We start from the raw sequence: 56,397 nt of genomic DNA on the forward strand, positions 1-56,397 counted from the left end.
ACATCCTGGTCGCTGCCTTCCTGCACGCTGCAGGAAGCCGCCGACATTTCCCGCGCGCTTGGCATTGGCGCGCTCGATGTCAGCCTGTTCTACCGCTCTGGTCTCGACAAGGCGCGTATCCTGAACGCGCCCGAAGAGGCGGCTCGGGATCTGGCCGGGCTCGGGGTCGATCTGCCCAACTATTACCACCTGTTCGGTGACGGGCTGGATGGCCGCAACCTCGCGTTGCCAGGCACGCTGGACGACAATCTGCGGGATCTGGAGGCCGTTCTGACATTTGCGGATGCGGCCGGGATCGCGACGGTTTTCATCCTGCCCGGCATGGTCAACCCCGGCCAGTCGCGCGCGCAGGCTGCGGACCAGTCGAAGCGCAGCCTCTCGGCCTTCATGCGACTTTCCGAGCGGTTCGAGGCAAAGCTCTGCATCGAGCCGCATGTGCACAGTTTCGCCGAAAGCCCTGCCATCGTGCAGGATCTGGTGGACGCAACCGGCATCGGGCTGGCGCTTGACTACTCGCATTTCGCCTGCCTCGGCTACCGGCAGGAGGAGGTCGACCCGCTCGCGCCCCATGCCGTCCATGTGCACCTTCGGCAAGCCAAGATGGGCGCGCTGCAGACGAAATTCGCGCATGGCACGCTCAATTTTCCGGCCATGTTCGCGACGTTGCGCGATGCCGGCTATGGCGGGGCGCTGTCCATCGAGCCGGTCCATCAGGACTATATGAACACGCTCTTTGAGGATGTTCTGACCGAGATCATCGCGCTACGCGACTGTTTTAACGACTGGAAAGGGGGAGCGGCATGACATCCTATGCTTGGGTGCTGGAGGTCCGGCCCGGATATGAAGAGGAGTATCTGCGCCGGCATGACGAGATCTGGCCGGAAATGCTCGACACGCTGCGCGCGGCGGGCATCCGCAACTACAATATCTTCCGCCATGGGCTGACGCTGTTCGGCTATTTCGAGACCGATGATCTGGAAGCCACGAAAGCGCATCTGGCAGATTGCCCGGTCAATGCGAAATGGGCCGAATGGATGGCGCCGATCATGAAGATCGAAACCGATCCGACGACGGATTTCCCCTATCTGCTGCCGCGCCAGTTCCACATGGACTGACGCGACAGGCGCCTATTCCAGTGCCTTGGCAAATGTGGCGGTCAGCCGGTCGTTGAGCGCGGCATGGGGCGGGGCGGAGCGGCCGTAGTGAAGTTCCGCCAACCCGGCAATGTCATTGTAGATGACCTGCGTGGCGCCGTTCCCGTCCGAATAGACGAGCAGTTTCTGGCAAAAGGCGTCGAGGCCGATCGCCGTGAATTCCGCCATGGCGACGCCGCCCGGAGCCGGCCCGCCAAAGAGCAGGAGCGCGGCGGGCGGCAGGGTCACGCCGAGCGCGGCGGCCTCTGCCTGAAAGTCAATCCGGCCAAACCAGACCGTATCTGCCTGCGCGCGGACGATCGCTTCGAGACGCCGCACGCTCTCGGCCACATCATAGGGGCTCGGCAAACGCAGGATAGCGGCGCCTTCCGTCAGACCGGCCACAGGCGCGCGGGCGACATCCCGCCCGCCCAGTGCCTCAGTCAACCGCCGGTCGAATGCTTCGAGCGCATTCCTGTCCGTCAGCCCGTGGCGGATTTCCAGAAAATCGCTGCCCGTCGTCAAAAGGGCGGCCCCATCCCCCGGCGCATGGGCCAGCACGCGGTAGGGCAGGTCGAGCCCCGCCGTGATCCGGTCGGCCATCAGGGCCGTGTTCACCACCGGATCGGAAAAGATCTGCACCCGGGAGGGCGGCATGTCCACGCCTTCGGCGGCCGCTAGCCGGGCATGGTCGATCTCCACAACCGGATCAAGACCAGCGGCGGCGACGGTGTCCAAGACGGCTTCGGTCGCTTGGTCGACCTCTGCCTGCGGGTCGGCCAGAACGGCCGCGGGCGGAAATGTCAGAAGTGCCAGCACGGCCAGAAGGCCGCGTCTTCGATTGCTGGAGAAAGCCATTCCACGTCCCATCCGATCCTCCAAGCTGATCCCGCCTCAAGAAAAAAAGTCGACCCGATAGGCCGAATCCCTATCATGGTGCCTGATTTGGAACGGTAAGTCTCGGGGAGGGTGTGATGACGGGTCAAAAATATCAGGGCGCCGGATGGTTTGCATCTGCCTGTCTGGTTGCGCTTGTGGGCGCGTCGCCGCTCGCTGCGCAGGTCTACGGCCATGCCTATGAGCAGGAGGCCGCGCCGATCCGGCCGGGTGAACAGGCCACGATCCCCCTCGACACAGAGGATCCGGGTTTCAACATTTGGCGCACGCCGCGGGACGATCTGCAGGCGGGCCGTGACCCGGGCGGTTTCAATCCCAACCGGTTCCCCTTCGGCTTCTCCTATGCCGCGATCCCGACATTTTTCAATTCCGATCTGGCTCTGACGCAGGATGATTTGCGCGCGGCAGACGTGGATGTCGCCGTGATCGGCGGGTTCACCGACATGGGCACGGGCATGCGCGGGGCAGCACATGGGCCCAACGCGTTTCGCAACAGTCAGGTCTATGGCGGCTATGGCGCGTCGCAGCCGCATATGATGACCATGGTCGATCCGCTGGAAGCGTTGAAGGTGGTCGATTACGGCAACGCGCCGGTCGATATCATGAGCACCGAACGCACCATGGCGCCGATGCGCGAGATCGTGCGCGAGATTGCCGAGGTCCAGCACGAGGACGGGCGCCATGTGTTCCCGATGATCATCGGGGGCGACCATTCGCTCATGTATCCGGACGTGGCCGCGCTGGTGGATGTCTATGGCAAGGGCAATGTCGGGGTGATCCATTTCGACGCTCACTACGATGCCGGCAAATACATGATGGGGCATCTGATCAGCCACGGCATGCCGATCTACCGGCTGATCGAGGAAGGGCTTGTGGAGGGCAAGAACTTCATCCAGGTCGGACTGCGCGGTTACTATCCCGACCGCAAGGCGTTCGAATGGATGAAGGAAAACGGGTTCCGCTATCACACGATGGCCGAGATCGAGGCGCGCGGCTTCGATGCGGTGATGGAGGATGTGATCCGCGAGGCGCAGGAAGGGCCGGAATATCTGTTTGTCTCCTTCGATATCGACACGCTCGATCCGGCCTTCGTGCCGGGCACCGGAACGCCGGAACCGGGCGGGCTGACCCCGCGCGAGGCTTTCCCGATCGTGCGCCGCCTCTGTGCGGAAACCAATGTCGTGGGGTTCGAACTGGTGGAACTCGCGCCGATGCTCGACCCGACTTACGTGTCCGCGCTCAATGCCAACCGGCTGGCGCGCGAATGCCTGACCGGTATGGCGCTGCGCAAGCTCGGCATCACGGAACCGGATTTCAAGGACCCGCTGACGGTCTCTCACGGGCAGGGTGCAAACTGAACCGGTCGCGCGCGTTTTCGCGGGCTTGTCATGCAACTGTCATGAGGATTGGATAGGCACGGACCGACCCTATCTTCGGAGACTGACGTGACCACCTATGCCCTCAACGGTCTTGGCCGGATCGGCAAGCTTGCACTGCGCCCGCTGCTCGAGCGCGGCGCCGACATCGCCTTCATCAACGATGCGGTCGGCGATCCGGCCATGCATGCCCATCTGCTCGAATTCGACACGGTGCACGGGCGCTGGGCTGCGGATTTCGCCCATGATGCGGACAGTCTGACCATAGACGGCACGCGGCTGCCCTTCATCGGCACACGCAGTCTGTCGGACCTGCCGCTCGGCGGGGTGGATGTGGTCATCGACTGCACAGGCGTTTTCAAATCCGAAGCGGCGCTGGCGCCCTATTTCGAGGCCGGCGTGAAAAAGGTGATTGTCTCGGCCCCGGTGAAGGACGGGCCGACGGCCAATATCGTCTTCGGGGTCAATGACGCGACCTATGATCCGGAGGCGCACCGGATCGTGACCGCCGCCAGCTGCACGACCAACTGCCTCGCCCCTGTGGTCAAGGTGGTGCACGAAAATCTCGGCATCCGGCACGGGTCGATCACCACGATCCACGATGTGACGAACACGCAGACCATCGTCGACCGTCCGGCCAAGGATTTGCGGCGCGCGCGCTCCGCGCTCAATTCGCTCATCCCGACGACGACCGGCAGCGCCACCGCGATCACGCTCATCTATCCCGAACTGACGGGCCGGCTGAACGGCCATGCGGTGCGGGTGCCGCTTCTCAACGCCTCGCTCACCGATTGCGTGTTCGAACTGGCGCGTGAAACCACCGCCGAGGAGGTGAACGCGCTCTTCAAGGCCGCCGCCGAAGGACCGCTTGCGGGCATTCTCGGCTACGAGACGCGGCCGCTCGTGTCCGCCGACTATGTGAACGACACGCGGTCTTCGATCGTCGACGGGCCGTCGACGATGGTCGTCGCGGGCACGCAGCTGAAAGTCTATGCCTGGTATGACAATGAAATGGGCTATGCGCACCGGCTCGTGGATGTGGCCCTGATGGTGGGCGGCGGCTTGTGACCGCAACCGGTCACAGGCCCGAGGGGCAGTCGGCCTATATCGCCGTGACGGCGGCCTACTGGGCCTTCATGCTGACGGACGGGGCGCTGCGGATGCTGGTGCTCCTGCATTTCCACACACTCGGCTTTTCGCCGGTGCAACTGGCCTACCTGTTCCTGCTTTACGAATTTGCCGGGATGGTCACCAACCTGTCCGCAGGCTGGATAGCCGCGCGGTTCGGCCTGACCTCGACGCTCTATGCGGGGCTCGCGATCCAGATCGTCGCGCTGATGGCGCTGACGCGGCTCGACCCGGCCTGGACCACGGGTGTCTCGGTCGCCTTCGTCATGCTGGTGCAGGGCGCGAGCGGAGTGGCGAAGGACCTGGCGAAAATGTCCTCCAAATCGGCGGTGAAGCTGCTGGCGCCATCGAGCGAAGGCGGGCTGTTCCGGTGGGTGGCGGTGCTGACGGGGTCAAAAAACGCGGTGAAGGGGGTCGGCTTCTTGACCGGCGCATTAATGCTGGCGACGATCGGATTCACGGCCGCGCTATGGATGATGGCCGCGATCCTTGCGACCATCCTTGCGGCGATCATCATTGCCATGCCGCCCGGGCTGCCGCGCGGGCGCAAAGGCGTGCCCTTCTCCGACCTTCTGTCGCGGTCCCCCAACGTCAACTGGCTGTCAGCGGCACGGGTTTTCCTCTTTGGCGCGCGCGACGTCTGGTTCGTGGTCGGCATCCCGATCTATTTCTACGCGGTCCTGTCCGACGGGTCGGAAGCCGGCAACCGGACGGCCTTCTTCCTGATCGGCAGTTTCATGGCGGTCTGGATCATCCTCTATGGTGCGGTACAGGCCGCTGCCCCGACCATCCTGAAGGCGCGGTCGCGGCCCGAGCGCGACCTGATCGCCGCCGCGCCGCACTGGACCTGGGGGCTGGCCGCGGTGCCGCTGGTCCTGACGGGCGCGGCGCTTGCTGCCGGAGGACCCGCCCCGTGGCTGACGGTGACACTCGTGCTGGGGCTGCTGGCTTTCGGCTGGCTGTTTGCGGTCAATTCCGCGCTCCATTCCTACCTGATCCTCGCCTTCACGCGGGCCGAGCGGGTCACGATGGATGTGGGCTTCTACTATATGGCCAATGCGGCCGGGCGGCTTCTGGGCACGCTTCTGTCCGGCCTGACCTACCAGTGGGGCGGGCTGCCGCTGATGCTCGGCACGGCGGCGCTCATGGTCGGTCTGAGCGCAATGGCAAGCGGGCGGCTGACGGCGGACGAATAGTCGGGCTGGCGTGCGACGGGCCAGATCGGCCCTCGCACCCGCGCCGCCGCCGCGCTAGGATCGGACCCGCGGAATCGAACAGACGACAGGCCCATACCCCATGTCAGACAGCGACACGAACATCACCATGATCGGCAAATCGGCAGAGCCGGAGGATGCGGTTCTGCGGCTCGATCCGCGCAGCCGGGCGGAACTGATCGAATGTCTGGAACTGCGGCTCGGCATCGAGGTGGAGGCCGCAGGCCATGCGGCGGGCCGCGCGACCCGGAGCCAGATCGACCGGATCGCGGAATGCCTTGACGATATGCAGGGCCGGATTGATGCGGGCGAACTGGGCGGATCGGTCGATTTCGCCTTCCACATGGCGGTCGCGGATGCGGCGTCGAACCGCTACATGGTCAAGTTCCTGATGGCGCTGGGCCTGCCCGCCGTGCCGCGCGCGCGGCAGGGATCGGGCGGCGGTGCAAGCGCCGCGGCGCTCGACCGGGAGCGCGAACTCCTGGCCGAGCACAAGGCCGTCCATGCGGCGATCGCGGCGGGCGACGCAATGGCCGCCCGCGCCGCGATGCGCACCCATCTGGAAAACGCGTTGCGCCGCTACCGCGCGCAAGCCTAGGCCGGACCGCCTCAGATTTCGGGATGCAGCCGGACCGGCGGGTCGGGCATGTTCGGATCGGGCTGGCGCTCGATCCAGCGGTGGACCTCGGGCGGCGCGTCGCCCCGGTGCAGCGCGCGGATCTCGTCCGCAACCGGCCCGTCGGACCGGGTCCGCCGCTGGTTGTGGCGCAAATATTCCGTCCATGTCGGCACCTGATAGCTCTCCGTCCAGCATTCGGGCGCCTGCAGGTCGCGCAGAAGCGCCCAGCGTTGCGCCCCGTCGCGCATCCGGATGCGCCGCCGCTGGGCCATCAGGGTCAGGAAGGTGATCCGGTCCGCTTCGGCGATCCGGTAGGTGACCTGCACCCGCACCGGCCCGCTGCGCCCCGAGATGCCGAGCGCCAGTTCGGGCTCGCGGAACCGGTCGAGCGGGGCCAGATCCTCCGTGTTGAAATCTGGCAGGGGCAACAGGAACCCGACCGCGATGGCGGAAAGCATCAGCACGCCCGCGCAGACGAGGGCTGTGTCGAGCGAGGCGCCCTCGGCCACCGTTCCCCAGAGCCAGCTGCCAAGCGCCATGCCGCCAAAGGCCCCCATCTGGTGCATGCCGAGCGTCCGGCCCACGACCCAGCGCGGCGAGGCCAGCTGCACCGACACGTTCAGGAGCGACATGGTCTGCACCCAGCAGGCGCCGGACACCATCAGGCACAGGCCGGTCATCCAGACCGTGTCCGCCAGCCCCATGGTGACCAGCGCCAGCCCGTTCAGGGCAAAGGTGCCCCGCACGATATATTCGTTGCGGAGCGCCTCGCGCAGCGACACGCTGGTCAGGGCGCCCGCCACGGCACCCACGCCGAAAGCGCCGAGCATTAGCCCGTAGACATCCGCCGTCTGGCCCAGCTTGAAACGCACGACGAGCGGCAGGAGCGCCAGCATGGCCACCGCCGTCACGCCGAACAGGAAGCCGCGCAGCCCGACCCGGTAGATATTGGGCGACATGAGCGCGTAGCGGATGCCGGCCGAGATCGCCCGTGTCAGTTGTTCGCGGTCGAGCGCACGCGGCTCCACCTCGCGCTTCCAGCGGAACAGGAACGTGATGATGAAGAGATAGGAGAAAGTGTTGACGGCAAAGGCCGCGACCGCGCCGAAGGCGGCGACGATCACGCCGCCGATGGCGGGCGCGACCGAACGGGTCATATTGAAGCCCATCGCGTTCATCGCCACCGCTGCAGGCAGTTCCTCGCGCGGGAAAATGTCCCCCATGGAGGCCTGCCAGGACGGGTTGTTGAGCGCATTGCCGCTGCCGATCAGGAAGGTGAAGAGCAGAAGCGTCCAGGGCGACAGGAGGCCCGCCGCGGCAAAGCCCAGCAGCAGCGCCGAGATGGTGAACATGAAGATCTGCGCGGTCAGCATGACTTTGCGCCGGTCGAACATGTCTGCCGCGGCGCCCGCGAACAGCATGAAAACCATCATCGGCAGCGTGTTCGACGCTTGCACCAGCGCCACCATGGAAGGGCTGTCCGTCAGGCTGGTCATCAGCCAGCCCGCGCCGACCATCTGGATCAGCCCGCCGAAATTCGAGACGAGAACGGCCGACCAGAAGGCGAAATAGGTGCGGTTGCGGAACGGGGCAAACGTGGTGTCGAGCAGGGCGGGTCTCCTCCATGTCACGTCAGGCGCAGGGGCGCGCGCCCCGCGGCTGTTCCGGGGCGCGGCCAGCATGGCCGCTCAGATGCGTCGCGCCGGTGGACGCCGCGCCGCTCGGGACTGCAATTCAATTCCAGCGTCAGCGGAACGTGGTTCCGCCGCGCAAGCGCCGTCAGATCCGCATCAGCGGCAGGTCGACGCCGGTAATACCGGGCAGGGACAGGGTGAACACCTTGCCCGAGTCCGCCTGATCGGGCGCATCCACCCGGATCGAGGTCACATATAGCTGGTCGCGCTTCGGTCCCCCGAAGGCGATGCGGGTCGGTTTCTCGATCGGCATCGGGATTTCCATATCGACCTTGCCCGCCGGCGTGATCCGCAGAAGCTGCCAGCCCGAGACACCGGCCATCCAGTAGCAACCGTCACTGTCCATCGCGCCGCCATCCGGGCGAGCGGGCCAGTCATGGCACTCGAAAAAGACGCGCTTGTTCGTCCAGGCCGCATCGTCCACGTCATAATCATAGGCCCAGACGGTCTGGATCGCGGGGTTGCTGTCGGACACATAGGCCGTTTTGCCATCGGGAGAGAAAGCCAGCCCGTTCACCGTCTTGAACCCGCCCATGACCTCCACGGCCTCTGTCCCGTCGAACCGGTAGAGCGTGCCTTCGCCGCGTTCCGCAGCTTCCGGCGTCAGCCCCATGGTCCCGGCAAGGAACCGGCCCGCCGGATCGACCGTGCCGTCATTGAACCGGTGCTCCACCGTGCCGGGCGCGGGGCCGCCCATGGCGCGCATGTCGCCCGTGTCGGGGTCGAGATGCCAGAACCCGTCGGTCAGGGCGGCGACGATGCCGCCGGCCTCCGTCTCCGCCACACAGCCGACCGGTCGACCTAAGTCCCAAACCTTGTGCGATCCGTCGGTGGGACGATTGAAATGGAGTTTGCCGCCCGGAATATCGACCCAGTAGAGCCCGTCGCGCCGTGCCGACCAGAAGCTGCCCTCTCCGACGGTGGCCACCTGATCGAAGGCGACGGAAACGGCGGGTGCTGGGTCGGGCTGGGGCATGGAATTTCCTCTGGCGGTCCGACCCGGAGGCGGGTCGTCTGGATTTGTATGTAGATTGGTAAAACAATTTTGACAATATGCGACACCATGAAACCCGCCTCTCATGTGACAAGTCGCCCGGAAAGGCGTAAACTCGGCGGTGAACCCTGCCGTCAAGGTCAACAGGACAGGGATGGACAATGGCGGGGCGCAGGCCTGGCTACGGGGCGGATACCGCAAGGTTGAGGATACGGGGAAGGGCAAGATCATGCCTGCACAAGCTCAGAGCGTCAGACCGGTCGGCCGCAGCAGCCGTGACTGGACGCTTGCCGATCAGGTCTATGACCGGCTGATCACGCTCATCGCGGACGGGACCTTTCCCGAACATTCCAAACTGCCCACCGAAACCAGTCTGAGCGAGCAGTTCGGCGTGTCGCGGCCGGTTCTGCGACAGGCACTCAAGCGCCTGCGGGAGGAGGGGCTGATCCTGTCGCGGCAAGGGTCGGGCTCCTATGTCCAGCGCCGCCCGGACAGCGAACAGCTCGATTTCGCGCCGGTCGGCTCCATCGCGGACATCCAGCGCACCTTCGAGTTCCGCCGCACCATTGAATGCGCCGCGGCGAGCCTGTCGGCGAGCCGCGCGACCGCGGAGCAGATCGACCGGATCGCCGCGGCCCTCGCGCAGCATGCAGGCCTGCCCGACGACGGCTCCGAGCAGGCCGCCGTCGACCTGTCGGACGAACAGTTCCACACGGCCATATTCGCGGGGTGCGAGAACCACTATTTTCTGGCCGCCCGCACCTCGCTGCAGCCACAGATCGCGGCCTCGATGACACTGTCGCGCGGGCTCGCCCAGGGCGATGTGCAGATTGTGCACCGGCAGGTTCTGGCCGAGCATGAGGCCATTCTCGCCGCCATCAGGGACAGGGACGCCGATGCCGCTGCGGTGGCCATGTGCCGTCACCTCGATGCCGAGCGCGGCCGCATGTTCGAAGGGTTGCCTGCCGGGGTCTGAGGCGCGCCATTTCCAAAGGTCCGAACGGGAACGGGGGCCGCTGCCGACGGGACATTACGGCAGCGACCCCCTTCCGGCCTTCCCGGGTCAAGCCGCGGAAAGGTATCCTTCGGCGCGCAGCGCTTCGAGCTGCGCGGCGATGTAGCCATAGACGAAGGCGAAGGCCGTGTTGCGCGGGTCTTCGCCCGCCACGAGCGGCACATGATCGGGCATGATCATGTACGGGTAGCCCAGTTCGGCGTAGAGCTTGATCGACGCCCACATGTCCATCGTGCCCTCGTCGGGGAACACTTCCATGAAGTCGAGCTTGCGCCCGCGGATGTTGCGGAAATGGACGTTGAAGATCTTGTTGCGGCTGCCGAACCAGCGGATCACATCAAAGATTTCCGTGGCCGGATCGTCGAGCATTTCGCCGACCGTGCCCTGACAGAAATTGAGCCCGTGATAGGGGCTTTCATGCAGCGACACGAATTTCTTGAGCCCCTCCACCGTGCCGAGCACACGGGTCACGCCCTTGTAGCCCGGCGGCGTGTAGGGGTCATGCGGATGGCAGGCGAGCCGCAGCTTGTTTTCCTCCGCCACTGGCACGACGCGGGACAGGAAATAGTCGATCCGTTCCCAGTTCTCATCCTCCGGCAGTTCCCCGGCGAGGCCCGGCGCGGCCGTCTGGTCCATCTTGTCCCAGCGGAAGGTGGAATTGAGCGATCCGCCACGGCCCTCTTCGCTTTCCGAACGCGGGATGCCGATGATGTTCATATTGTATTTCGCGGCCGGAATGCCCGCGGCGGCAATATTCTCAATCAGCGTGCAGATGCTGTCGATCTGGCGGTCGCGGTCGGGACCGGCCAGCAGGATGTCCGGGCTCTTGCTCTCCTCGATCGGGCGCGAGGCGAGCGGCAGTTGCACCATGTCGAGCACCAGCCCGAACCCGTCGAGCTTGTCGCGGTGGCGCTTCAGGTCGTCGAGCGTCCAGTCATGCGGGTTGCCCGGCGGGTCCGAATTGACATGGGTGACGCCAAGCTGCGCCATGATGCGGAAATCATCGTCGTTGCGCGCCGGGATCTGGGTGCCGAGCCGCATCAGAGCCCCTTCACGCTGTCGATGAGCGCCGCGAGCTGGTCCCGTTCATGCGGCTTCAGGTCGGTCAGCGGCGGGCGCATCGGGCCGGCCGGGTGGCCGACAAGTTCGACACCGGCTTTCACTGCCGACACGGCATAGCCGGGGGCCAGGTCGCGGATCTTCGCCCAGGGGAAGAAGAAGCCGCGCAGGATCTCGTCCACCCGGGTCTTGTCTCCGGTGCGCAGCGCGTCGAAGAACCCGATCGCAAGGTTCGGCACGAAATTGAAGACAGCGGAGGAATAGGTGGTCACGCCCGCGCCATAGAAGGCCTCGGCGAAAAGCTCGTGCGTCGGCATCCCGCCGATATAGACCAGCCGGTCGCCACAGCGCGCCGTGATCTCGCGCACCAGATCGACCTTGCCGGTCCCGTCCTTGAAGCCGATCAGGTTCGGGCAGTTCTCTGCCAGTTTCTCCACCGTGTCGGCGTTCAGGACCGAATTGGCCCGGTTGTAGACGATCACGCCCGTGGCCGTGCTGTCGCACACTGCCTTCACATGGGCGTAAAGCCCGTCCTGCCCGGCCTCGGTCAGGTAGTGCGGCAGCAAAAGCAGCCCGTCCGCCCCGGCCTCTTCGGCGCCGCGGGCGATGCCCTTGGCGATTTCGGTGCCATAGCCGCAGCCGCTCAGGATCGGCGTGTCGCCGGCCGCTTCCTTGGCCGCGCGCACATAGGCCACAACCTCCTCGGGCGTCAGCGAGAAAAACTCACCTGTGCCGCCCGCAGCAAACAGGCCGGCAGCCGGATAGCCCGACAGCCAGTTGATATGGGTCTGGTAGCTGTCGAATTTCGGCTGGTGATCCGCGTCGAAATGGGACACGGGGAAAGACAGCAGACCGGATCCGAGTTGATCGCGAAGCTGAGCGGGCGTGAGAGGCATGTGCAATCCTGTCGATGCGTTAGGTGTCAGAGATTTGTTAAAACAACTTTTGGAATTGGTAAAGTGTGAATTACAAATTTCGCAAACTTGTCAATTTGTGTCTTCATGTATGGTAGTTGCGCGCTGCGGGGCTTCCCCGGTCGCGGCGGCTGGGGCAGAGTGTCGCGACGGGCAACGTCCCGAACAGGGAGGAACAGGCAATGACAGAGATTCGGTCGGTCACGGCGACGCTGTATCAGGTGCCGCTGGCAGAGGTTCTGGTGGATGCCAAACATGGCGACCATCATTTCTTCGAACTGGTGACGGTCACGATCCGCACCAGCGACGGGCTGGAGGGGACGGGCTACACCTATACCGGCGGCAAGGGCGGCCACGCGATCAAGGCGATGGTCGACCACGACCTTGCGCCCTTCCTGATCGGGCAGGATGCGGCGGGCGTCGAGGCGCTCTATGACGCGATGCAATGGCACGTGCATTATGTCGCGCGCGGCGGCATCGCCTCCTTTGCCATATCGGCGGTGGATATTGCGCTATGGGACCTGCGCGGGCACCGCACCGGCCAGCCGCTCTGGAAGATGGCGGGCGGCGCGGGCCGGACCTGCCGGGCCTATTGTGGGGGGATCGATCTCGGCTATGACCTGCCGAAGCTGCTGCGCTCGGTCGACAGCTATATCGACCGCGGTTTCAACGCCGTGAAAATCAAGGTCGGCCGACCGGAACTGTCAGATGATGCTGCCCGCGTCGCCGCGGTGCGCGATCGGCTCGGTCCCGACCGCGCCTTCATGGTGGATGCCAACTATGCGCTCAGCGTCGAGGAGGCGATCCGCGCGGCCAACGCGTTCAAGGCACATGACATCCTGTGGTTCGAGGAGCCGACCCTGCCGGACGATTATCAGGGGTTCGCGCGCATCGCGGCAGAGACGGACGTGCCGCTCGCGATGGGGGAGAACCTGCACACGATCCATGAGTTCGGATATGCGTTCGATCAGGCGGGCCTCAGCTACATCCAGCCCGATGCGTCCAATTGCGGCGGCATTACCGGCTTTCTTCAGGTGGCCGACCTGGCAGAGAAATACGGGCTGCCGCTCTGCTCCCACGGGATGCAGGAATTGCATGTGAGCCTTCTGTCCGCGCGGCCGAACGCTGGCTGGCTGGAGGTGCATTCCTTCCCGATCGACAGCTACACGGAACGCCCGCTGGTGGTCGAGGATCACAGGGCCGTCGCCCCCGATGTGCCGGGCACGGGCGTGACATTCGACTGGGGCAAGCTGCAGGCGGTGCAGCTCAACGCCTGACCCTCAGCGCGGCACCTGCTGGGTGATGCAATGGACATTGCCGCCACCGAGCAGGATCTCCCGCCCCGGTACGCCGATGATGTCGCGGTCGGGGAAGAGCCGCTGCAGGATGGATGCCGCCTCCGCGTCATGGTCGGGGTCGAGGAGCGGGAAGACCACGCGGCTGTTGCCGATATAGAAATTGCTGTAGCTGCCGGCGAGCCGTTCGCCCGCCGCCCGGCTCATGCCGCCCGCGCCAGGCGCAATGCCTGCGGCCTCCTCCGCGGTCATGTAGAGCGGACCGGGCATCGGCAGTTTCACAATCTCGATGGCGCGGCCCCGCGCATCGCGCGCCGAGAGGAGCGCGTCGAGCGCTTCCGACGATCTCTCGTGCTGCGGGTCGTCCGCATCATCCGTCCAGGTGAGGGCCACCACGCCCGGTGCGCAGACGTGCAGGATATTGTCTACATGGCCCGTCGTCTCGTCGAGGATCACCCCGCGCGGGACCCAGACAACCTTCTCCGCGCCCAAATAGTCGCGCAGGCCGGCCTCGATCGCGGCGCGGTCCATGCCAGGATTGCGACCGTCGCTCAAGAGACATTCCTCGGTCGTATAGACCGTGCCCTCACCATCCACATGGATCGCCCCGCCTTCCAGCACGAAGGGTGCGCGATAACGGTCTGCGCCTTCCACCTCGGCCACGCGGGCGGCCATCGCGTCGTCACGGTCCCACGGCGCATAGAGCCCGTCGACCGTGCCGCCCCAGGCGTTGAACTTCCAGTCGACCGCCCGCAGGCCGCCCCCGCCGTCGGTCACGAAACTCGGGCCGATGTCACGCATCCAACTGTCGTCGCTCTCGATCTCCAGCACGCGGATGCCGGGCGACAGGCGGCTTCGGGCATTGGCGAATTGCGCGGGTGACACGGTCATGGTGACGGGATCGGACGGGTGGATCGCCTCGGCCACGGCAACGAACGCCTCCTGCGCCGGACCGGCCGCGTCGCGCCAATTGTCCGGCCGTTCCGGCCAGGCCATCCAGCAGCCGCGGTGCGATGCAAACTCGCCGGGCATGGAAAAGCCGTCTGCGCGCGGCGTGCTGTCGATCGGAGCGGTCATGCTGAAGTCCCTTGCTGGCCCGGTCACCTATCTGCCTGCGATAGCGGATATGGCGGCCGAGCGGAAGGGCGTCAGGCGGGTTCGGTCAGGTCGGATTCCTGTTCGAGGAGCGGGGCCACGGCAGCGGCGATCTGGTCCTTCACATGATCCGGCACATGGCTCAGATGCGGGGTCATCGCCCCCATGTCGGCCACGCCCGAGAGCGTCACCGCATCATGGATGACGGCAATCGCGCCATGTTCGTTGCGCAGGTCCTCCAGCGGCTGGATCGGGCCGGTCAGCGCGGTCGCGCGGGCCACCGCCCGATCCTTGAGCGCGGCCAGCACCGCCATGGCGCGCCGGGGCGCGATACAGACCGCGCCGGCTGTGAAGCTGGCAAGCCCGAAGCTGCGCAGGTGCGGCACGGCGGCGATCTCTCCGATGCCGGAGACCACGCGCGGGCGCGGCACGACCGACAGCATCCGGTCGAGATAGGGGTCGCGGGTGAAATCGCCGGTCTCGACGGCATATTTCACCGCCACGACCGTTCCGTCATCGACGAGTGCGCCGATCTGGTCGGGCAGAAGCATCTGGTCGGACCGCAGATAGAGGATCGCGGCCATCCCCGCCCGGTCGGCAAAATCGCGGATTGCGGCTTCGGTGCCCTGCGGCGAGGAGGGGCCGGTCATCGGCAGCAGCATGGCGGCGGGAAACCGTGTGCGGGCCAGCATCGCCGCCTGATCGCGCAGCTTGCCGAAATCGGGACCGGCCGAAGGAATGGCCCATGTGTCGGCCCCGGCCCAGTCCGGGATCGCGTCCAGCAGGTCGGAATAGGTGCCGTGGGTCATCGCGTAGATGTTCGCGTTGCCACCATAGAGAAGCGTGGACACGCCGCCGGCTTCGATATGGGCCGCGAGCTTGGCATTCTCCGGACCGTTGAGGTGGGTGCCGTCGGGTTCCAGCGACACGGGTGGAACGGCCCAGACGGACCGCGCGATATCATCTTCGGTAACGGGTGTCGTTTTCATTCGGCTCTTCCTTGCTCAGGCACTGTCCTCGCCCTCGAACACGCGCTGGCGGGCATTGTCGACATGGGCTTTCATCAGGTGCCGCGCGGCCTCTGCATCCCGTTTGCGGATCGCCGCCACGATGCCGCGATGTTCCGCCTGCACCAGTTCCAGCCGGGCCACGGGTTTGGTCAGCGACAGGCTGCGCGCGAGGTTCATGCCGGTGATGATCTGGCTTTTCATCGAGGAACGGGCCGAGACAAAATAATGGTTGTCGGTCGCCGCGCAAATGGCGAGGTGCAACTCCTCGTCGGCATCCGCGCCGAGCGCGCCTTCGCGAATGCAGGTCTCCAGTGCCACCATAGCGGCGTCGATGCGGGCCATGTCCTCGTCGGTCCAGCGCTCGGCTGCCAGCGCGGCCGCGTCGCTTTCGATGACCGCGCGAAATTCGAAGGTGCGCTGTACATCCGCGATGGAGCCCACGGGCGCGAAGCTCAGCATCGCGCGGTCGGGGCGCCGCTGGACATAGGAGCCCGAGCCCTGCCGCGAGGTGATGACCCCGTCGTCGCGCAACTGTTTCAGCGCCTGCCGCAGCACCGGGCGGGACACGCCCAGATCCTCGCTCAGCCGTGTCTCCGGTGGCAGCTTGCTGCCTTCGGGGAACTGGCCGTCGACGATGAGGCGCAGGATCTGTTCATAGACCTGGTCGGACAGGCTCCAGTCCCGGCCCGACCGGTCGAGATTTCCTGCGCTGCCCGACGTGGCGCTCACCGGCCGGCCTTTTTCCGCCAGGCGCTGAACTCGACTTCCGTTTCGGAATCGGTCGGCGGGTAGAGCCCGAAGGTGGAAGCGCCGGCAGCGACCTTCTCGACCACGAAATCCTCGAACACGGTCATCTCGAACGCCTCGGCCGCCACCTCGTCGGCCAGATGGCGCGGCACGCAGACCACGCCCTCTGCATCGCCGACCATGATGTCTCCGGGAAAGACCGCAACGCCGCCGCAGGCGATCGCGTCGTTGATCGCGACCGCATGATGCTGTGTCAGGTTTGTGGGCGGGCTCGGCCGCAGATGGTAGCTCGGCATGTCGAGCTCCGCTATCTCGTGGCTGTCGCGGAACCCGCCATCGGTCACCAGCCCCTTGCAGCCGCGGGCCTGCAGGCGGGTTGCCAGAATGCCACCGCAGGAGGCCGCGCTTGCGTCCCCCCGGCTGTCGACGACGAAGACCGCCCCTTCGGGACATTCCTCCACCGCCTTGCGCTGCGGGTTCTCGCGGTCCTTGAACACGTCGAGCACGTCGAGATCCTCGCGCGCCGGAATATAGCGCAGCGTATAGGCCTCACCGACCATGTTGGGGCCGGGGCGCAGGCGCTGCGGTCCGTGCAGATAGACATTGCGCAGCCCGCGCTTGAAAAGGACCGTCGTGATCGTGGCGGTGCTGACGGTCTCGAACTTGGCGCGGGTGTCCGCAGAAAGGCTTGGCATGTAGGGCAGGCTCCGTCAGGGATAGACGTGCGGGTGCGGGATGCACCGGCAGCGGTTTCGCCAGACCCTAGTAAACTTGTATCGTATTTGTCAATCCTTGCAAAAATCTCTTTACTACTTTTTACAATTTGGCCATTTTGACCCGTGCAGACGACCGAACGGACCATCAGGAAAGGCAGACAATGACCCAGACCATCCTCATCACCGGTGCCAATGGCGGCGTTGCGTCCATGATCCGTCCCGCCCTGCGGGCCCGATATGGCGGTCTTGTCCTGAGCGACCGCGATCCGGTCACCGATCTGGCCGACGGCGAAGATTTCCGCGGCGCGGAACTGACCGACTTCGAAGCCGTGCGCGCCGCCTGCAAGGGGGTCGACGCGATCATCCATCTGGGCGGGCAGCCGCATGAAGCGCCGTGGGACGTGATCGACGCGAGCAATCTGACCGGGATGACCAACCTGATGGAAGCGGCACGGGCCGAGAAGGTGGAACGGGTCGTCTTCGCCTCGTCGAACCATGCGGTCGGCATGTATGCCCGCAACCGCAAGGTCGGGACCGAAGAACGGGTCCGCCCGGATTCGCGCTACGGCGTCTCCAAAGCCTATGGAGAGGCGCTGTGCGCGCTTTTTGCCGACAAATACGGGATGCGGTGCCTGTCGGTGCGGATCGGGAATGTGGCGCTCGCGCCTGCCGACAACCGCCGCCTGTCGATCTGGCTCCATCCCGAGGATTTCGTGCAGCTTTGCATCATCGGGATCGAGCATCCCGACCTGCACAATGAGGTGGTGTACGGAGCATCCGACAATATCCGCAGTTTCTGGGACAATGGCGCGGCCTTCCGGCTGGGCTACCGCCCGAAACACCGCGCCGAGGACCATCGGGCCGAAGCCGAAGCCGGGCAGGCCGAAATCGACGCGAAAGGTCCCCGCGACACCGTGGCCGAAACCCTGCAAGGGGGCGGTTTCGCCGCGGACGAGTTTTCCGGCGACCTTGACCGCACGGCGTGGGATTGAGCGCCCGCCGGCGCTACTCTGCCGCGCCGAGCAGGCTGGCCGCGCGGCGGAGTGCGAGCAGGTAGCCTTCGGTGCCGAAGCCGGCAATCACGCCATCGGCGCGGCCGGAGACGAAACTGTGGTGCCGGAAGGTCTCGCGCTTGTGGATGTTGGAGATATGCACCTCCAGCACCGGGCCGTCGAACATGTTGAGCGCATCGAGGATCGCAACGGATGTGTGCGAATAGGCGGCGGGATTGATGATGATCGCATCCGCACCGTCGCGCGCGTCCTGGATCAGGTCGACGAGCACGCCCTCATGGTTGGATTGTTCGAACCGTGCCTCCAGCCCGAGTTGCGCGGCGAGATCGGCGCAGCGTGACGCCACGTCGCTCAGCGTTTCCGAGCCGTAGATTTCCGGCTGGCGGGTGCCGAGCAGGTTGAGGTTCGGGCCATTGAGGATCAGGACCGTCCGGCGCATCATCACTTCCTTTCACGCGAGGGGGCAGGCAGCCCCTAGCACGGGATGCGTGCCCCCACCAAAGGCCTGTCGTCCCCACGCTGCGGAAAAGCGGCCACTGTTGCGCGGCGGCAGCCGGGCGCGGGGCAGCTAGTCGGTGATCTCGGTCGCAAGGCGGCTGTCGGTCAACTCGTCTTCGAGCAGCACGTAGATCTCGTCGGGCGGAGTGCGCAGCGAATGGATCATCACGCCCGGATCGATGCCCATCTCGATCAGATAGTCCATGACCCGGCCCTGGGCATGCTGGATATCCTCGACGGCGATAAAGGCGGGCAGGTAGCCCGGCGTCTCGTAATAGCTTTGGTGCATGCCGACCGCCGCGTCGGACGAGACCCGGCGCGCCGTGCCCCCGGCGAACATGTAGGGACAGGCCGACAGGCAGATCATGCCCGGCAGCATGTCGGTCTCGATGCCGGCCTCGCGCAAAGTGCGGCCGATCACGAGCGCCTCGTCAAGCGCGCCGCCGGGGCTGTTGAAGGCGATCCGGTCGGGCGCATCGGGGCGGGCGGCGAGCCATGTCGCGAACCGCTCCGCGTCGCCCGGCTCGATCGGGCCGTGCACCAGTCCCCGGTCAAGGCCGCCCTCCGGCGGCAGGTCGGTGAATGTCAGCCGGTCGGGCATGTCGGATGGCATGTCAAACATCGGCTCCGTGCCCGGCCGTGCGAAGTCGGGGCTTGGCTGGCTGGGTTCGTAGCGACGGGTCTGGTCCCCCGGTGTCACCGGACCGGTCGGCAGGTCGGGCGACGGGCGAAACGAGAAATCCCAGCGCGTCATCGCATCCGTGGCGACCAGAAGGCCGGCCACGAGGATCTGTAGCACCAGAAAAAAGCGCAGGCCCCGGCGGATGCCGCGCCCGTCCGCGACGGCAGGTGCGGGGGCCTGACTGTCGGCTGTGTCCGTCATTCGGCCGCGTCGAACCGTTTGGGCTTCGGGCGCGGCGGTGCGGGCGGCGTCGGGGTTGCCGGTGGCGCAGAGGCCGCGCCGCGCGCGCGGATTTCCGCATCGGCCACGCCCATCGAGCTTTCCACATCCTTCATCGCGTTGATCGCGGCCCGCAGGTCCGACAGGGTCAGCGTCTCCTCGATGCTGAGCCCGTCACGCCCCGAGCGGATCGCGGCCTGTGTGATGGCCAGCACAAAGACGAGCACCGCGGGCAGCAGATCGATCGCGATCGCACCGGCCCAGGAGGGCACGAAACTGTCTGCATATTTGATCACCGCATCGGCGCTGGAGATCGGGTTGTAGGCGGTCTCCTGCGGGGGTTCCATCGCCAGCACATCGTCCGCCGCCTGTTTCAGCGTCTGCCCGCGCTGGTCGAGTGCGGAGAGCACGCTCGCGATGGTCGAGGATTGCGCATCGCGGACGCTGGCGTTGCGCCCGTCCAGTTCCGGCAGCACGACCGATGCCGGCAGGTCTTCGGCGGCGCGCGCCACGAGCGGGGCCACCGAATATTGGTTGAGGTTCGCGATCACACCGGCAAGCCGCACGCTTTCTTCGGAAAAGGCGACCGACCGCTGCTCGACCGACCCCGGGGCCACTGTCAGTGCCCGCATCCGCCCGAGGATCTCGTTGCCCTCCTCGAAGGCGGCGTCGATGAGCGGCTGCTGCGCCTCGATCTGGGCCTGCAGGTTGCGCAATTCCTCCGTCTTCTGGGTCAGAACCCGGAAGACCGCGCCTTCACCTGCCGTGCCCGACAGATCGCCGGAGCGTTCCTGGTCGGCCAGGGCCTCGAAAGCCTCGGCCGCGCGCTGCACCTCGCGTCCGAGCGCCTGACCCGACAGGGCGATTTCATGCGCCTGTTCCAGCCCCGCCTGGTAGTCGCGCACCGTGTTGGCCAGATGCTGCTCGACGGCGGCAGATCCGGCGAGCGCGGCCGCGTTCAGCCAGCTTGACATGGCAATGATCGCAACCGATCCGACGATGGTCGAGATGGTCAGCCCGATGAACCCCGCGGCCGAGCGCATCGCGGGCAGGAGCCGGAGCATATAGCTCCAGAAGACGAAAATCCCGACCGATACGGCGACCGAATAGGCGAGCGCAGCGAAAAAGCTCATGGCGCCCGTATCCTCCAGAAGCGAGGAGACGCCGAGATAGGTATAGATGCCCGATGCGATGGCCAGAACGCCGAGCGCGGCGGGCGTGATCGTGTCGAGCCAGACGAGGTGTCCTTCGAGTTCACGCGCGGTCCGCAGGCCCTTGGCCTCGGCCGCCGTCAATGTCTTGTCTTGCTCGGTCACGTCGGAACCTCTCTGGCGCGGGATATCCGCATCACATAGGTGCAGGGCGGGGGAATTACAGCATTTTCAAGCGTCAATGGCCATTCCTGTTGCCTGCGCCTGGGCTGCGGGCACCTGTTCACGCACCTGTGTCGGGCGGAAGCCTGCCGACCGGAGCCTGTAGGGCGCAAAGGACTTGCCAGCGCGCGCCCACGCGGCCACCCTGCGGACAAAAGACGGATGAGCGGGTGGAGCGATGCAGGCAGGGAACGGACATGCGGCCGGAAACGCGGCCAGCGGACGGATGCAGATCAGCACCGGAATGATGAGGGCGGCACACGCTGTCGCTTGGGCTGCCGTGGCTCTGGCCTCCGGCACTGTAGGCGGCGCGGCTTCGGCGCAGGACCGCCCAGATCTGGATGGGGCGGCCTATGCCGCCATTACCGGCGTGGAAAAGCGGTTGAACATGCGCGCGGGGGCCTCGACCTCGACGGATGTGGCGGCGCGTCTGCCGCTCGGGACCGTCGTGCGGCTCGGCGACTGTGCTGCCGCCGAGGGGCGGGTCTGGTGCGGCGTCTCGCTCATGGACGGCACCGACCGACAGGGGTTCGCCGCGGCCGAGTTCTTGAGCCCGGCCCATGCGTGGCAGCGGGCGGCGGCCGGCATCTATGACGAGATCGGCGCGCTCAATTGCGCCGGAGAGGATGGCGCGGCGCTGCGCTGTGCCTACGGGCTTGCGCGCGATGCGGATGGCGCGGCGGTGCTCCGGGTCGAGGATGCGGCCGGTGCGCCGCGCATGTTCCTCTTCCGGGACGGGGCGGTCAGCGTGACACCGCAAGCGCTGAGCGAAGGCGGGCTCAGCGTGTCCGCCGGGCAGGGCGGCCAGCAGGTGGCGCATTACGGGACGCGGTTCGCGATCCCCGACCGGCTGGTGGCCGGTGAGTGAGGCGGCGCCCGAACAGGGCAAGGTGACAGGCAAGGGGGCAGGGCAGATGGCAGCGAACGGACCGAAGCGACATGCGGGCATGACCCGCAGGACGATGCTCGGGGTGGCCGTGGCAGGCGTGGGGCTGACGCTCTTCGGTGGAAGCCATGTTCGCGGCCAGCAGGTCTTCAAGGACGTGTCCGCGCTCGCGCCCGGCGAGTTCACCTGGCACCCGAACCGCCAGCCCGCCGGTCCGGTCTCGGTGATCGTCTCGCTCGACGAACAGCGCGTGCATGTCTATCGCAACGGCGTGCGGATCGCGGTGTCCACCTGTTCGACGGGGCGGCCCGGCCACGGCACGCCGACCGGCGTGTTCGTGGTGCTCCAGAAGGACAAGAACCACCGGTCGAGCACCTACAACAATGCGCCCATGCCGAACATGAACCGGCTGACTTGGGACGGGATCGCGCTCCATGCGGGCAATCTGCCGGGCTATCCGGCAAGCCATGGCTGCGTGCGGCTGCCGCTCGATTTTTCCGCCAAGCTGTTTACCGTGACCCATCTGGGCACGCCCGTCATCATCGCCGACAGCGCCCATGCGCCCGCCGAGATCGTCCACCCGGGGCTGATCCTGCCGATGGCCGCAGAAGCCGGTTTCGAAGCAGCGCTCGACGGGCTTGCCGCCAAGAAGCGGCCCGAGGATTGGGGGCTGAGCGATGCCTATCCGATCACCTCGATCGTGGCCTCGGGGTTCGACCGCCGGATGCTGGTTCTGGAGAATGACCGGGAGGTCGATGGCGGCGCGCTGACCATCGACGGCGACCAGCCGCTGGGCGAGCATCTCTTTGTCCTGCAGGGGCAGGCGGAGGGCGGGCTCAGCTGGTCGCAGATGGGCTATGGCGACACGGCACCGGGCGCGCAACCGCTCACCCGCCTGCATCCGGACGCTGATCTGGCATCCCGGCTCGGCCCCTATCTGCACCCCGGCATGATCTTCGTCACGACCGATCTGCCGCTCCATCCCGACCAGCGGTCAGGGCGGGATTTCGTCATCCTGAGCTGACGGCGCAAGGCCGTCATTGTCTCCGGGCTTGCCACAAAGCCCCCTTTTCGCGCGGCATTATCGAGCCTCCACGCAAGGGGGGCCGCCGAAATCTGGCGGCACGCCGCGGTGCAGACGCACCAGCCCCCGGGGGATGACAGGTGGGCAGGGGCCGATATCGGTAATGGGTTGCATGTCTGCCGCGTGGCGCGCGGCACGGCTGTTTTCTGCCCGCTTCGCGCTGCTTCTGTGCATCGGGGCGGGCGCAGGTGACGCGCAGGTCACCGACGATCCTCTCGAACCAACGATCACGCACGAAAACAGTTTCCCGCTGGCCCCGCCCGACCGGTCGAGCCCGGCTGCAACTCTCGACGCGTTCTTGTCCCATTCCGCAGCCGGCAACGCGGCTCTGCGAAACGGCGATCCTCCGGACACTGTCATCGGCCATTTCAGCCGCGCGGATGCCACGATCGACCCCGGCGCCGTTGCCGCGTCGGATGCCCGCATCGCGCGGACCGAAGCCGCGCTCCTGCTCTACGAGATCCTTGTGCGGGCGGGCCTGCCGCCGCGCGACCGGATTCCGGGGGGAGACGGGACCGAAGACCTGCCGGAAAGCTGGCGCATCCCGCAAACCGAATTTGCCATCCAGCGCCAGCCGGAGGGGCCGCTGACAGGTGAATATCTGATCGGGCCGCTGCCGCTTGCAGAGATGCGCCGCGCTTATGAGCGGGTTGCCCATCTGCCTGTGCCCGCTGGCGTGGAGCCCGGCAGCTACCGGATCTACCAGACCCGTCCGAACCTGACGTCAGGGCTCGACTGGATGCCCGTCCTGCCCGAAGGGCTGACCCGGCCGGTGGCGCAGAATGCGCTCTGGAAATGGCTGGCACTGGGCGCGGCCTTGCTGGCGGTAGCCGCAGGGCTCTGGCTGGTCTGGCGCATCCTTGCCCGCTTTGCCGGACGCGGGGTGGTGGTCGGGCTTCTCCTGTCTCTCGCGGTCGCGCTGGCAGCACTCTGGCTCGACCGGTTCATGACCGACGTGATCGGCTTGCGGTTCACGGCGCGCAGCCTCCTGTCGCACCTCTTTCTCGGTGTGGCGTTCCTTGCGCTGGTCGGCATCGCCGTTTTCGCGCTCGAATGGCTGGCCATCGCACTGGCGGCCAATCCGCTCGTGCGGCGGCGCGGTGTCAGCCCGCATCTGCTGCGGCTCGTCATGCGCGTCCTGTCGCTGACCGTGGCGATCTTCATCATTGTCGAGGCGACGGACTATCTGGGCCTGAACATCGCGCCGGTCATCGCGGGTCTGGGTGTGGGCGGTCTGGCCATGGCGCTGGCCGCCCGTCCGACGCTCGAGAACATGATCGGAGGGTTCATTCTCTTTGCCGACCGGCCAGTCGCCATCGGCGAGTTCTGCCGCTTTGGCGGCGAAACCGGAACGGTGGAGGATATCGGACTCCGGTCGACACGTGTGCGGCGGCTCGACGACCGTGTCGTGACCATCCCGAACGCCAACTTCTCACAGATGGAGATCATGAACGACACGCGCATCCACCGGCGGCTTTACAATGCGCGGCTGGGCCTGCGGTTTGAGACGACATCGGCCCAGATTGAATCGCTCACAGCGGCGCTCGACGCGATGTTGCGCGGCCATGAGCGGGTGCTGGAAGACCGGCTCCATACCGCCTTCGAGACGTTCGGCGACCATGCGCTGGTGGTCGAGATTTTTGCCTATATCGACGCGATCGACTGGCTCGATTTCAAGGCGGTGCGGGCCGATCTGAACCTGCGGGTCTTGGCCGGGGTCGGGCGCGCCGGGTCGGCCTTTGCCTTCCCGACGCGCACGGTTCATCTGGGCCGCGACAGCGGCATGCCTGAACCCGATGGCACAGGGTCAGGCGGGCGCAGCGCCGAGGCGTGACAGGCCGTCCGCATGGCGGACGTGATCCGGCGCATGGGTGCGGGCGCTCTCGGTATTGCAACCGACGATCGCCGGCGCCTGCCGGGACAGGGCCGGATCGGTCAGCGCATGGACCATGAAGAGCGCGAAATCGGTGCGCCGGACGAGGTTGCTCGCCAACACCGGATCGCCCACATGGGCCGACCAGACCGGCAGCCCCTCGCTCTCGCCTTCCTCCAGATCGCAGCCACGTACGACCGTATAGTCGCGGTCGCTGTCGAAAATCCGCCGGCAGGCCTCCACCTGATCCTTCAGATCGACGACGCGCACCGCGCGGCCGATGACATTGACCAGATGCACGATGGTGCGCAGCTTCCACGAATAGCGGTCCTTCCCGTCCCGCGTGATGTGCCAGCCGCAGGAAAAGACGACACGCGCATGCGGCTCGGCCAGATCGAGCACCGCCTGTGCCGTGCCGGACGCATAGTTCGACATGCCCCACGGGGCGAGCACGGTCAGCACCCCGTCGCAGCCTTTCACCGCTTTCGCGACCACGGCGCGGTCATCCGTGCGGCCCGGATAAAGCGTGATCCGGTCGCGCCACTTGTCGAGCTTGCCGACGCTTTCGGGCCGGCAGACCCCCGTGACCTCGTAGCCGCGCGCCAGCGCATGTTCCAGCATGTAGCGTCCGAGCTTGCCCGAGATGCCGATGATGCAGATCCGTTTCATGTCTTGCCCCTTCATCTGTCGCGGCCGCGCCGCAGGCTTACAGTGTAAGTTTTCCTGTCGATGGTTTAGACTTACATTGTAAGTAAAGCAAGAGGCGGCATGCAGGTGGACAGAGCGGTGGCGAAAAAAGGTATTAAATCAGAGGCTTCTGAAGGCTCCGCGCGCCGAAAGGCGGCGCTGGACCGCCGTAGCATCGCCGAATCAGCCGTGCGGATCGCGGATGCGGAGGGGCTGGCAAAGCTCTCGATGCGGCGTCTGGCACAGAGCCTCGGGGTGGAGGCCATGTCGCTCTACAATCATGTGCGCAACAAGGATGACCTGCTCGGCGCGATGGTCGAACATGTCGCTTCCGGCTTCTACAGGCCCGATCCGGAGGCTGCCGACTGGAAGGCCGAAATGCACCGTCGTGGCATACGGGCCCATGACCAGATGCTGCGCCATCCCTGGTCGCCGCCGCTCATCGCAGGGCGCGTGAATGACGGGCCGGAGATGCTGGGCTATGTGGATGCCACGCTCGGCTGCCTCTTTGCGGCGGGCTTTGATGCCGCGGATGCAGACGATGCGTGGAACGCGATGGACAGCTACATCTATGGCTATACCCAGTTGGCGCTCAGCTTCCCGTTTCAACCCGAGGAATATGCGCAGGTCGCAGCCGAATATCTGCCGCATCTCCCGAAGGAGCGGCTGCCGCATCTTTATGCCATGACGGAGGCCGTCGCGACGTACAGGCACAAGGGCATGCACCGGTTCGAATTCGGCTTCGAGATGATCCTCGATGGGCTTGTGCAGCGGCGCGCAGGGCAGGGGTGAAGCAGGGCGCGGACCAGTGTTGAAACCGCCCGCGCAAAAAGCGGCGCGACGCCGCGTCGGCCTTCCTTTTCCCCCTTGACGCCCTTCCGCCATCCGCCTAAACACCGCCTCGGTCTGGCGGAGTAGCTCAGCTGGTTAGAGCAGCGGAATCATAATCCGCGTGTCGGGGGTTCAAGTCCCTCCTCCGCTACCAGATCCTTCCACATGTTTTCTTGTCCCGTGCCGTGCCTCCGTTCGGTTGTGCGCCGTGGGCCCGTCTTACTTGCCGGATCCGGGCCATTGAACCTATCATTCCCGCAGAAAACCGGCCGCCAGGGCCGGCGCCCGACCGGGAGTTTCACCATGAAAACATCACTTTGCCTTGTCGCATTGGCCGCAGGAACGGCGCTGGTCGCGCCCGCCTTCGCGCAAACGGCGGATCTGATCTTCCAAAATGGCACGATCATCACGATGGACCCGGACGCGCCTTCGGCCGAGGCCGTGGCGATTGCCGGGAACGAGATCATCTATGTCGGCGACCGGGCCGGCGCGGACGCGATCGTGGGTGACGGGACGGAGACGATCGACCTGAACGGGCGGACCCTGATGCCGGGTTTCGTGAGCGGACATGACCATCTGATCGCCTCGACCTGGGTCAATGCGGGCGTGCAGCTCTATGAAGCGAATTCACTGGAAGAGGCGCTGAAACTCATTGCTGACTATGCAGCGGCGAACCCGGACATTCCGGTCATCAAGGGCATCGGCTGGAATGTGGAAAAATTCGGCGGTGACTATCCGACCGCGGCCGATCTGGACCGCGCGGTGCCGGACCGGCCCGCAATCCTGCTCGACTTCACGATCCATGATGCGTGGCTCAACACCGCTGCGATGGAAGCCGGCAATGTGACGAAGGATGACCCGGATGTCCTGCCCGGCGTGACCTTCTGGCGGCGCGATGAGGCGGGCAATCCGACCGGCGTCGGGATCGAGCTTCAATGGATGAAGACCTATGTCGATATCGGCGCCTGGGACGCGGAGCCGATGATCAATGCGAACATGGACGCCATGTTCCCGCTTGCCGCACAGAACGGCACCACTGCCTTCCTCAACCCCGGGATCGTGACGCCCAATGTCAAAGCCACGAACGAGGCCCACAAGCTCGATTTCATGATGGCCATGCAGATCCTCGAAGAGCGGGAAGCAGCGGGCGGCCTGCCGTTGCGGGTCGTGGCCCTTCCGATGTTCAAATCGGCTGTCGCCGACCCGGCGACCTTCGTCGAATGGTCGGCGGAGATGCGCGACCGCTATCAGGGTGACAAGATCCGCGTCCAGTCGGTGAAGATCCACCCCGAGGGCAACTGGACGGCAGGCGTCGCGCCCTTCCTTGAACCCTACAAGAGCGACCCGCTGAGCAAGGGGGCCTTCAACGTCCAGCCCGAAGTGACCGCCGAGATCGTGAAGCTTGCCAATGCGGCGGGGCTCGACGTGGCGATCCACACCGATGGTGACGCATCGACCCGCGCCGCTGTGGATGCGATCCTTGCGTCACGCGAGGCCGGCTACGGAGATGCGCGCAATGTACTGCACCATCTGCTCTGGACCCATCCCGACGATATGGACCGGATCGTCGAGTTCGAGATCCCGGTCAACGCGACGCCTTCCTTCACGACCGACTGGACCGGACAGGATGAGCAATCCTACCGGATGCTGGGGGAGGAGCGGACCGAGCTTGAAATGGGCAAATATACCGACGTGCTTCTGGCCGGGAACCGGGTCTCGATCTCGGCCGATGTGCCGTCCACCAGCCCTGACATGCAGGCGCCGCTGCATCAGGTGGAAGCCGCGGTGACGCTGATGGAGCCGACCGAGCAGGGGTCGTCCAAACCTTTCCCGAAATCGCGGACGCCCGTGTCCGTCGAAGAGGCGCTGAAGGCGGTCACGATCGACGCGGCCTGGCAGTTGCGGATGGAGGACAAGGTCGGCTCGCTTGAAGTGGGCAAGCTCGCCGATCTGGTTGTCCTGTCCGACAGCCCGTTCAAGGTCGAGCCGTTGGAGATCGACGCGATCAGAGTCGAGATGACGATGATGGACGGGGAGTTCACGTTCATCCGCGACCGCGATTCCATCGTCGAAGTCCGCGCGGGCGAGTATCTGATGCCCGACGATCTGCCGCAGGATTGACGCAGGAGGGGCCGCTCGCCCCGCCCGACAAGCGCCTGCGGGATTTGTCACACCCGTGCTAGCATCGCCGCGCTATGATCTGCGGCGATGGAAACGGGGGGCTTCGTGATGACACGGTTACTTCTGGGAACGACCAAGGGCGCATTCATCCTGTCGGAGGCCGGCGCGGACTGGCGCGTCTCCGGCCCGCTCTGCGACGGTGCGCCCGTCAATCAGGTGATCGCGGATGCGGACGGGCGGCGTCTCTGGGCCGCGGGCGGCAATGACTGGCTCGGCATCGGGGTCTGGCACTCGACGGATGGCGGCGCGACTTGGGAATTGCATCGCGACGGGTTCGAACTGGACGAGGCAGAGGGCCCGCTCGTCTCCGTTTGGTCCGTGGCGCGGGTGGGGGACCGGCTGCTTGCCGGCACCAAACCCGCCGCGCTTTTCGAGAGCCGTGATGACGGCCGGACATGGGCGCGGGTGCGTGGCCTGACCGACCATCCCTCGCGGCCGGACTGGGCGCCGGGTGGCGCGGGGCTGGTGCTCCACACGATCATCAGCGACCCGGACAATCCCGACAAGATCTGGGTCGGCATCTCGACCGCCGGGGTCTTCGCGACCGACGATGGCGGCGCAACATGGGCGCCACGCAACACAGGCACCCGGATCGACTATGCGCCCGAGGGGCACCAGTATCCGGAAGTCGGGCAATGCGTGCACAATCTGGTCCGAGCGACGGGCGCGGGCGACCGGCTCTACCAGCAGAACCATTTCGGCACCTACCGCAGTAGCGATGGCGGACGAAATTGGCAGAGCATCGAGACGGGCCTGCCCTCGACCTTCGGTTTTCCCATCGCCGTCGACCCGGACGATGCCGACCGGGTCTATGTGTTTCCGCTGAACGGAGACAGTATTGGCCGCTATCCGCCGGATGCGCGCGCCGCACTCTGGCGGTCCGATGATGGCGGCGAAAGCTGGTCCGACTGCCGCGACGGGCTGCCGGCGGAAAACTGCTTCTTCACCGTGCTGCGGCAGGCCATGACATCGGTGCCGGGGGGCGTCGCTTTCGGCACCAACACCGGCTCGGTTTTCCTGACCCGCGACCGTGGCGCCAGTATCGCCGAGGTGGCCCGCCACATGCCCACCATCCTGTCCGTCGAAGCAGCGCCGGGCGCATGAGCGCGGCAGAGCGGCTCGACCGGTTGCGGGACGCAGCGGCGGAACGGGCAGATGGTGCGGATGCAGAAGCCTACGCGGCCGCATTGGAGGAGGTCGCGCGCGCCGAGGGCGCTGCCAGCTGGGCGCAGCTTGCAGCTGATGCGCGTGTTTCGGATATGGAGCCCGCAAGCCTGCCGGAGGCGCTGAAATACGCGCTGTTCCTTGGTCGGCCGGAGATGGTGGACGCGCTTCTGGCGCGCGATCCCGCTTTGGGCCGCGCGGATTTCGGGCTGACGGTCGCGCTGGGCCTGCGGGCGGATGTGGAGCGGGTGCTGAAGGACGATCCGAAAGCGGCGACCCGCATCGTCGGCATCCGCAGCCCGATCCTGCATCTGGCTTTCTCGCGCCATGCGCAGGCGCGGCCCGATGTTTTGCCCGACATGCTGGCCATTGCGGAGCGTCTGGTCGCGGCGGGGGCCGATGTGAATGACAGCTACCCGTTCCAGCCCGGATCGGACGAGCGGCTGCCGGCGCTCTACGGCGCACTCTGCCATGCCGACAATCTGCCGCTGGCACGCTGGCTTCTGGACCAAGGCGCGACGCCCGATGATGGCGAGTCTCTCTATCATTCGACCGAATTGCCGCATCTGGACGGGTTGCGACTGTTGCTCCGCCACAAGGCGCGGCCCGAAGGGACGAACGCGCTGTTGCGGGCGCTCGATTTCGACCGGATCGAGGCGGTTGAGCTCTTGCTTGAACATGGGGCCGACCCCGATGCCGGGCGCGGCGGCGACATACCGGATTTTCCCGCCCTCCATCAGGCTGCGCGGCGCGGGCGGGGGGCCGAGTTCGCGACGCTTCTCGTGTCAAACGGTGCGGACCCCACAAGGCTTCATGACGGGCAGAGCGCCGCGACCATGGCCCGCATCCACGGCAACCGCCGTTTCGCACGCGCCTTGGCGGGCCTTGCCCCGCCGCCCGAAGCGGGCAGCGCCGCTGCCCGTCTTGTCGCCGTGGCAGAGGGGAATGGCGCCGCCCGCGCGGACCTGACCGATCTGTCGCGCGGAGGCCCGGCGGAGGGGCTCGTCACCCGTCTGGCCGCCCTGCCGGACGCACGCGACCTGATGGGCCGCTATCTCGATGCCGGGCTCGCCCATGACGAGACCGACGATATGGGCCTGTCACCTGTGCAGATTGCGGGCTGGAACGGACTTGCCGGCCATGTCGCGGACCTGCTCGACCGCGGGCCGGGCCTGATGCGGGTCAACCTCTTCGGCGGCGGGCTTGTCGACACGATCCTGCACGGCGCGGAAAACTGCCCCGACGCGGAAGGGCGCGACCACGCGGCCTGCCTGTCGGTGGCGCTGGGCGCAGGTGCGCCGGTCTACGAGGATGAATTGGCCGCGCCGATCCCGGAGCATCTGCGCCGGGTCATACGGACGGCGCTCGACCGGAACCCGGACCAGCTCCGCCCGAAAGCGGAGCGTCCGGAACCCGGCAGCAGCGGCTGACGGATCAGCCCTTGCCCTTGGTCTTGGTGCCGCCGGGCTTGGCCGTCTTGACCAGATGGTCGATGATCTTGCCGGCGATATCGATGCCGGTGGCCTTCTCCACCCCTTCGAGGCCGGGGGAGGAGTTGACCTCCATCACAACCGGTCCGTGATTGGACCGCAGAAGGTCCACGCCGCAGACATTGAGGCCCATCGTCTTGGCCGCGCGCACGGCCGTCACACGTTCCTCGGGGCTGATCTTGACCATCTGGGCGGAGCCGCCGCGGTGCAGGTTCGAGCGAAACTCGCCCTCCGCACCGGTGCGTTTCATCGCGGCCACGACGCGCCCGCCAACGACCAGCGCTCGGATGTCGGTGCCGCCCGCTTCCTTGATGAATTCCTGCACCATGATGTTGACGCCCGCGCCGCGAAACGCTTCGACCACCGATTTGGCGGACCGGTCCGTGTCGGCCAGAACCACGCCGATGCCCTGCGTGCCCTCCAGCAGCTTGATGACATGTGGGGCCTTGCCCGCGAGTTTCAGCACATCCTCGGTCAGTTTCGGATCATGGGCAAAAGTCGTCACCGGCAGACCGATCCCGTCGCGGGCCAGCAGCTGCATCGAGCGCAGCTTGTCGCGCGACCGGCCGATCGCCACGCTCTCATTGAGCGGGTAGACGCCCATCATCTCGAACTGGCGGAGCACCGCGAGGCCGTAGAAGGTCACGGATGCGCCGATGCGCGGGATAACCGCATCATATTTCGGCAGCTTCTCGCCGTTGTAATAGATCTCCGGCCGCCGCGACGCGATGTTCATGTAGCAGCGCAGCGTGTTGACGATGTCGAGCTGGTGGCCGCGTTCCTCCGCCGCCTCTTTCAGTCGGCGGTGCGAATAGAGTTCGGCATTGCGGGCCATCATGACAATTTTCATCGGGTCGGCCTTTCAGGGTCGGGTCAATGGCAGGGCGGTCGGCGGGTCAGCCGCGGTCGAGCAGGAAGGAGCGGCCGCAATCGATGAGCAGCTTGTGCCGCCGGATCGCGGTGCGGCCAAGGATAAGCGGGTTCGACATCTTCTGCCTGTCGGCGAGCGACAGGTCAATCTGCCAGCTGCGTCCGCCCATCGTCAGCCGGGTGCGGATGACGATGCGGGTCTCCGGCACGCCGCCGGTATTCTTGATGTCGCGGCGGTCGGCCACAGGCGCGGTCACGGTCCGGCGCATTTCGCCAGCACGACGCGGCGGCACGAATTCCACCATTTCGCGGCCATCCTCCTCGAAGAGGCGGATACGGCTCGCATGGAGCGCGGAGGTCCGCGCGCCGCTGTCGATCTTGGCGAGCAGATGGTCGAGGCCGAGCTCCGACAGGTCGACATATTCGCGCCAGCCGATCACGGTCGGGGCTGCGGGCGCGGCTTTCCGGGCCACGCGGCGGTGGCTTTTCGACAGGGTTGCCGGGTCCGGAACGGTGGTGGGGTCAATGATCATCGCGATCTCCGATAAAACGTGACGCGGCCCTAGCACGATGAAAAAATATTGTCTATGAAATAAAAAATATTGTCTTATAGGTGAAAAATGATGGATATCGAGCGGGTGGCAGATCAGTTGGCGGCGCTCTACGCGCGCGGGTTCGGCGGCAAGCCGTCGGGCCGCTACCGGATGCCGCAGAAGATCCTGCGCGACATGCTGGGCCGCCGGCGCCTCTATGAGGCGGACATGGCGGCGCTTGGGCGCGCGCTTTTCGAGCGCGGCTTCGTGCTCGTCGACATGGACAGTTTCATCGTCGTGCTGAGCGCCAACAGTTTCGTCAATTACCGGCGCGTCAATCAGGAGAGCCTCGACGCGCATCTCTGAGGGGGCTGGATTCGGACCGCCGTTGGCATAGGCTGGCCGGAACAGGACCGGGAGGGTGGAATGGACCAGCGCGACAAGAAGCCGGAGGTGGCGGGCAAGCCCTGTATCCTGTGCTGCGCGATTACCGGCTCGGTCCCGACCAAAGACAACAACCCGGCCCTGCCGGTTACGGTTGCGGAGCAGATCGAGAGCAGCCACGCCGCCGTGGAAGCCGGCGCGAGCATCATTCACGCCCATGTCCGCGACGATGCGGGCCGGCCCTGCAGCGACCCCGACCGGTTCGCGCTCTTGCAGGACGGGTTGCGCCGCCATTGCCCGGGCGTGATTGTCCAGTTCTCCACCGGCGGGCGCAGCGGCGCGGGGCAGGCGCGGGGCGGCATGTTGCCCCTGCGGCCGGACATGGCCTCGCTTGCTGTCGGATCGAACAATTTCCCCACACGTGTCTATGAGAACCCGCCCGAACTGATCGACTGGCTTGCCGCCGAGATGCGCGCCTATGAGATCGTGCCGGAGGTGGAGGCGTTTGACCTGAGCCATATCCTGCAGGCCATCGCGCGCCACAAGGCCGGGGACCTGTTCGGCAAGCTCTACGTCCAGTTCGTCATGGGCGTGAAAAACGCAATGCCCGTGGATCGGGATGTGTTCGACACTTATGTGCGCCTGTTCGAGGCGCGTGCGCCCGAGGGCAACTGGTGCGCCGCCGGCGTCGGTGCGGGGCAATTGACGGTCAATGAATGGGCGATCGCGGCCGGCGGCCATACTCGCGCGGGGCTGGAGGACAATATCCGGCTCGACCGGGACCGGCTGGCCCCGTCCAATGCGGCGCTGATCGCGCGCGCAGCGGAACTGTGCGAGAAATATGAACGCCCCGTGGCCACACCGGCAGAGGCACGGGCCATCCTCGGCCTGCGCCCGGTCTGAGCGTCAGGCGTCGGGAAGGGGGCGGGCTGGTCCGCTATAGATGTCGAGCGTGTCCTGCGGCACGCCCGCCTCGTCCCAGACCCCGATCAGGATGCCGACCCGGTCCGCGCCGCCGCGCCGCGCGCGCATCGCGTCCTCGGAAATTGTGGTGCGCTGGGACATGCGCCGCGACCAGCGGTTCAAAAGGTCCATCATCTCCTGCACCTTGTCCGCATGGGCCGGATCGGTCCCGAGGTCGTGCAATTCGTCGGGATCGGTGACGAGGTCGAAGAGCATAACCCGCTCGAACCCTGCAGCCGCCATCAGCTTCCATTCTTTTGTTGCGACCATGAAGAGCCGGCAGTCGCGCGGGGCCTGCCCGAGTTGGTCGGCCACCTCCGTCGCGCCGTAATCATATTCGCTGATCGCCGCCGTTCGCCACTTGTCGGGCGTTTCACCGTAGAGCCACGGCCGGAGCGACCGGCCTTCAAGGATATGATCGGGTGGTGTGCCGCCCGCGACCTCGACGAAGGTCGGGGCCAGGTCGATCGCCTCCACCAGCGCGTCACAGGTCCGGCCGCGGGTCGCGTCCGCATTAGGGCGCGGATCCACGATGATGAGCGGCACCTTGACCGAGGGCGCATGGAACAGGTCCTTTTCGCCCATCCAGTGGTCACCCAGATAGTCGCCATGATCGGAGGTGAGCACGATCATCGTGTCCCTGTCGCGCCCCGTCGCTTCGAGATGGTCGAGCAGGCGTCCCAGATGGTCGTCGCACTGTTTTATCAGCCCCATATAGGCCGGGATGATCGTGTCGCGGACCTTCGGGTCGTGAAAGCTTCGGGATATGTCCCCGTCCATGAAAGCGCCGAAGACAGGGTGCGGATCCTGACGCTCGGCTGTATCGCGCATGACGGGCGGCACATGATCGGCATTGTAGAGCGCGTGATAGGGCGCGGGCACGATATAGGGCCAGTGCGGCTTGATGTAGCTCAGATGCGCGAGCCACCGGCTATTGGCCGCGTCACTGTCGAGAAAGTCGATCGCGCGGTCGGTCAGCCATGCGGTTTCGCTGTCCGGCTCGTGCACATGGGCGGGCTTTCCGGCGTGGCGCATCAGGAAGCCGGACGCGGTATTGCCATCCGCGTCGACGCTACTGTTGGCATGGTCGTGCCAAGGATTGGTCCCGCCATAGCCGCGGGCAGCGAGATAGGCATTGTAGGGCGACCGACGCCCGTCATAGGGGCCTGCGGGCCCTTCGGCCCAGAGCCCGTCGTCGCGGACCCAGGTGTCGAAGCCGGCTTCGCCCAGCCGCGTGCCGATCACCCCGTCATGCGCGATCCCGAGACGGTCCATCCCGTCCGCATCGGCTTTCATATGCGTCTTGCCGATGAGCCAGCTGCGCATCCCGCAGCGCCGCAGATGGTCGCCGAGCGTCTGCTCGCCGACCTTCAGCGGCACATTGTTCCACGTCGCGCCGTGGCTCGACATGTAACGGCCGGTATAGAAGCTCATCCGACTCGCGCCACAGACCGGCGACTGGACATAGGCGTTGGTGAAGCGCAGGCCGCGCGCCGCCAGACGATCCATATTGGGCGTTTGCAGATGCGGGTGCCCGGCGCAGGACAGATAATCGTGCCGCAACTGGTCATACATGATGAAGAGGATGTTCATAGCCCGACTGTGGCGCGCGCCCCGTTCCCGATCAAGCGCGCGTTCATCCTGCCGTGTCGCTCGCGCCAAGGGCGGCGGAAATCCGGTGTCCCGCCGACCGCAACGCGTCGCGAACGGCCGCCCGGTCCGGGTCGTCGGGCCGGTTCAGCCGGCGGATATAGGGCACGGTCAGCGCAGCCACCACGGCACCCGAATGGTCGATGATCGGGACCGAGACATTGTGCACGCCCGCAATCACCATCGAGGCGCTTTCGCAATAACCCTCCGCCCGGCACTGGGAAATATGATCGTCGAGGCGGATCCGCAATTCCGGTGTCCGCTCGGGGATTCGCGCGACCAGTTCCGACAGGCGCGCCTCGGGCAAACGGTGAACCAGCGCGCCGCCGGAGGCTGTCAGAAGGAGCGGCACCCGCGCGCCGAGGCGCACGGACGTCACATCATTGACCGGTGGATCGGTCTGCGCGATGACAAGAATGTCGGTGCCATGGAGGATCGCGAGATGCAGCGACTGGTTGAGGCTCAGCGCCAGTTCCTCCATCACTGCACCGGCCTCGCGGGTCAGCCGCTGCACAGGCGGGTGCCGGTGCGACAGGGCGAAAAGCTTCGGTGTCAGCGCATAGCGGTCGCTGGCCGCATCGAGCGCGACATAGCCGCGGTCTTCCAGTACCGCCAGCATCCGGAATATCTCCGGCACCGAACGGTCGAGCGACTTGGCGATCTCGGACTGTTTCAGCCCGCTCGCCTGCGCGGCCAGCAATTCCAGAATGTCGAGCCCCTTGGAGAGGGCGGGCGCGCTGTATCTGCCGCGCCGTACCTCGGGGCCATCTTCGCTGGGTGGTGGCTTGGCCATCGCGGGCGCTAGAGCGACCAGAGCCGCTTGGCATTGCCCGCATAGAGCGCCGCGCGGTCGCCGGGCAGCCAGTCGACGGTCAATGCATGGGTCGCGCCGACCCAGGTTTCCAGCCCGCCGCCAAGGTTGCAGACCGGACTGTCCGACCCCCAGATCAGCCGGTCATGCCCGAACTGCCGGGCGACATGCGCCACATAGGGGCGCAGATCGTCGAGCGTCCAAGCGTCGCGATCAGTATAGGCCACAATGCCGGAGATCTTGGCGACCACATTGGAGCGTTTCGCGATCTCGGTGATGCCCGGCGCCCAGGCGTCGAACCCGCCTGCTGCAATGTCCGGCACGCCGCAATGGTCGAGGACGAACTGCACGTCGGGACAATGGTCGATCAACGCGACGGCATGGCCGTGCTGGCGGGGGTAGACGCATAGGTCGAATGTCAGCCCGGTGCCGGACAGGCGTTTGACATTGTCGCGGAATGTCGGCGTCGTGGACAGATCGTCAGGCATCTCGTGCAGGATGCGGCGGAAACCCTTGATCGCGGGTTGGTCCTGCGCCCAGTCGAGCAGGTCCGCGAATCCGTCCTCTTCCGGCCGGCAACTGGAGATGGCGCCACGCAGGAGCGACCCGCGCTCGGCCATCAGATCGGACACAAGGGCTGTCTCCTCGCGGATCTGTGCCGGTGCCACGTCCACCTCCATATGGAGCACATCCGTGATCCCGAGCCGGTGCGCCGCGCGCGCATAGTCGCTCATCAGGCTCGGCCGGTTCAGGGCGGGCGCGTCATCGAGCCACGGGTAGCGCAGCCGGTCGGGATAGACGAGGTGGAGATGCGTGTCGAAGAGCATGTCTTTCTCCCTGCTTGACGGGAGGCGATCTTTGTTGGATTAAAAGTGAAAGTCAATTTCACAAATGAAACATAGTCGCGCGGAAAGCGCATCCGGCAGGGGGTCGACCGCAGAGCGATCAGAAGAATCTGGACAGGCGCGCCCGACAGCGCCCATGGTCCGGAACCACCAATCACCGGCGCCCCGGTTCTCGGGACCAGCCGATATCCGACAGATCAGCGCCCGATCATGGGCGAGAAGACAAAGGACCAGACGTGCAGAGACTGACCGGAAAAACCGTCCTCGCCACCGCATCGGCGCAGGGCATCGGGCGTGCCACCGTGGAGCGCATGGCCGCCGAGGGCGCACGGGTGATCGCGACCGACATCAATGTCGCGCCCCTCGATGGCGTGGCTGGGCTCGATGTGCGGGCCCTCGACGTGACGGACCGCAGCGCGATTGAGGCACTGGTCGCGGATATCGGTCCGGTCGATATCCTGTTCAATTGCGCCGGCGTCGTCCATGCCGGCAGCGTGCTGGAGGCAAGCGAAGCCGATCTGGATTTCGCCTTCGCGCTCAACGTGAAGGCCATGTTCGACATGATCCGCGCGGTCCTGCCCGGCATGCTCGACCGCGGCGCGGGTTCGATCGTGAATGTCGCCTCCGTTGCAGGCTCTATCACCGGCGTGCCCAACCGCTGTGTCTACGGCACGACAAAGGCGGCCGTGATCGGGCTGACCAAATCGGTCGCCGCGGACTATGTGAAACAGGGCATCCGCTGCAATGCGATCTGCCCGGGCACGGTCGAAAGCCCGTCGCTCCAGCAACGGCTGCGCGACACGGGCGACTATGAAAAGGCCCGCGCCGAGTTCAACGCCCGCCAGCCGATGGGCCGGATCGGCCGGCCGGAGGAAATCGCCGCACTAGCCTGTTATCTGGCCAGCGACGAAGCTGGCTTTACCACGGGTCAAGCACATGCCATTGACGGCGGGTGGTCGACCTGAACTTTCGGAGAAAGACGTGAAATTTGTGAGATATGGCGCGCGCGGCGCCGAAAAGCCGGGCATTCTGGACAGCGACGGCAAGATCCGCGACCTGTCGGGCATCGTGGGGGATATCGCGGGCGAGGTTCTGACCGACCTCGGGCGGTTCGAGGATCTCGATATCGGCACGCTGCCGGTGGTCGAAGGCGACGTGCGGCTCGGCGCTTGCGTGGGCGGGACCGGCAAGTTCATGTGCATCGGCCTCAACTATGCCGACCATGCGGAAGAGAGCGGCCTTGCCGTGCCCTCCGAGCCGGTGCTCTTCATGAAGGCCACAAGCGCGATCTGCGGCCCCAACGACCCGATCATCATACCGCGCGGCTCCGAGAAGACCGACTGGGAAGTGGAGCTCGGTGTCGTCATCGGCAAGCCCGCGAAATACGTGTCCGAGGAAAATGCGCTCGACCATGTGGCGGGCTATTGCACGATCAATGACGTGTCGGAACGCGCCTACCAGATCGAGCATGAGGGCCAGTGGACCAAGGGCAAGAGCTGCGACAATTTCGGCCAGACCGGCCCGTGGCTGGTAACGCCGGACGAGGTGGGCGACCCGCAGAACCTCTCCATGTGGCTCGACGTGAACGGCGAGCGCGTGCAGGACGGATCGTCGAGCACGATGGTCTATGGCGTGGCGCATCTGGTCAGCTATCTGAGCCGCTTTTTCACGCTGGAGCCGGGCGACATCATCTCCACCGGTACGCCGCCGGGCGTGGGGCTGGGCTTCAACCCGCCGCGCTTCCTGAAGGCCGGCGACACGGTCGAGCTTGGAATCGAGAAGCTCGGCAGCCAGAAGCAGGTCTGTGTCGCGGACAGCTGAGCCGTTTCAAAGCCTGAGAAGACAACACGCCCCGGCCATGCGGTCGGGGCGTTTTGCGTGGCGGCTGTGGCCTCAGCCCTGCCGGTGCATCGAAAGGATCTTGGCCGCGGCGCAGGCCGCGCCGAACCCGTTGTCGATATTGACGACCGTCAGCCCCGGCGAACAGCTTGCAAGCGCCGCATCGAGCGCCGTGCGCCCCTGCGCCGATACGCCGTAACCCACAGAGCTTGGCACAGCGATGACAGGGCAGGCGACGAGCCCCGGCAGGACGGAAAAAAGTGCCCCTTCCATGCCCGCCACGGCGATCAGGATCCGGTGGCGGCGGATCTCGTCCAGTGCCGCCCCGAGCCGCCAGAGCCCGGCCACGCCGCGGTCGGCATGGATCGTGGCACCATGGCCGAGGAACCGTGCCGTGGCCTCTGCCTCCCGTGCGACGGCCATGTCGGAACTGCCCGCGGTGACGATCCCGATGGGCACCGTGCCGCTGGCCGGTGCGGGGCAGGGGCCGAGGATGGCGGTGCGGCCGACCCGGTCCTGCATCAGGTCATCGGCCGCGATTGCCTCGGCCTGCGCGTCCGTGACGCGTGTCAGCAGAAGCGGTTCGCCGCGCGCCCGGTGGGCATCGATGATCGCCTGCAGCTGCGCGATGGATTTCGGCTCGGCGAGCACGGCTTCGGGCAGGCCGGTGCGGGTCCTGCGGGACCAGTCGAAAACCGTCTCCTCGGTCATGTCGGCACCCCGGACCGGTCCGCCCCATGCAGAAAAGCGCTGCCGCGCCGGTAGGGCGTGATGCCGGCGAAATCGCGTCCGGCCTCCGCGCAGCGGCGGGCGGCCAACGCACGGTCCGCCGCGCTCAAAGGCTTGGAGCTTTCGATCCGGACACCGGCTCTGGTGATGCGGCAGCGCAGGTCGGCTCCGGGATGGGCGGCCCGCAGGGCGGTTTCCATCGCATCGACAAAGGCGAGGTCACCAGCGTGGATCGGCAGGCCGGTCTCAATCCGGCTCGACAGGCAGGGCTGGGCTGGCAGGTCCGACAGGTCGCCCAGCCCGAGCCGCCGCGCCAGCGCGCGGATGTCGCGCTTGGTCAGCCCCGCTTCGGCCAGCGGGTGGAGCACGCCGCGGGCGCGCGCGGCCTCGAGCCCGGGCCGGAAGTCGCCCAGATCATCGAGATTGGTGCCCGAGGCCACCGGACCGTCGCACTGTTTGCGGATCGTGTCGTACAGGTTCGACTTGCAGAAGAAACAGCGGTTGACCGGATTGGCGAGATAGTCCGGGTCGGCAAATTCGCCTGCGTCGCGGCAGGTGAGGGCCCAGCCTTCCGTCGCCGCCAGTGCCCGCACCCGTGCGGTTGCATCGGGCGGCACGGCGGGGCTGAGCGCATGAAGCACAGACAGGCGCGGCTGGCGGCGGCCGGCAAATGTGGCCAGCGTCAGGCTGTCGGTCCCGCCGCTCACGGCAATGGTCAGGCCGGGCAGGGCGTCGATGATGCGGCCGAGCCGTTCCTGCGCCGCCGACAGGGGTGTGTCCGGAGCCGCGCTGTCAGTCATCACCGACCTCCGGCAGCTCTTGAACCGCGAGCCGTTCCGCGCGGCCCGCCGCCTGCCTGCGGCTAGCAAGGTCCGGAAGCGCGGCCAGATCGTCGCTCTCCACCTTTGCCGTCGGCCCGCTGGCGCGGTCGGTGCATTTGACGCGCATCCCGTCCGACAGGCTTTGCGTTCGGGGCAATATGTGGCGGGCAATTTGGGTTTCGCGCAGCCCCAGCGTGCTGGTCTCGGCAAAGATCCTGTCGCGGAGCGCGGCGGCGGAGGGCGGGTGGCAGAGCAGCCGGAGCGCGAAAGCCGGGCGGCCCTTCTTGCCGATCCCGGGCAGGAGCGTCGCGTCCACGCATCCGGGCAGCTGCCGCAGGCGGTCGAGTGCCACCGACAGTTCCTCGGGCGTCATGTCGTCGATCTCGCAGGCGAACTGGACGAGCGGTTCGCGCGTCGCGCCCGTCGCTTGGGCGGCGGTCTCGATCGCGGTCGCCCGCAGGATGTTGGCGATCCCCTCAAGGTCGCGCTGCCCGGCGCCGGTTCCGGTCGCGCCGATCCGCCCGGACACGCGCGCCTGTTGCGGGGCGCCGTCACTTGTGCAGAGCGTGGCGAGGATGGCCGCGCCGGTCGGCGTCACCCGTTCGCCGCCGATCCCGTCCTCGATCGTGTCGAACCCGCGCAGAAGATGCACCGTCGCCGGTGCGGGCACGGGAACGGGGCCGTGGGCGGTGCGCACGCGGCCCGACCCGAGCGCCAGCGGTGCCACGCTCCAGCCGGATGCGTCGGCGCGGTGGCTGAGCGAGGCCGCGGCGACAATGTCGGCCAGCGAATCCCAGTCCGCGATTTCATGGAAATGCACATCATCGACGCGCACGCCATGTGCGGCGGCTTCGGCCTCTGCCAGGCGCGCAAAAATGGCGATCGCGCGGTCGCGCACGTCCCGTTCAAGCGCACTGGCCTTGAGCAACGCGCGGATATCGCGCCAATGGCGGGTTGGCGGTGCGCTCTCGGCCTGCGCGAACCGGACCTGCAGCGCGGCAAATCCCGCCTTACGGACCGTTTCACGCTGCAGGGTCACATGCCCCGCAATGCCCGCGGCCGCCAGATCCGCCCGCAGCGGTTCCTCCAGTTCGGGAATCGCATCCAGCATCGCGGCGGCAAACATGTCGCCCGCGATTCCGCCAAGCGGATCGAGGTGGATGTGCCGGCTCATGCCGCGGCCGGCGCTGCGGCGCGCGGCACGACATATGGCCCTTCGGGAATGATCGCGACATGCGGGTCGCCGTGGCGCGCGGCGGCTTCGGCAATGGCGGCGGTCAGGTCATGCGCCCGTTCCACGCCCGTAACCCTGAAGTCGGCATCCGAGAGGTGCGGCGCGTAGAGTTGGATCTGCCCGCGCCGCATCGGTTTGAGCTGCATTTCCGTCTGCCACTCGTCCACATCGGCGAACTGTTTGGGGCGCAGCGTCTCCAGAAACGCCTCCGGCCCGAGCGCCACGAGCCGTTCCTGTGCCGCGCGGAAATGGTCCGATCCGATCCCTTCCCCGCAATGGGATGCGATGATGAGCGTGCCGCCCGGTTCCAGAATGTCGAGCGGTGTGACCATGCCTTTCACGGTCTGGTAATAGGTTTGGTCGAGCGGATAGCCCGCTGCAGAGGTGACGACCGTATGGAAGCGCCGCCCGATCCCGATCTCGGTATAGCCGCGCACGAAATCGACAGCCGCGAGGTGGCTTTCGATGATCTCCCCGAAGCTCGCGAAGACAAGGTTTCGTTTGTCGTCGATCACCGTGTTCAGTGCATAGACATCGCCCAGCATTCGCACGATCTCCAACTGCTCCTCATGCAGGGGATTGGCGTCGAGATTGCATTCGCGGGCTGCCGGGTCCTCCATGAACCGGGCGGAATGGAAGGTGCGGATCGTCTCGTGATGGGCCACGCCCGGTGCGACCACCTTGCGGCCGCCCGAATAGCCCGCCATGAAATGCGGCTCGACGAGGCCGGTTGCGATCTTCAGTTCCGCCTCGACGAAGCGGCGGTCGATGCCGACCGGCACGCCGCGGCCGCTGGTGGTGCCAAGCTGGACATGATCCGCGTCGCGCAGTGCGAAATGGTTTTCCACGGCCACCGTTTCGAGCACCCACGGATCACCGACCAGTTCGGCCAGTTCCGCCCCCTCGTTCGGGCGGTGCAGTCCGGTGGCGACGAGCACCGTGATCGCGGTCGCGGGAATGCCTGCGGTCATCAGGGTCTCGATCATCGGGCGCAGGAACAGGTGGTTTGGCACCGGACGGGTGATGTCGCAGATGAGGATGCAGGCCGAGCCCTTTCCGCGTGCCAGATCAGCGAGCGGAGCGCTGCCGATGGGCCGAGCCAGCGCGCTGGCGATCTGGTCCTTGGGGGCGGCAGCGGGCGGGAAGGGCGGCTTTTCGATCAGGTGCGGCTCGATTCCGTCCGGCAGGTCGAACTGCAACCCCTCGCGCCCGTATAGCAGATCAATTTTCATCGTCGGCCTCCACCAGAATGGCGCGGAAATCATTGACATTCGTATGGGTCGGGCCGGTGTCGACCAGCGCGTCCCGCGCCGCAAAGAAGGAATAGGCATCATGCCCTGCCAGATGCTTCAAGGCCAGTCGCCGGTCCGCTCTGGCGCTGTGCCTGTCCGTCCAGATGGCCCCTGCATTCTGTTCCGACCCGTCGCGCCCGTCCGTGTCGCAGGCAATGGCCGAGAGGCCCGGCCGCCCCCACGCGGCCACGGCAAAGCTGAGCAGGAACTCGCTGCAGCGCCCGCCCTTGCCCGGCGTGCCGGTCACGGTGACGGTCGTCTCCCCGCCCGAGATCAGCACCGCAGGCGGCGCGACCGGCTGGCCGTGGCGGCGGATCTGGTCGGCGATGCCGGCCATGACAATGCCGACATCGCGGGCCTCGCCCTCGATCGCATCGCCAAGGATCACAGGCGTGACGCCAGCGCGTCTGGCGACCGCCGCGGCGGCCTCCAACGCAGGCTGGGGGGCGGCAATGACGCGGGTTTCCACCCGTTCGAAAAGCGGGTCGTCGGGCTTCGGGGTCACGCCGTCGGGCCCGGTCAGCACCTTGCGGACGTGATCGGGCAGATCGAGCCCGAACCGGTCGGCAATGTCGAGCGCATCCTCGCCCGTGGTCGGGTCCGGGACGGTCGGACCGGAGGCGATGATGGCCGGATCGTCGCCGGGCACATCGCTGATCGTCAGGGCGAGAACGCGCGCAGGTGCTGCCGCCGCGGCCAGCCGACCGCCCTTGATGGCCGACAGATGCTTGCGGATGATGTTCATGTCCCCGATTGCCGCACCCGAGGCGAGAAGCTGTGCATTGACCGCCTGCTTGTCGGCGAGCGTCAGCCCCGGTGCGGGTGCCGCCATCAGCGCCGATCCGCCGCCCGAAATGAGGCACAGCGCCAGATCGCCGTCGCCAAGCGGCGCGAGCAGGTCGAGGATGCGATGGGCGGCGGCCTCTCCGGCCGCGTCGGGCACCGGGTGTCGGGCCTCGACAATCTCGATGCCCTTGGTCGGGAGCGCCCCGCCATAGGGCACGATGACAAGCCCCTCGCACGGGCCCCATGCGGCCTCCACCGCTTGCGCCATGCGGGCTGATGCCTTGCCGGCGCCGACCACGACGACCCGGCCTTCGGGGCGCGGCGGCAGATGCGCGGGCACCGCGTCCATCGGGTCGGCGGCGGCGAGCGCGGCCGCGAACATTTCGGTCAACAGGGCTTCGGCATCCATCGGTCGGTCCCTTCGGATCATGGCAAGCGCGTTGCTTGCCTTATGCCTGATTGTCAGGCAATCTGTCAAACATGAGCGACAATGAGCCAAAGCCCCGTATTTTCGAGCCTGTGGCGCAGATCCCGCGCTACCGGCTGGTGGCGCAGCAGATCGCGGACCGGATTCTGGACGGCGCGTTGCGGCCGGGCGACCGGCTGCCGCCCGAACGCGAACTGGTGGAGACGCTCGGCGTCTCCCGCGCGACGCTGCGCGAGGCGCTGATCGCGCTGGAGATCGCGGGCTTTGTCGCGAACCGGTTCGGCGCGGGCATGTCCGTCGCGGACCATCCGCCTGCCGCCAACACGCTCAAGGCGCTCACCGGGCCGGGCCCGTTCGAGTTGCTCGAGGCGCGGCTCATCATCGAGGGCGAGGTTGCGGCGCTTGCGGCGCCGCAGATCGGCCCGAAAGCGCTGGACCGGCTGCGACACCTGACAGACGAGATGGAAGGCGAGGCCGAGACCGAATTCTGGGGCGACAATGCGGATGAGCGGTTCCATCTGGTGATCGCAGAAGCCGCGGGCAATCAGGCGCTCGAAATGGTGGTGCGGGACTTCTGGCGCCAACGGCTCCGGCAGCCCATGTGGGTGCGGATGCACGGTCGCGTCAATGTCGGCACCATGAAGGCGCAACTCGTTGCCGAACATCGTGCGATCATCGCGGCCCTCGCCGACTCGGATGCCGATGCGGCCCGGCGGGCCATGCAGGCGCATATCGCGCAGTTTGCACGACTTCTTCTCGATGCGTGGAGCGCGCTCGACGCGGCGGACCGGGCCGATGCCTCGCCGCCCGGCGACCGGCTGCGGGCCGCGCTCGGCCGCGCGGACGCCTGACGCTCAGAGGTCGATTTCCACGATCCCGCCCGGGTCCTCTGACCGGGACTGGCAGAGGATGATCCGCCTGGCGCGCTGGGCGCGCGACAGCACGAAATCGCGGTGGTCCACCGCGCCGCCCACCAGCCCGCACTGGCAGACGCCACAGATGCCGTCGGAGCATTTCTCATCCACATGGATGCCGGCGGCCGCGAGCGCCTCGGTGGCGCGCTGGCCCTCGGCCACAGGCACGTCGCGCCCGGACCGCGAGAGCCGCAGCGTGAACGGATGGTCCGGCCGGTCTGGCAGGTCCGGCACCGCGAAATATTCGAAATGGCGCGCCTCTTCGGGGAGGCCCGCATCCTCGGCGGCCGCAAGCACGCCTTGAATGTAGCGGTCGGGACCGCAGACATAGACATGGGTGCCTTCAGCGGCGCCTGTGAACAGACCGGTCAGGTCGGCGCGGCTGCCTTCGTCGCTCACATGGAGCGTCACATTGTCCGCCCAGGCGAATCCGGCCAGATCGTCGAGATAGCCTGCGGCCGCGCGGGACGGCACGGAATAGTGCAGCCGGAACGGCCGCCCCGCCGCGTGCAGGCTGTGGGCCATGGCGATCATCGGCGTGATGCCGATGCCGCCGGCCATCAGCAGGCTGTGCTGCGCGTCCGGGTCCAGTTCGAAATGGTTGATCGGGCGGGACACGAAGATTTTGCGTCCTTCAGTGAATATCCGGTGCAGGAGGGCGGATCCGCCGCGCCCCTCATCTTCGCGCAAAACGCCGATCTCGTAGCGGCTCCGGTCGGCCGGATCGCCCGACATCGAATATTGGCGCAGATATTCCGGCGCCACGACAATGTCGAGATGCGCGCCAGCCGTCCAGTCCGGCAGGTCGCCGCCGTCAAGCGCCCGCAATTCATAGGCCGTGATCCGGTCGGTCATGGCCCGCGCACGGGTGATCTCCACCCGCACCACCGGCGCCGTGGCCGGATCATGGTCGGGGCGGCGGTGCATGTGGCGCGTGTCGCCGGCCGCGCTCCGCGCCTGATACTCCTCCGCCGTGACCATGGCCTGATAGGCCTCGATTCCGGCCTCGCGGTCCATCGGGAACGGATAGGGCCAGGGATGGGGCGCCAGATCGGCCGGATAGACGGCCAGCGTCTGGTCCTCATATTTCAGGTCGAGCTCGCGCTGCAGGTCGCGGCGGTTGAGCGGGTGGGTCGACGGGACGTAAGCGCCGGTTTCGTCCAACTCGATATCCCACCACCATTTCTTCACGTCGTTGAGGCCGCCGCGGCCGAGCCGGTCGTCGAGCCGTGCCAGCAGGGGCGCCGCGGCGGGCATGTTCATCGCGGCCCAGCGGAACGGTGCCTCGGCAAAAAGCCCTTCGAGGTTCCACGGGCAGGTCTTCATGCAGCGACCGCACATCGCCCCGCCCTTGGTGGTGATCCGGTAGGTCGCGCATTTCTGGCTGTCCGACTTCCAGATCTCGTAGCCGTTGAACATCAGTTTCGGGCCGGCGGTGATCGCCCCCGACGGGCATTCGCGGGCGCATTTGTTGCAGGATTCGCAGAAGCGCTGCAGGCCGAAGTCGATGGGCTTGTCGTGCGACACGGGCAGCGACATGGTCACCACGCCCGATTTCAGCCGCGGACCGAGGAACGGGTTGAGGATCACCTCTCCGATGCGGCTGACCTCGCCCAGTCCGGCGAGCAGCAGGAGCGGCGGCTGGATCACCTCGCCATCCATCACCGTATGGGCACGGGCGGGAAAGCCGAGATTGCGGACCTGTCGCGCCATCACGCCGCCCAGAAGCGAGAAGCGCAGATAGGCGCGCATCGACTGGGCGACGGAAATCCAGTCGTCGCCGCTCGCCCCTTCCATCGTGTCGAACCCCTGATCGACGATCATGGACAGCGCCTGATCGTGCGGCGGCACGATCTCCGCGCCGGTCGCGTCATGCGAATACCATGTCCAGTCCGGGCATCGGCTGAGGCCCACGGCGTCTAGGCCGAGGAAATAGCTCGCACCCTTCAGGTTTTCCGCGTTGCGGACGGAATCGTCCGTGCCGGGCAGGGGGGCCTGTGCGACCGGCCCGTCCTGAAGGAGCACAAAGGCGCCGAGCGCGCGGCGCTGGGCCGAGGAGGGCGCGGTCTTGCGTGCATAATGCCCGCCCTTGGCCGCCGCCTGCACCGCAGGGCCGAGTTCCCCGAACTGGGCGCGGGCGAACATGTCGGCGCGTTTGGGCACACGCGGCACATTCGGTTCGTCGATATAGGTGGTGGGGCTGTCGCGGCGGGTGAGCGTCTCGAACGGGTGCGGCCCGTCCATATAGCGCCGTGCGCGGTAGGGGTCGCGGTTGGCCCGGTTGCGGGTGCCATCGCGGCCGAGCATCCAGTCCAGCCCGCGCAACAGGCTCGCAGGCTGGTCGGTCATGGGCGCGAGCGGGCGGTCATGGGCGAGCGGCATGTCGGTCGTCACCACCGCCAGCCCGTAGCGCTGGCCGAGCCACGGGATCTCCGGCGCACCGCCATCTGCGGCCGGCACGGCCAGACCAGCAGCTATGGCCAGACGGCCCAGATACACCTCGTTCGTGGTGCCGCTCTGGGCGCGCGCATCATAGCCGAGCAGGCGGATGTAGCTGGCGATCACCGTGGCGTTTTCGGCCGACCGGAGGCAGGCGCGTTCGGCCTGTGCATCCTGAATCCAGTCGGCACCCGGCTCGCCCGGTTCGGGGTCGCGGCCGTAGGCGGTGACGATGACGATGGCCGTATGATGGTGGTCCACCGGCCCCGGCGGATGGGCGATGCTGTCCTTCAGGTCGGCCATGATCACATCGATGCCCGAGGCCAGCGTCTTGGTCTGGCGGTGGCGCAGATCGTCTGCCAGACGGTCGATGGCGGGATTACGCAGCGGGTCCGGCTTGCGCGCGGCGTCCCCGACCGGCCCGATCCCGACCATGTCTGCATCATTGAATGTGGCGAAGGCTTTTAGATGGTCCGCGCGGACCGTCAGGTCGTCCGGAATGGTGGCGCGTGCAGGGTTGGTGATCCCGTCCCGGATCACGTCGAGCATCGCCTGGAAATCCGCCATCGCATTGGTCAGGCAGGCCGGATCGCCGGGCCGCTCGAACCGCATCGGAGCATCTACGGGAACGGCGTCCAGCGGCCATGGATCATCGCGGCGGACGAGTTTTTCCAGCGGATAGGGACCGAGATGTACGGGGCGGTGACGGGCGGAGAAGAACTTCATGGCCCTGATAGATCGTGGGGTAGGGGATGAAGGCAAGCCTTTTCTCCGCGCCTCGCGCCCATGGTCGCCGCAGGCCGGGTTCCCTGCGCGCGCTTTTGCACTTTGACTGGCCGCGTCTCCTGCCGTAGATCAGCGGGTGACCGAGGGGAAAGTCCCGCGCGTCAACTGGTCCGATGCCGCGGATGCGGGACATCCGGCCCATCGGGCAGATCCGGCGCAGGGCCGGATGGAGACAAGGAAAGACACGATGAAACTTCGCTCGCAGCAGTGGTTCGACAATCCCGACAATCCGGGCATGACGGCGCTCTATCTGGAACGCTACCTCAATTACGGGATCACGCGCGAGGAACTGCAATCCGGCAAGCCGATCATCGGCATTGCCCAGACCGGATCGGACCTGTCGCCCTGCAACCGGCACCATGTGGAACTGGCAAAGCGGGTGCGCGACGGGATCGTGGCGGCAGGCGGCATCTGCATGGAATTTCCGGTCCATCCGATCCAGGAAACCGGCAAACGGCCGACCGCGGCGCTCGACCGGAACCTGGCCTATCTGGGCCTTGTCGAGGCGCTCTACGGCTACCCGCTCGACGGGGTCGTGCTGACAATCGGTTGCGACAAGACCACGCCCGCGCTCCTGATGGCGGCGGCGACCGTCAACATCCCGGCCATCGCGCTGTCGGTCGGACCGATGCTGAACGGCTGGTATCGTGGCGAGCGGGCCGGGTCGGGCACCGCGATCTGGGACGCGCGCCAGAAGCTCGCGGCCGAGGAAATCAACTACGAGGAATTCATCGACATCGCGGCGGCCTCGGCCCCGTCGGTCGGGTATTGCAACACGATGGGCACCGCGACGACGATGAACTCGCTGGCCGAAGCGCTCGGCATGCAGCTGCCGGGCAGCGCGGCAATCCCCGCCCCCTACCGCGAACGCGGCCAGATTTCCTACGAGACCGGCCGTCGGATCGTGGAAATGGTGCACGAGGACCTGAAACCGTCCGACATCATGACGCGCGCGGCTTTCGAGAACGCGATTGTGGCCAACAGCGCCATCGGCGGGTCGACCAATGCGCCCATTCATCTCAACGGCGTGGCGCGGCATCTGGATGTGGAACTGACGAATGACGATTGGCAGCGGCTCGGCCACGAGATCCCGCTGCTCGTCGACCTGCAGCCCGCGGGCCGGTTCCTGGGCGAGGATTTCCACCGCGCCGGCGGCGTGCCGGGCGTTTTTGCCGAACTGATCGGTGCCGGCAAGCTGCCGAACCCCGATGCGCTCACCGTCACCGGCAAGAGCGTGGCCGAAAACTATGCGGATGCGGAAGTGACCGACCGGGAGGTGATCCGCAGCTTCGACGCGCCGCTGGTGGAGAAGGCCGGGTTCATCAACCTCAAGGGCAACCTGTTTGACAGTGCGATCATGAAGACCTCCGTCATTTCGCCGGAATTCCGTGACCGCTACCTTTCGAACCCAGACGATCCCGATGCGTTCGAGGGCCGGGCCATCGTGTTCGACGGGCCGGAGGACTATCACGACCGGATCGACGATCCGGCGCTGGAGATCGACGAACATTGCATCCTTGTGGTGCGCGGGACCGGCCCGATCGGCTATCCCGGCGGCGCGGAAGTGGTGAACATGCAGCCGCCGGCGGCGCTCATCAAGCGCGGGGTCCATTCGATGCCCTGCATTGGCGACGGGCGACAGTCGGGCACATCTGGCTCGCCCTCGATCCTGAATGCCTCGCCCGAAGCGGCGGCCATGGGTGGGCTGGCGCTCCTGAAGACCGGCGACCGGGTGCGGGTCGATCTGCGCGTCGGCAGCGCCAACATCCTGATCGATAATGCGGAACTGGCCGAACGCCGCGCGGCGCTCGAAGCGGCGGGCGGGTTCGCATTCCCCGAGCACCAGACGCCGTGGCAGGAAATCCAGCGGTCCATGGTCGACCAGTTCGACAAGGGCATGGTCCTGAAACCGGCCGTGAAATACCAGCGTATCGCCCAGACCAAGGGCCTGCCGCGCGACAATCACTGACGCGCCCCGCGATCCCGATACGGAAACGGCGCCTGCGCGGCGCCGTTTTCATGTCCGTTTGTCGCGCGGTCTGACCTGATAATAATCCCGGTACCAGTCGACGAAACGGCCGACACCGGTCCGGATGTCGGTCGCCGGACGTTTGCCGGTCAGATGTTCCAGAAGTCGTGTGTCGGCCCATGTGGCTTTCACGTCGCCGGCCTGCATCTCCATAAAATTCTTCTTCGCCTCCATCCCGAGCGCGTCCTCGATCGCCTCGATGAAGACCATCAACCGCACCGGATCGGCATTGCCGATATTGACGACCCGCCAGGGCGCGACGGGGCTGAGACTGTCGAATTCCGGCACCTCTCCGCGCTCCTCGGTGCCGGGTGGCACCGCGTCGATCAAGCCGCGAATTCCGTCCGTCAAATCGTCGACATAGGTGAAGTCCCGCATCATGTCGCCATGGTTGTAGACGTCGATGGGCCGGCCTTCGAGCGTGTTGCGGGTGAATTTGAAGAGCGCCATGTCCGGCCGCCCCCACGGCCCGTAGACCGTGAAGAACCGGAACATGGTCACCGGCAGGTGGTAGAGATGGGCATAGGAATGCGCCATTGCCTCGTTGGCCTTCTTGGTCGCCGCATAGAAGGACATCTGGCTGTCGGCCTTGTCGCGCTCGGTATAGGGCATCGCCTCGTTCGCGCCGTAAACGGAGGAGGTCGAGGCCAGAAGCATATGTTTCGGCGGATGGGCACGGGCAGCCTCCAGCAGCTCGTATGTGCCGATCAGGTTGGCCTCCAGATAGGAGCGCGGTGCCTCGATCGAATAGCGCACGCCCGCCTGCGCGGCGAGGTGGATGACAACATCCGGCTTTTCCGCCGCCATCAGGTCGATCAGGCACCCCGGTTCTTCCACCCGCGCATGCACCGAGCGGTATCCCGGCTGTTGAAGGAGCTGCTGCTCGCGCCGTTCCTTCAGCCGTACGTCATAATAGTCGGTCATCGCATCCTGTCCGATGACCCGCCACCCCTCCCGCAGGAGCTTTTGGCTGATGTTTGCGCCGATGAACCCGGCAGCGCCGGTGACCAGAGCCGTTGGCATGGCGTGTCCTTCCCTCTTGGCGGCGTGAGGATCAGGTTCTCAAGAAGCTGATTTCAATAAATTTCAATGCATAGCGTGTCGAGTATCATCCAGATACTCAATTTTCGTCAGTGGTTTCCAGTCCGATCGTGGTGAGGATGGTCCGGTTTACGGCGTGGACATCGTAGACGTTTTCGGCGCGCGCCCGCCCGGCCGCGCCGTGCGCCGCCGCCAATTCAGAGTCATCGAGATAGCGTGCCATGGCCGCCGCAAGGGCTTCCGCGTCGCCCTGCGGCACCACAAACCCGGTCTGACCCTCGACCACCGTGGTCCCGCACCCCGGTGCATCGGTTGTGATGACCGCGCGGCCCGTCGCCATGGCTTCGAGGATCGTGCGCGGAACGCCCTCGCGCAGCATGGTGGGCAACACGAAAACGGATGCATCTCGCAGATAGGGGCGCACGTCGCGTGTCTCCCCCAGATGCGAAAAAAGCTCCTCGCTCGTCCAGCGGTCCATCTCGTCCACCGTTACAGCGTCAGGATTGCTGTCGAACGGGCCGAGAAGCCGGATGTCGGGGGTGCGGCCTTGCGCCTTCAACAGCCGCGCCGCATCCGCGAGCACCGCTACACCCTTCGATTTCAGGAGCCGCGCCACCATCAGGAAACGCGGCGGCCCGTCGGGCACGGGGCATTGGGCGAACCGCTCCGTGTCGATGCCCGACCCTGCAACGCGCACCAGCGGCACATGGTCCGGCACCAGACGGTAGGCGCGGATATCCTCATCCTCACTCGGATTGTAGGTAAACGCCGCCTCCACGTTCCGCAGCCCGATCCGGTGGAGCCGGATTGTGACCGCGCGGATCATGGCCCGCCGCCCGGTCGGGTACGGATCAATGAATGCATAGCCCAGACCTGTGAAAAGCGCGAAGGCTCGGCCGATGCCGGTCAGACGCGACGCCATGCAGCCGTAGACAATGGGTTTCATCGTATAGGGCAGGACGACATCGGGCCGTTCGCGCCGCAGCAGGCCCATCAGGTCGCGCAGCGTGGCAAGGTCGGCCACCGGATTGGTGCCCGTCCGGTTCATCCGCACATGGGCGTGACGGATGCCGTTTTCTTCCAGAATGAGCGCCGTGCGCGCATCGATATCCGGCGCGACGGCGACCACCTCATGCCCCTGCGCCACCATCCGCTTGAGCAGTTGCAGGCGGAAATTCACCAAAGACCAGCCGAACCCGGCGATCACGGCGACTTTCTGGGGCTTGGGGGTCATGGGCGGGTCCGCTCGGGCAACAGGTCAAAGGGATGGGTGCCCGGTTCCGGGCAGATTGGGTGCAGTCTAGCAGGGAGGTCCGCCCGCGTCGCGCCCTGCCGGGGGACGCGGCGCGGACGGCGCAGGCAAAGGCTCAGGCGGCGGCGGTCTGCGACCGTCCGCCAGGGCATTCGGGCGCGTAACCCGGCACGAGGTCCGACAGGATCGCGATGACGCCCGCGGCATCTCCGTCGCGCGCCGTGGCTTCCAGATCCGCCATGGCCGACTGGAGCTTCGACAGCGGCACGCCGGCCGGCGCGGCCGCCCGGACACCCTCGATGGAGCTTTCGCGCACGGTTTCCGCGCTGTCGAACAGTTCCTCGAAGAGCTTCTCGCCCTGACGGATGCCGACAATCTCGATGTCGATATCCTTGCCCGGGCGCAGACCGGCAAGCCGGATCATCCGCTGGGCCACGTCCATGATCCGCACCGGTTCACCCATATCGAGGACGAAGATCTCACCCTTGCCTATCTGGTCCTGCAGCCCGTGGGCCGAGGCCAGTAGCGTCAGTTCCACCGCCTCGCGGATGGTCATGAAGAACCGCTCCATCCTTGGGTCGGTCACGGTGAGCGGGCCGCCCATCATGATCTGGCGCTGGAAGAGCGGGATGAGAGACCCCGACGAGCCGAGCACATTGCCGAAGCGCACGGTCATGAAGCGCGTGCCGCCGCACATCGGCTCGGACGATCGGTCGAGCGCCTGACCGTAAAACTCCGCCACACGCTTCGTGGCCCCCATCACATTCGTGGTGTTCACCGCCTTGTCCGTAGAGACCTGAACCATCGCAAGCGCCTGATGGCGGCAAGCGGCGTCAGCCACGTTGCGCGCGCCGATCGCATTGGTCAGAACGCCCTCGCACGGGTTTGCTTCGACCATTGGCACATGTTTGAGCGCCGCCGCGTTGAACACAAGTTCGGGGCGGTGCGCATCGAAGATCCGCATGATCCGCTCGCGGTCGCGAATGTCGCAGATCTCGGCAAAGACCGGCACTGCGGCGTAGGATTGCCGCAGGTCCATATCGACCGCATAGAGGTTGTATTCGCAATTCTCGACCAGCACGATTTCCGCCGGTGCGAGCGACGCGATCTGGCGCGACAATTCCTTGCCGATGGAGCCGCCTGCGCCCGTCACCAGCACCCGGCGACCCTGCACCATCCGGCGCAGGCTGCCGCGGTTGATCTGCTTTTGCGGGCGCGGCAGCACGTCCATCACGTCGACCTCGCGCACGGTTGTGCCGTTCGGATCGTCCGTCACATCCTGCAATTCGCCGAGGCCCGGCAGCTTGGCGACCTTGATCGCCTTGCGATCGGCCCAGTCGAGAAGCTTCTGAAACTCGTCGGATTCATACTGGGTGACAGGCTGGGTCAGGACAAGCTTGCGTGGCCGGATGCCTTCGGCCTCCATCCGCGCAAGTGCGGTGTCGATATCGCGGATCGATCCCAAGATCGGCACGTCATGGAAGAAGAGCCCTTGCGTTTCGCGGTTGTCGTCGAGAATGCCGACCGGTGCATGCGTGGCATTGCGGTCGCGCAGGACCGCGCGCAGGAAGAGGTCACAGGATGCGCCCGTGCCCACAAGCAGGGTCGGGATGCCGGCGCGTGCCGGGGTCTGTTCCGCCGGGCGGACGAAGAAGAACTCGCCACGGCGCGCCGCGACCCGCAGGCCGCCGAAAATCGGCACAGCAATGAAGAACTGGACGACAAAGACCGTTGCCCAGACGCCCGGACTGCCGCTCAGCGCGATCCACAGCAGCCCCGCGATGAGGCAGGTCGCAAACGCGCCTTTCACGATCGATGCAATGTCGCGCAACGAGACGGAGGCCAGATGCCGCCGGTAGAGCCCGAAGACGGGAAGCGCCGCCGCAGTGCTGGCGAGCGTGATCGCGACAAGCGCTGCCGCAACGCTCCAATTGGTCCAGCCGACCTGCAACAGCATGGCCAGCAAAACGGCACCAGCGGACCCGACCAGATCGGCCACGAAGAGCCGGCGGTTGGACCGGATTTCCTTTGTCGAGCGTTCGACACAATTCTGAATGAGAGCCGGCACGCGCAATGCGCTCCGGCCAGGGTGAAATACCCCTTGGGTCGCGGCCATCGTAAACCCCACAATCGCTACACCACTAGGCCCGAAAAAACACTCGGACCGCGAAATAGTTACAGTCGATAGGCCTGGACACTGCGCACGGCGGCGCATGCCAACATATAATCTTTTTTTTGGATAAACGGCGGGCCGAGCACATGGCCTCGATCCGTTTGCCCCCACGTCTCAAACGATAGTCAAAGGCATCTAAAATTGAAACCAATTTCTACCTTACGGCGCGGTCGCTGACGCAGCTGTGAACTGTGCAGTTGCAGCAGATTTGGAATTTTCAAATGAATTCAGCGGATTGAGCGCTAGGCTGGGCGCCAGAACCGTGCCGCGATTTGCACTGATTTTGTGCAGTTGCGCACATGTGTCCAGAGGCTGTGCAGCGATCAACCGTGATCCGGTGAAACCCGCCGTCAGCGCGCGAGCGCCTGATTCCCGATCTCTTTGAGCGCGGTCCCCAGTGCGCCCAGTTCATCCGGACAAAAGCTCGGATCGACAAGGAAGGCGAGCGACGTTTCGCCCAGTTCCCGCGCGACCGGCAGGGGCGCCATCGCGCCGCACGTCGCGGCAAAGACCTTTTCGCGGTAGATCTCGGAACAGCTGCCGGAGAAGGCGCGGAAACCGTTTTCGGTCAGGCTTGAGATGATCCGGTCGCGGGTCCATCCCTTTGCCAGACGGTCCGGCCGGACAAAGGCATAGGCGCGGTACCAGCCATGGGTGAGCGCCGGACCGGGCTTCGGGCAGCGAAAGAGCGGATGATCACCCAAAGCATCGAACAGCGCGGCGGCATTTGCGGCCCGCGCGGCCTGCCAGTCGTCGAGTTTCTGCAATTGCCGACGTCCGATCGCCGCGGACAGACCCGTCATCCGGTAATTGGTGCCGGGATGGTCGTGCAGCCAGCGAAAACCCGGCGGGTGGTCGCGCCTGTGGACCTCGGCATGGTCCTTGCCGTGATCCTTGAAGCTCCATGCCTGTCGCCAGAGGTCCGGATCATCGGTGACGAGCATCCCGCCCTCGCCACCGGTCGACATGATCTTGTCCTGACAGAAGGAGAATGAGCCAAAGGTCCCGAAGGTCCCGACCGGGCGCGAGCCGATGCGTGCGCCATGCGCCTGTGCGCAATCCTCGACCACCCAGAGCCCGTGCGCCGCGGCCAGTTCCATGATCCCCGGCATGTCGCAGGGCCAACCGGCGAGATGGACCGGGATGATGCCGCGGGTGCGCGGTGTGATCGCGGCCTCGATGCTCGCGGGCGTGATGTTCTGGCTGTCGGGATCGACCTCGGCGAAGACCGGCGTTGCTCCGAAGAGGAGAACGCAGGAAGCGGAGGCCACGAAGCTGCGCGGTGTGACGATCACTTCGTCACCCGGTTGCAACCCGAGGCATTGGAGCGCGAGGTTCAGCGTCAGACTGCCATTGGCCAGCGCGATGGCGTGGCGCGCGCCGGTATAGGCGGCAAACTCGGCCTCGAAAGCCGACACGTCCGGCCCGGTCCAGGCATTAACCTTGCCGGATTCCAGAAGGGCGGTGACAGCGGCGATCTCATCCGCCGCATAGTGGGGCCATTGTCCCATCAGTGCCTCATGCGACATGGCGGACGAGGACGAACCCCTCCGCCGCCTGTTTGTGGACGGTTGCGCCGCGCAGGGTGGCGAGCGCGCGGAGCGCCTCGACCGACCGTTCATGCGGCGCGGGTTTCACCTGGCTCTCGAAAGCGGCGAACGCGCCGAGTTTCCGGTCGAGCGTATCCGACAC

Annotated in this window: 51 protein-coding genes and 1 tRNA gene (2 of these 52 only partly in view); 23 read left to right on the forward strand and 29 right to left on the reverse strand. The window is 66.2% G+C overall.

Translation table 11 applies throughout. The features are described 5' to 3' along the window. Together GSH16_RS06815 and GSH16_RS06820 are read left to right on the forward strand one after the other, a co-directional pair. Positions 1–804, forward strand: partial view of a sugar phosphate isomerase/epimerase family protein gene (locus GSH16_RS06815; protein ID WP_160853382.1) — the 3' portion only. 15 nt of this gene lie to the left of the window's left edge; 804 of the gene's 819 nt are visible here — the last part of the coding sequence; the start codon falls outside the window, past its left edge; the stop codon is at positions 802–804. Beyond that, the gene (locus GSH16_RS06820; protein WP_160853384.1) at positions 801–1,115 is read left to right on the forward strand and encodes an L-rhamnose mutarotase; all 315 of its coding nucleotides are present in this window, start codon (positions 801–803) and stop codon (positions 1,113–1,115) included. Before GSH16_RS06815 ends, GSH16_RS06820 begins: the two co-directional genes overlap by 4 nt. 12 nt (positions 1,116–1,127) lie before the next feature. Here the strand turns inward: GSH16_RS06820 and GSH16_RS06825 are convergent, their stop codons facing one another. After that, positions 1,128–1,991, reverse strand: coding sequence for a DUF302 domain-containing protein (locus tag GSH16_RS06825; RefSeq protein WP_160853386.1), 864 nt, complete (start codon positions 1,989–1,991; stop codon positions 1,128–1,130). Positions 1,992–2,107: 116 nt separating this feature from the next. Between GSH16_RS06825 and GSH16_RS06830 the strand changes: the two genes are divergently transcribed. From GSH16_RS06830 to GSH16_RS06845, 4 genes are all read left to right on the forward strand, one after another. Further along, positions 2,108–3,388, forward strand: a complete 1,281-nt coding sequence (locus tag GSH16_RS06830) for an agmatinase family protein (protein WP_160853388.1) — start codon at positions 2,108–2,110, stop codon at positions 3,386–3,388. Positions 3,389–3,475: 87 nt separating this feature from the next. Then, the gene (locus GSH16_RS06835) at positions 3,476–4,474 is read left to right on the forward strand and encodes an ArsJ-associated glyceraldehyde-3-phosphate dehydrogenase (protein WP_160853390.1); all 999 of its coding nucleotides are present in this window, start codon (positions 3,476–3,478) and stop codon (positions 4,472–4,474) included. Then, positions 4,471–5,730, forward strand: coding sequence for an organoarsenical effux MFS transporter ArsJ (arsJ, locus tag GSH16_RS06840; protein WP_160853392.1), 1,260 nt, complete (start codon positions 4,471–4,473; stop codon positions 5,728–5,730). The genes GSH16_RS06835 and arsJ overlap by 4 nt, the downstream gene beginning before the upstream one ends. A gap of 100 nt (positions 5,731–5,830) precedes the next feature. Beyond that, positions 5,831–6,346 (forward strand): FadR/GntR family transcriptional regulator, encoded by a 516-nt coding sequence (locus tag GSH16_RS06845; RefSeq protein WP_160853394.1) that lies wholly within the window; start codon positions 5,831–5,833, stop codon positions 6,344–6,346. Positions 6,347–6,357: 11 nt separating this feature from the next. Here GSH16_RS06845 and GSH16_RS06850 read toward each other — a convergent pair whose 3' ends face one another. Beyond that, positions 6,358–8,049 carry an MFS transporter gene (locus GSH16_RS06850; RefSeq protein ID WP_160853396.1) on the reverse strand — a complete coding sequence of 564 codons (1,692 nt, stop codon included), beginning with the start codon at positions 8,047–8,049 and terminating at the stop codon, positions 6,358–6,360. A gap of 97 nt (positions 8,050–8,146) precedes the next feature. Beyond that, positions 8,147–9,037, reverse strand: coding sequence for an SMP-30/gluconolactonase/LRE family protein (locus tag GSH16_RS06855; RefSeq protein ID WP_160853398.1), 891 nt, complete (start codon positions 9,035–9,037; stop codon positions 8,147–8,149). 247 nt (positions 9,038–9,284) lie between these two features. Here GSH16_RS06855 and GSH16_RS06860 point away from each other — a divergent pair, with 247 nt between their 5' ends. Next, positions 9,285–10,031: a FadR/GntR family transcriptional regulator gene (locus tag GSH16_RS06860; protein WP_160853400.1), complete on the forward strand. Its 747-nt coding sequence runs from the start codon at positions 9,285–9,287 to the stop codon at positions 10,029–10,031. An 87-nt stretch (positions 10,032–10,118) separates the two neighbouring features. On the opposite strand, the gene GSH16_RS06865 is transcribed toward GSH16_RS06860, so the two are convergent. Continuing rightward, positions 10,119–11,111 (reverse strand): mannonate dehydratase, encoded by a 993-nt coding sequence (locus GSH16_RS06865; protein ID WP_160853402.1) that lies wholly within the window; start codon positions 11,109–11,111, stop codon positions 10,119–10,121. Continuing rightward, a complete protein-coding gene (gene kdgD / locus GSH16_RS06870; protein WP_160853404.1) occupies positions 11,111–12,025 on the reverse strand; it encodes a 5-dehydro-4-deoxyglucarate dehydratase in 915 nt (304 codons plus the stop codon). The genes GSH16_RS06865 and kdgD overlap by 1 nt, the downstream gene beginning before the upstream one ends. A 200-nt stretch (positions 12,026–12,225) precedes the next feature. Here kdgD and GSH16_RS06875 point away from each other — a divergent pair, with 200 nt between their 5' ends. Beyond that, positions 12,226–13,320 (forward strand): mandelate racemase/muconate lactonizing enzyme family protein, encoded by a 1,095-nt coding sequence (locus GSH16_RS06875; protein WP_160853406.1) that lies wholly within the window; start codon positions 12,226–12,228, stop codon positions 13,318–13,320. 3 nt (positions 13,321–13,323) lie between these two features. Here the strand turns inward: GSH16_RS06875 and aguA are convergent, their stop codons facing one another. From aguA to GSH16_RS06895, 4 genes are all read right to left on the reverse strand, one after another. Then, positions 13,324–14,415 (reverse strand): agmatine deiminase, encoded by a 1,092-nt coding sequence (gene aguA / locus GSH16_RS06880; protein ID WP_160853408.1) that lies wholly within the window; start codon positions 14,413–14,415, stop codon positions 13,324–13,326. 71 nt (positions 14,416–14,486) lie between these two features. Next, complete coding sequence (locus GSH16_RS06885; RefSeq protein ID WP_160853410.1) at positions 14,487–15,422, reverse strand: dihydrodipicolinate synthase family protein; 936 nt, start codon at positions 15,420–15,422, stop codon at positions 14,487–14,489. Between the two features lie 15 nt (positions 15,423–15,437). After that, positions 15,438–16,172 carry a FadR/GntR family transcriptional regulator gene (locus GSH16_RS06890; protein WP_160853412.1) on the reverse strand — a complete coding sequence of 245 codons (735 nt, stop codon included), beginning with the start codon at positions 16,170–16,172 and terminating at the stop codon, positions 15,438–15,440. Continuing rightward, complete coding sequence (locus tag GSH16_RS06895) at positions 16,169–16,885, reverse strand: ribonuclease activity regulator RraA (protein WP_160853414.1); 717 nt, start codon at positions 16,883–16,885, stop codon at positions 16,169–16,171. Before GSH16_RS06895 ends, GSH16_RS06890 begins: the two co-directional genes overlap by 4 nt. 182 nt (positions 16,886–17,067) lie before the next feature. Between GSH16_RS06895 and GSH16_RS06900 the strand changes: the two genes are divergently transcribed. Further along, complete coding sequence (locus GSH16_RS06900) at positions 17,068–17,898, forward strand: NAD-dependent epimerase/dehydratase family protein (RefSeq protein ID WP_160853416.1); 831 nt, start codon at positions 17,068–17,070, stop codon at positions 17,896–17,898. 13 nt (positions 17,899–17,911) lie between these two features. Here GSH16_RS06900 and aroQ read toward each other — a convergent pair whose 3' ends face one another. From aroQ to GSH16_RS06915, 3 genes are all read right to left on the reverse strand, one after another. Continuing rightward, complete coding sequence (gene aroQ / locus GSH16_RS06905; RefSeq protein WP_160853418.1) at positions 17,912–18,358, reverse strand: type II 3-dehydroquinate dehydratase; 447 nt, start codon at positions 18,356–18,358, stop codon at positions 17,912–17,914. 129 nt (positions 18,359–18,487) lie between these two features. Further along, positions 18,488–19,300, reverse strand: a complete 813-nt coding sequence (locus tag GSH16_RS06910) for a COG3904 family protein (protein ID WP_160853420.1) — start codon at positions 19,298–19,300, stop codon at positions 18,488–18,490. Next, a complete protein-coding gene (locus tag GSH16_RS06915; protein ID WP_160853422.1) occupies positions 19,297–20,634 on the reverse strand; it encodes a hypothetical protein in 1,338 nt (445 codons plus the stop codon). The genes GSH16_RS06910 and GSH16_RS06915 overlap by 4 nt, the downstream gene beginning before the upstream one ends. A gap of 304 nt (positions 20,635–20,938) precedes the next feature. Between GSH16_RS06915 and GSH16_RS06920 the strand changes: the two genes are divergently transcribed. From GSH16_RS06920 to GSH16_RS06930, 3 genes are all read left to right on the forward strand, one after another. Further along, positions 20,939–21,559, forward strand: coding sequence for an SH3 domain-containing protein (locus tag GSH16_RS06920; RefSeq protein WP_160853424.1), 621 nt, complete (start codon positions 20,939–20,941; stop codon positions 21,557–21,559). Between the two features lie 46 nt (positions 21,560–21,605). Then, a complete protein-coding gene (locus tag GSH16_RS06925) occupies positions 21,606–22,601 on the forward strand; it encodes a L,D-transpeptidase (protein ID WP_235913065.1) in 996 nt (331 codons plus the stop codon). Positions 22,602–22,773: 172 nt separating this feature from the next. Then, a complete protein-coding gene (locus GSH16_RS06930) occupies positions 22,774–24,495 on the forward strand; it encodes a mechanosensitive ion channel family protein (RefSeq protein WP_160853426.1) in 1,722 nt (573 codons plus the stop codon). On the opposite strand, the gene GSH16_RS06935 is transcribed toward GSH16_RS06930, so the two are convergent. Then, positions 24,469–25,203 (reverse strand): NAD(P)-dependent oxidoreductase, encoded by a 735-nt coding sequence (locus GSH16_RS06935; protein WP_160853428.1) that lies wholly within the window; start codon positions 25,201–25,203, stop codon positions 24,469–24,471. The two genes, GSH16_RS06930 and GSH16_RS06935, sit on opposite strands and share 27 nt — an antisense overlap. 207 nt (positions 25,204–25,410) lie before the next feature. On the opposite strand from GSH16_RS06935, the gene GSH16_RS06940 reads away from it, so the two are divergent. The 5 genes from GSH16_RS06940 to GSH16_RS06960 all read left to right on the forward strand — a co-directional run bounded on the left by GSH16_RS06940 (position 25,411) and on the right by GSH16_RS06960 (position 30,827). Then, positions 25,411–26,013, forward strand: a complete 603-nt coding sequence (locus GSH16_RS06940) for a TetR/AcrR family transcriptional regulator (protein WP_328803197.1) — start codon at positions 25,411–25,413, stop codon at positions 26,011–26,013. A gap of 116 nt (positions 26,014–26,129) precedes the next feature. Then, positions 26,130–26,206, forward strand: a tRNA-Met gene (locus GSH16_RS06945). 149 nt (positions 26,207–26,355) lie between these two features. Next, the gene (locus GSH16_RS06950; RefSeq protein ID WP_160853432.1) at positions 26,356–28,173 is read left to right on the forward strand and encodes an amidohydrolase; all 1,818 of its coding nucleotides are present in this window, start codon (positions 26,356–26,358) and stop codon (positions 28,171–28,173) included. A gap of 108 nt (positions 28,174–28,281) precedes the next feature. Further along, positions 28,282–29,337 (forward strand): WD40/YVTN/BNR-like repeat-containing protein, encoded by a 1,056-nt coding sequence (locus GSH16_RS06955; protein ID WP_160853434.1) that lies wholly within the window; start codon positions 28,282–28,284, stop codon positions 29,335–29,337. Next, positions 29,334–30,827 carry an ankyrin repeat domain-containing protein gene (locus GSH16_RS06960; RefSeq protein WP_160853436.1) on the forward strand — a complete coding sequence of 498 codons (1,494 nt, stop codon included), beginning with the start codon at positions 29,334–29,336 and terminating at the stop codon, positions 30,825–30,827. Before GSH16_RS06955 ends, GSH16_RS06960 begins: the two co-directional genes overlap by 4 nt. Positions 30,828–30,831: 4 nt before the next feature. On the opposite strand, the gene rimK is transcribed toward GSH16_RS06960, so the two are convergent. Further along, the gene (gene rimK, locus GSH16_RS06965) at positions 30,832–31,737 is read right to left on the reverse strand and encodes a 30S ribosomal protein S6--L-glutamate ligase (RefSeq protein WP_160853438.1); all 906 of its coding nucleotides are present in this window, start codon (positions 31,735–31,737) and stop codon (positions 30,832–30,834) included. A gap of 46 nt (positions 31,738–31,783) precedes the next feature. Then, on the reverse strand, positions 31,784–32,290 hold the full coding sequence (locus GSH16_RS06970; protein WP_205524038.1) for an ATP-dependent zinc protease family protein: 507 nt from the start codon (positions 32,288–32,290) through the stop codon (positions 31,784–31,786). Positions 32,291–32,380: 90 nt separating this feature from the next. On the opposite strand from GSH16_RS06970, the gene GSH16_RS06975 reads away from it, so the two are divergent. After that, positions 32,381–32,656: a hypothetical protein gene (locus tag GSH16_RS06975; protein ID WP_160853440.1), complete on the forward strand. Its 276-nt coding sequence runs from the start codon at positions 32,381–32,383 to the stop codon at positions 32,654–32,656. 60 nt (positions 32,657–32,716) lie between these two features. Further along, positions 32,717–33,577: a BKACE family enzyme gene (locus GSH16_RS06980; protein WP_160853442.1), complete on the forward strand. Its 861-nt coding sequence runs from the start codon at positions 32,717–32,719 to the stop codon at positions 33,575–33,577. A gap of 3 nt (positions 33,578–33,580) precedes the next feature. On the opposite strand, the gene GSH16_RS06985 is transcribed toward GSH16_RS06980, so the two are convergent. From GSH16_RS06985 to GSH16_RS06995, 3 genes are read right to left on the reverse strand one after another with little or no spacing between them, the layout of a single operon-like run. Beyond that, positions 33,581–35,230, reverse strand: a complete 1,650-nt coding sequence (locus tag GSH16_RS06985) for a sulfatase-like hydrolase/transferase (protein WP_160853444.1) — start codon at positions 35,228–35,230, stop codon at positions 33,581–33,583. 43 nt (positions 35,231–35,273) lie between these two features. After that, positions 35,274–36,080: an IclR family transcriptional regulator gene (locus GSH16_RS06990; protein WP_160853446.1), complete on the reverse strand. Its 807-nt coding sequence runs from the start codon at positions 36,078–36,080 to the stop codon at positions 35,274–35,276. An 8-nt stretch (positions 36,081–36,088) separates the two neighbouring features. Next, complete coding sequence (locus tag GSH16_RS06995; RefSeq protein ID WP_160853448.1) at positions 36,089–36,925, reverse strand: amidohydrolase family protein; 837 nt, start codon at positions 36,923–36,925, stop codon at positions 36,089–36,091. 263 nt (positions 36,926–37,188) lie between these two features. Between GSH16_RS06995 and GSH16_RS07000 the strand changes: the two genes are divergently transcribed. Together GSH16_RS07000 and GSH16_RS07005 are read left to right on the forward strand one after the other, a co-directional pair. After that, complete coding sequence (locus GSH16_RS07000; RefSeq protein WP_205524064.1) at positions 37,189–37,908, forward strand: SDR family oxidoreductase; 720 nt, start codon at positions 37,189–37,191, stop codon at positions 37,906–37,908. Between the two features lie 16 nt (positions 37,909–37,924). Beyond that, positions 37,925–38,764 carry a fumarylacetoacetate hydrolase family protein gene (locus tag GSH16_RS07005; RefSeq protein WP_160853452.1) on the forward strand — a complete coding sequence of 280 codons (840 nt, stop codon included), beginning with the start codon at positions 37,925–37,927 and terminating at the stop codon, positions 38,762–38,764. 72 nt (positions 38,765–38,836) lie between these two features. Here GSH16_RS07005 and larB read toward each other — a convergent pair whose 3' ends face one another. Genes larB through GSH16_RS07030 form a run of 5 tightly spaced genes read right to left on the reverse strand, consistent with a single transcriptional unit; the run spans position 38,837 to position 44,053 of the window. Beyond that, on the reverse strand, positions 38,837–39,493 hold the full coding sequence (gene larB / locus GSH16_RS07010) for a nickel pincer cofactor biosynthesis protein LarB (RefSeq protein ID WP_160853454.1): 657 nt from the start codon (positions 39,491–39,493) through the stop codon (positions 38,837–38,839). Then, a complete protein-coding gene (locus tag GSH16_RS07015; protein WP_160853456.1) occupies positions 39,490–40,311 on the reverse strand; it encodes an adenine nucleotide alpha-hydrolase family protein in 822 nt (273 codons plus the stop codon). The genes larB and GSH16_RS07015 overlap by 4 nt, the downstream gene beginning before the upstream one ends. After that, the gene (gene larC, locus GSH16_RS07020; protein ID WP_160853458.1) at positions 40,304–41,506 is read right to left on the reverse strand and encodes a nickel pincer cofactor biosynthesis protein LarC; all 1,203 of its coding nucleotides are present in this window, start codon (positions 41,504–41,506) and stop codon (positions 40,304–40,306) included. Before larC ends, GSH16_RS07015 begins: the two co-directional genes overlap by 8 nt. Continuing rightward, a complete protein-coding gene (locus GSH16_RS07025) occupies positions 41,503–42,798 on the reverse strand; it encodes a nickel-dependent lactate racemase family protein (protein WP_160853460.1) in 1,296 nt (431 codons plus the stop codon). Before GSH16_RS07025 ends, larC begins: the two co-directional genes overlap by 4 nt. Further along, the gene (locus GSH16_RS07030; protein WP_160853462.1) at positions 42,788–44,053 is read right to left on the reverse strand and encodes a glycerate kinase type-2 family protein; all 1,266 of its coding nucleotides are present in this window, start codon (positions 44,051–44,053) and stop codon (positions 42,788–42,790) included. Before GSH16_RS07030 ends, GSH16_RS07025 begins: the two co-directional genes overlap by 11 nt. A 71-nt stretch (positions 44,054–44,124) precedes the next feature. Here GSH16_RS07030 and GSH16_RS07035 point away from each other — a divergent pair, with 71 nt between their 5' ends. Further along, entirely contained in the window at positions 44,125–44,922 is a 798-nt protein-coding gene (locus GSH16_RS07035) for a FadR/GntR family transcriptional regulator (RefSeq protein WP_160853464.1), read from the forward strand. A gap of 3 nt (positions 44,923–44,925) precedes the next feature. On the opposite strand, the gene GSH16_RS07040 is transcribed toward GSH16_RS07035, so the two are convergent. Beyond that, the gene (locus tag GSH16_RS07040; protein WP_160853466.1) at positions 44,926–48,150 is read right to left on the reverse strand and encodes a 4Fe-4S double cluster binding domain-containing protein; all 3,225 of its coding nucleotides are present in this window, start codon (positions 48,148–48,150) and stop codon (positions 44,926–44,928) included. 247 nt (positions 48,151–48,397) lie between these two features. On the opposite strand from GSH16_RS07040, the gene GSH16_RS07045 reads away from it, so the two are divergent. Next, the gene (locus GSH16_RS07045) at positions 48,398–50,179 is read left to right on the forward strand and encodes an IlvD/Edd family dehydratase (RefSeq protein ID WP_235913066.1); all 1,782 of its coding nucleotides are present in this window, start codon (positions 48,398–48,400) and stop codon (positions 50,177–50,179) included. Positions 50,180–50,227: 48 nt separating this feature from the next. Here the strand turns inward: GSH16_RS07045 and GSH16_RS07050 are convergent, their stop codons facing one another. The 5 genes from GSH16_RS07050 to GSH16_RS07070 all read right to left on the reverse strand — a co-directional run. Continuing rightward, positions 50,228–51,262: an NAD-dependent epimerase/dehydratase family protein gene (locus tag GSH16_RS07050; protein ID WP_160853468.1), complete on the reverse strand. Its 1,035-nt coding sequence runs from the start codon at positions 51,260–51,262 to the stop codon at positions 50,228–50,230. 97 nt (positions 51,263–51,359) lie between these two features. Further along, positions 51,360–52,514 carry a glycosyltransferase family 4 protein gene (locus tag GSH16_RS07055; protein ID WP_160853470.1) on the reverse strand — a complete coding sequence of 385 codons (1,155 nt, stop codon included), beginning with the start codon at positions 52,512–52,514 and terminating at the stop codon, positions 51,360–51,362. A 133-nt stretch (positions 52,515–52,647) separates the two neighbouring features. Then, on the reverse strand, positions 52,648–54,600 hold the full coding sequence (locus tag GSH16_RS16075) for a polysaccharide biosynthesis protein (protein WP_160853472.1): 1,953 nt from the start codon (positions 54,598–54,600) through the stop codon (positions 52,648–52,650). Positions 54,601–55,055: 455 nt separating this feature from the next. Then, positions 55,056–56,216: a DegT/DnrJ/EryC1/StrS family aminotransferase gene (locus GSH16_RS07065; protein WP_160853474.1), complete on the reverse strand. Its 1,161-nt coding sequence runs from the start codon at positions 56,214–56,216 to the stop codon at positions 55,056–55,058. Between the two features lie 7 nt (positions 56,217–56,223). After that, positions 56,224–56,397, reverse strand: the 3' portion of a protein-coding gene (locus GSH16_RS07070) for a PIG-L deacetylase family protein (protein ID WP_160853476.1). Its footprint extends 510 nt past the window's final position; the window shows 174 of its 684 coding nt (coding positions 511–684); its start codon lies beyond the right edge, outside the window — the gene reads right to left on this strand; it ends in the stop codon at positions 56,224–56,226.

The sequence above is a fragment of the Oceanomicrobium pacificus genome (assembly GCF_009833495.1).
GTDB classification, from domain to species: Bacteria; Pseudomonadota; Alphaproteobacteria; order Rhodobacterales; family Rhodobacteraceae; genus Oceanomicrobium; species Oceanomicrobium pacificus.

Excerpts from the sequence above, each read along its gene's own strand:
- GSH16_RS06820 (WP_160853384.1), top strand. The coding sequence starts at position 801 with ATGACATCCTATGCTTGGGTGCTGGAGGTCCGGCCCGGATATGAAGAG.
- GSH16_RS06825 (WP_160853386.1), bottom strand. The coding sequence starts at position 1,991 with ATGGCTTTCTCCAGCAATCGAAGACGCGGCCTTCTGGCCGTGCTGGCA.
- GSH16_RS06830 (WP_160853388.1), top strand. The coding sequence starts at position 2,108 with ATGACGGGTCAAAAATATCAGGGCGCCGGATGGTTTGCATCTGCCTGT.
- GSH16_RS06845 (WP_160853394.1), top strand. The coding sequence starts at position 5,831 with ATGTCAGACAGCGACACGAACATCACCATGATCGGCAAATCGGCAGAG.
- GSH16_RS06850 (WP_160853396.1), bottom strand. The coding sequence starts at position 8,049 with ATGCTGGCCGCGCCCCGGAACAGCCGCGGGGCGCGCGCCCCTGCGCCT.
- GSH16_RS06855 (WP_160853398.1), bottom strand. The coding sequence starts at position 9,037 with ATGCCCCAGCCCGACCCAGCACCCGCCGTTTCCGTCGCCTTCGATCAG.
- GSH16_RS06860 (WP_160853400.1), top strand. The coding sequence starts at position 9,285 with ATGCCTGCACAAGCTCAGAGCGTCAGACCGGTCGGCCGCAGCAGCCGT.
- GSH16_RS06865 (WP_160853402.1), bottom strand. The coding sequence starts at position 11,111 with ATGCGGCTCGGCACCCAGATCCCGGCGCGCAACGACGATGATTTCCGC.
- kdgD (WP_160853404.1), bottom strand. The coding sequence starts at position 12,025 with ATGCCTCTCACGCCCGCTCAGCTTCGCGATCAACTCGGATCCGGTCTG.
- GSH16_RS06875 (WP_160853406.1), top strand. The coding sequence starts at position 12,226 with ATGACAGAGATTCGGTCGGTCACGGCGACGCTGTATCAGGTGCCGCTG.
- aguA (WP_160853408.1), bottom strand. The coding sequence starts at position 14,415 with ATGACCGCTCCGATCGACAGCACGCCGCGCGCAGACGGCTTTTCCATG.
- GSH16_RS06885 (WP_160853410.1), bottom strand. The coding sequence starts at position 15,422 with ATGAAAACGACACCCGTTACCGAAGATGATATCGCGCGGTCCGTCTGG.
- GSH16_RS06895 (WP_160853414.1), bottom strand. The coding sequence starts at position 16,885 with ATGCCAAGCCTTTCTGCGGACACCCGCGCCAAGTTCGAGACCGTCAGC.
- GSH16_RS06900 (WP_160853416.1), top strand. The coding sequence starts at position 17,068 with ATGACCCAGACCATCCTCATCACCGGTGCCAATGGCGGCGTTGCGTCC.
- aroQ (WP_160853418.1), bottom strand. The coding sequence starts at position 18,358 with ATGCGCCGGACGGTCCTGATCCTCAATGGCCCGAACCTCAACCTGCTC.
- GSH16_RS06910 (WP_160853420.1), bottom strand. The coding sequence starts at position 19,300 with ATGACGGACACAGCCGACAGTCAGGCCCCCGCACCTGCCGTCGCGGAC.
- GSH16_RS06920 (WP_160853424.1), top strand. The coding sequence starts at position 20,939 with ATGAGGGCGGCACACGCTGTCGCTTGGGCTGCCGTGGCTCTGGCCTCC.
- GSH16_RS06925 (WP_235913065.1), top strand. The coding sequence starts at position 21,606 with ATGGCAGCGAACGGACCGAAGCGACATGCGGGCATGACCCGCAGGACG.
- GSH16_RS06930 (WP_160853426.1), top strand. The coding sequence starts at position 22,774 with ATGTCTGCCGCGTGGCGCGCGGCACGGCTGTTTTCTGCCCGCTTCGCG.
- GSH16_RS06935 (WP_160853428.1), bottom strand. The coding sequence starts at position 25,203 with ATGAAACGGATCTGCATCATCGGCATCTCGGGCAAGCTCGGACGCTAC.
- GSH16_RS06950 (WP_160853432.1), top strand. The coding sequence starts at position 26,356 with ATGAAAACATCACTTTGCCTTGTCGCATTGGCCGCAGGAACGGCGCTG.
- GSH16_RS06955 (WP_160853434.1), top strand. The coding sequence starts at position 28,282 with ATGACACGGTTACTTCTGGGAACGACCAAGGGCGCATTCATCCTGTCG.
- GSH16_RS06960 (WP_160853436.1), top strand. The coding sequence starts at position 29,334 with ATGAGCGCGGCAGAGCGGCTCGACCGGTTGCGGGACGCAGCGGCGGAA.
- rimK (WP_160853438.1), bottom strand. The coding sequence starts at position 31,737 with ATGAAAATTGTCATGATGGCCCGCAATGCCGAACTCTATTCGCACCGC.
- GSH16_RS06970 (WP_205524038.1), bottom strand. The coding sequence starts at position 32,290 with ATGATCATTGACCCCACCACCGTTCCGGACCCGGCAACCCTGTCGAAA.
- GSH16_RS06975 (WP_160853440.1), top strand. The coding sequence starts at position 32,381 with ATGGATATCGAGCGGGTGGCAGATCAGTTGGCGGCGCTCTACGCGCGC.
- GSH16_RS06980 (WP_160853442.1), top strand. The coding sequence starts at position 32,717 with ATGGACCAGCGCGACAAGAAGCCGGAGGTGGCGGGCAAGCCCTGTATC.
- GSH16_RS06985 (WP_160853444.1), bottom strand. The coding sequence starts at position 35,230 with ATGAACATCCTCTTCATCATGTATGACCAGTTGCGGCACGATTATCTG.
- GSH16_RS06990 (WP_160853446.1), bottom strand. The coding sequence starts at position 36,080 with ATGGCCAAGCCACCACCCAGCGAAGATGGCCCCGAGGTACGGCGCGGC.
- GSH16_RS06995 (WP_160853448.1), bottom strand. The coding sequence starts at position 36,925 with ATGCTCTTCGACACGCATCTCCACCTCGTCTATCCCGACCGGCTGCGC.
- larB (WP_160853454.1), bottom strand. The coding sequence starts at position 39,493 with ATGACCGAGGAGACGGTTTTCGACTGGTCCCGCAGGACCCGCACCGGC.
- GSH16_RS07015 (WP_160853456.1), bottom strand. The coding sequence starts at position 40,311 with ATGACTGACAGCGCGGCTCCGGACACACCCCTGTCGGCGGCGCAGGAA.
- larC (WP_160853458.1), bottom strand. The coding sequence starts at position 41,506 with ATGAGCCGGCACATCCACCTCGATCCGCTTGGCGGAATCGCGGGCGAC.
- GSH16_RS07025 (WP_160853460.1), bottom strand. The coding sequence starts at position 42,798 with ATGAAAATTGATCTGCTATACGGGCGCGAGGGGTTGCAGTTCGACCTG.
- GSH16_RS07030 (WP_160853462.1), bottom strand. The coding sequence starts at position 44,053 with ATGGATGCCGAAGCCCTGTTGACCGAAATGTTCGCGGCCGCGCTCGCC.
- GSH16_RS07035 (WP_160853464.1), top strand. The coding sequence starts at position 44,125 with ATGAGCGACAATGAGCCAAAGCCCCGTATTTTCGAGCCTGTGGCGCAG.
- GSH16_RS07040 (WP_160853466.1), bottom strand. The coding sequence starts at position 48,150 with ATGAAGTTCTTCTCCGCCCGTCACCGCCCCGTACATCTCGGTCCCTAT.
- GSH16_RS07045 (WP_235913066.1), top strand. The coding sequence starts at position 48,398 with ATGAAACTTCGCTCGCAGCAGTGGTTCGACAATCCCGACAATCCGGGC.
- GSH16_RS07050 (WP_160853468.1), bottom strand. The coding sequence starts at position 51,262 with ATGCCAACGGCTCTGGTCACCGGCGCTGCCGGGTTCATCGGCGCAAAC.
- GSH16_RS07055 (WP_160853470.1), bottom strand. The coding sequence starts at position 52,514 with ATGACCCCCAAGCCCCAGAAAGTCGCCGTGATCGCCGGGTTCGGCTGG.
- GSH16_RS07065 (WP_160853474.1), bottom strand. The coding sequence starts at position 56,216 with ATGGGACAATGGCCCCACTATGCGGCGGATGAGATCGCCGCTGTCACC.